Source organism: Dactylosporangium sp. NPDC051485, from assembly GCF_040682015.1.
Taxonomy (GTDB): domain Bacteria; phylum Actinomycetota; class Actinomycetes; order Mycobacteriales; family Micromonosporaceae; genus Dactylosporangium.
Genome location: NZ_JBFAZW010000014.1, coordinates 1 through 56,247, shown reverse-complemented (window position 1 = coordinate 56,247; position 56,247 = coordinate 1). Strand labels below are relative to the sequence as shown.

Below are 56,247 nucleotides of genomic sequence, written 5' to 3'. Positions count from 1 at the left end.
CCGAGGAGACCTCCTTGTACTTGCCGGTGCTGGGCATCCACACCTCGATGTCGATGGTCTTCTTCATCGAGGCGCTCGCGTCGCCGGCGGCCAGCAGGGAGCGGCGGAAGTGCAGGCCGAGCGAGTCGACCAGGCCCTCGGCGTAGTCGACCATCTCCTCGAGGGTCTTCTCGCCGTCCTCCTGGGTGGTGAACTGGAAGATCTCCACCTTGTTGAACTGGTGGCCGCGCACGGTGCCGCGCTCGTCGGAGTGCGAGCCGGCCTTCTCGCTGCGGTAGCAGGGGGTGTACGCGTACGCCTTGTGCGGCAGGTCGGCCGGGTCGAAGATCTCGTTCTGGTAGGCGCCCAGGATCGCCGTCTCCGAGGTGGGCAGCAGGAACCGGCCGCGCTCGCCCTCGTCGGCGGTGATGTGGAAGACGTCGTCGTAGAACTTCGGGAACTGCCCGGCGGCGTAGCCGGCCGAGTCCAGCAGCAGGTGCGGCGGGAGCATGAACTGGTAGCCGGCCGCGAAGTGCCGGTCGATGAAGAAGTTCACCAGCGCCCACTCCAGGCGCGCGCCCCAGCCGGTGTAGATCCAGAAGCCGGAGCCGCCGAGCTTCACGCCGCGCTCGAAGTCGACCAGGCCGAGGTCGGTGGCCAGCTGGACGTGGTCGCGGACGTTGTCGATCGCCGGCGCCTCGCCGAAGACCTTGACGACCTGGTTGGCCTCCTTGCCGCCGGCCACGACGTCGTCGCTGGGCAGGTTGGGCAGCTCGCTCATCGCGGTGTCGAGGCGCCGCTGCGTCTCGGCCAGGCGGTCCTCGAGCTCCTGCAGGGCCGCCTTGGCGTCCCGGGTGGTCGGCTCGATGGCCTGGCCGGCCGCCTTGGCCGCGGCGAAGGCGCGGGCCTCCTCCTTGCGGCGGGCCCGCTCGGCGTCGATCTCGCCGATCAGCTCGCGCCGCTGCTTGTCGAGGTCGGCGATCGCACTGAGCGCGCTGGACACCTCGGCCGGGTCGAGCCTCTTGGACAGGGCGGCCTCCACCGAGGCCCGGTCCTTGCGAATCAACTCGATGTCGAGCATGCGCCGCGCACCTTCATCTGAGATTGGGAGAAAACCCGGACGCTCAGGATGCTACCGGGCGCGTCGCCGCCATTTTCTCCACGGCGCCGATCACCAGGTCGATGCCGAAGCCGAAGTACCGCTCCTCGTCGGGCAGCGTCCGGTATGTGTCGGCGAGGCGCACCATCTGCGGGTAGCGCTCGGCCGGCAGGCTCTCCAGCTGCAGGCGCTCCTTGCGCAGCCACTCGTCGACCTGGTCAGGCGGCACGGCGGTCGGGCAGCCGGGTTGCGCGGCGACCAGGCCGATCGCGGCGTGCAGCAGGTAGGAGGCGACCCAGTAGCCCTCCTCGAGGGTGAACCCGGCCCGCTCCAGCAGCGCGAGCGAGTCGTTGGTGGCCCGGATGAAGCTCGCCACGGCCTTCTTGTCCACCGCGTGCAGCAGGTCGGGCAGGCAGGGGTGCCGGCGCATGGCCCGGATCAGGGCCTCGATCATCGCGCGCAGCTGGACCGGCCACGGGTCCTCGGCGGTGCGGTCGGCCCGCACCTCCGCCAGCACGTGGTCGGTGAGGCCGAGCAGGAGCTCGTCCTTGTTCTTGAAGTGCCAGTACAGCGCCATCGGCGTCACGCCGAGCTCCTGCGCGAGGCGGCGGATGGTGATCGCCTCCAGGCCCTCGGTGTCCCCGATGCGCAGGGCGCGCTCGGCGACGGTGGTCCGGGTGAGGCGATCGGCTGAGGTTTTCGGCGGCACTTGACAACTGTACAACGTATGAGTACTCCTTTACAACGTACATGTACGACGTACATGGACGCCGTATAGGGGGACTGGAGACATGAGAAATCGCTGGCTGGCCCTGGTCGCCGTGGCCCTGGGCACCTTCATGACGTACCTGGACAACAACGTCGTCAACGTGGCACTGCCGTCGATCCAGCGCGAGCTGCACCTGAGCATCTCGGGGCTGGAGTGGATCGCGAGCGCGTACATCCTGGTCTTCGCCGGCCTGCTGCTCGTCGGCGGACGGCTGGCCGACGTGGTCGGCATGCGCCGCATGTTCTTCGCCGGCCTCGGCATCTTCACCGTCGCCTCGGTGGCGGCGGGCCTGGCCGGCAGCCAGGAGATGCTCATCGGGGCCCGCGCGGTGCAGGGCATCGGCGCCGCGCTGCTCACCCCGACGGCCCTGGCCCTGCTCACCGAGCTGTTCCCGGACCCGAAGGAGCGCGGCGCGGCGATCGGCATCTGGGGCGGCGTGGGCGCGCTCGCCCTGGCCTTCGGCCCGCTGACCGGCGGCTACCTGAGCCAGCACGCCTCCTGGGGCTGGATCTTCCTCATCAACGCCCCGATCGGCGTGGCCACCGCGGTGCTCGGCGCGCTCACGCTGCCGGCCGGGCGGCGCAGCGCCAACCGCAGCCTCGACCTGCCGGGTCTGGCCACCAGCGCGGTGGCGCTCTTCGCGCTGACCTACGCGCTCATCGAGGGCGAGTCGCGCGGCTGGACCTCCGGCGTCATCCTCGGCGCCTTCGCCCTGGCCGCCGCCAGCGCCGCCGCGTTCCTCCTCGTCGAGACCCGCACCGAGCACCCGATGGTCGACCTGAACTTCTTCCGGCTGCGGGTGTTCTCCGGCGGCCTGGCCACCATGGGACTGTGGGCGTTCGGGGTCTTCGGCATCTACTTCTTCACCGCGATCTTCCTGCAGAACGTACTCGGCTTCTCCCCGACCGAGGCGGGCTCCGCCTTCGTGCCGATGGCGCTCGTCATGGCGGTCATGGCCACCGTCGCGCCCCGGCTGGAGGCCCGCTTCGGCGCGGGCCGCACGGTCGCGGCCGGCATGGCCCTGATGGGCGCCGGGGTCGGCATGCTGGCCACCGTCGGTGAGGGCGCCGGCTACACCGACCTGCTGCCCTGGTTCCTGGTCTTCGGCGTCGGCGGCGGGCTGCTCGTCCCGCTGAACAACGTGGTGCTCTCCGCGCTGCCGCAGGCCCGGGCCGGCATCGCCTCCGGCATGCTCAACGTCTCCCGCGAGGTCTTCGGCCTGCTGGGCATCACGATCCTGGGCGCGATCCTGTCCAACCGGCAGAACGCCGCGACCGGCGCCCCGCTGCACCGCTTCCTCGCCGGCTACCAGTTCTCGCTGGTGGTGGCCGCGTCCCTGGTGGTGGTCGGGGTGCCGATCGCGCTGGTGGCGCTGCGCAAGATCAAGACGTCGGAGCCGGCGGCGACGGCTGTGACGCCGGAGCTTCAGCCGGCGTGAGCGGTCCGGAGCGGAGCGGAGGGGCCGCTCGCCATGGGCTCAGTTTCTCACGCCGCCGGAGCGGAGCGGAGGTGGCGTGAGCGGTCCGGAGCGGAGCGGAGGGGCCGCTCGCCATGGGCTCAGTTTCTCAGGCCGCCGCCGGAGCGGAGCGGAGGCGGCGGGCTGAGACGGCACGGCGGGGGAGCGTCCACGGCGCAGTGCGACAGTGGGCGCTCCTTTCGCACGGCACCCCGGATCGTCAGCGAGGCGAGGATGCCGCCGGCCACGCACAGGGCGGCGCAGATGAGCACCGCCCGGTGGAAGCCGGCCGAGAGCAGGTCCGGGGAGTCGTACGCCGCCGCGGTGATCCCCGCCGCGGCCGGCAGCACGGCCACGGCGATGAGGCCGGCCGCCCTGGCCACGTCGTTGTTCACGGCCGAGGCCATCCCGGCGTGGGTGGCCGGCGCCGACGCGAGCGCGGTCGAGGTCAGCGGGGCGACGGTCACCGCCAGGCCGAGGCCGAGCACGAGTACCGCGGGCAGCACCTGGGTCAGGTAGTTCCCGTCGGCGTCGATGCGGGTGTAGAGCGCCATCCCGGCCCCGGCGATCACCGGCCCGACGCTCATCTGCAGCCGGGGCCCGATCCGCGCGGCCAGCGCCCCGGAGCGCGAGGACAGCAGCAGCATGACGACGGTGACCGGCAGCAGGGCGACCCCGGCCTGCAGCGGGGAGTAGCTGGCCACCTGCTGCAGCTGGATCGGCAGCAGGAACAGCGCGCCGCTCAGCGCGCCGTAGATGATGAACGTGACCACGTTGGTCGCGCTGAACTGGGCCGAGCGGAAGACGCCCAGCGGCAGCATCGGGTGCGCGATGCGGGTCTGCCGCCACAGGAACAGCGCCACGAGTGCCGCCCCGCCGGCCAGCGCGGCGAGCACCGCCGGGCTGGTCCAGCCCAGCGCCTGGCCCTCGATGAGGCCGTACGTCACGCCGACCAGTCCCGCCGTCACCAGCGCCCCGGAGAACAGGTCGACCCGCCCGCTGGCCTCCTCGTCGCGCGACTCCGGCACGTGCCGCCAGGCCAGGTACACCACCACGGCCGCGATCGGCACGTTGATCGCGAAGATCAGCCGCCACGACGACGCGGCCAGCCCGACCAGCCACCCGCCCAGGAATGGCCCGATCGCGGTGGCCACCCCGCCCAGCCCGGACCAGGCGCCGATGGCCTTGCTGCGGTCGTCGGGCCGGAACGAGGCCTGCAGGATGGCGAGGCTGCCCGGCGTGAGCAGCGCCGCCCCGACCCCCTGCAGGGCGCGCGCGGCGACCAGCACCCCGGCGTCGGGCGCGATCCCGCAGAGCACCGACGCGGCGGCGAACCAGACCACGCCGATGGCGAAGACCCGCCGCCGGCCGTAGCGGTCGCCGAGCGCCCCGGCCAGCAGCAGCAGCCCGGCGAGGCTCAGCGTGTACGCCGTCACCACCCACTGCAGCACCTGCAGCCCGGTGCCGAAGGAGCGCCCGATGGCCGGCAGCGCGATGTTCACGACGGTCGCGTCGATCGCGGCGATGCCGGACCCGAGGATGGTCGCGGTGAGCACCCACCGCCCGGCGGGGCTGGAGTAGGCGAGACGCTCCGACGGGGCAAGCATGCGCCCAACCCTAGTGCCGCCGGCCCGTGTGTTAGGTTCGGGCCGCGGGCCGAGAGGCGCTGCGACGGATGGATATCCGCCACGCTCGGGCCGCCTCACGGAACAAGGGCGCCTCCGACGCGGAGGACGAACCGATGCGCGACCTCACCGCCTTCATCGCCGGCCTGCCCAAGGTCGAGCTGCACGTGCACCACGTGGGCTCGGCGACGCCGGAGACGGTGGCCCGCCTGGCCGAGCGCCACGCCGGCGACACCCCGGTCCCGGCCGACCCGCAGCTGCTGGCCGAGTACTTCACGTTCACCGACTTCGCGCACTTCATCGAGGTGTACCTGTCGGTCGTCGACCTGATCCGCGACGCCGAGGACGTGGCCACGCTGACGTACGACATCGGCGCGGGCCTCGCCGCCCAGTCGGTCCGTTACGCGGAGCTGACCCTGACGCCGTACTCCTCGATCCATCGGGGCATCGCCGCCGAGGCCTTCTGCGAGGCGGTCGAGGACGCCCGCGCGCGGGTGGCCCGCGACCACGGCACCGAGCTGCGCTGGTGCTTCGACATCCCGGGCGAGGCCGGCATCCCGTCGGCCGACATCACCCTGGAGGCGGCGCTCAAGCAGCGCCCCGAGGGCCTGGTCAGCTTCGGCCTGGGCGGCCCGGAGCGCGGCGTCCCGCGCGAGTGGTTCGCCCCGCACTTCGCCGCGGCCCGGGCCGCCGGCCTGCGCAGCGCCCCGCACGCCGGCGAGTCGACCGGCCCGGAGACGATCTGGGACGCCCTGCGCCACCTCGGCGCCGAGCGCATCGGCCACGGCATCGCCGCCGCCCAGGACCCCGCGCTGCTGGCCCACCTGCGCGAGCAGGACATCGCGCTGGAGGTCTGCCCGACGTCGAACGTCTGCACCCGCTCGGTGCCGTCGCTGGCCGAGCACCCGCTGGCGGCCCTCGTCGCGGCGGGTGTGCCGGTCACCATCAACTCCGACGACCCGCCGATGTTCTCCACGACGCTCAACCAGGAGTACGCCGTGGCCGCGCAGCTGCTGGGCCTGGACGAGTCCGGGGTCGCGGACCTCGCCCGTCAGGGGGTGCGCTACTCGTTCCTGGACGAGCCGCGCAAGGCCGCCCTGCTGGCCGAGATCGACGCCTACACGGAGGCGGCGGCGAAGTAGGTCCGGCGCGGCGGCGGTACCGTACCGGCATGCCGCTCGCTCTGGTGTACGAGACCCACGCGACCACCGTCGACAACGAGCAGGGGATCGCCACCGGCTGGCTGCCCGGCGAGCTGTCCGAGGCCGGGCTGGCGCAGGCCGCCGAGCTGGGGCAGCGGCGGCGCGACGACGGCATCGAGGTGGTGTTCGCCTCCGATCTGGCCCGGGCGGTACAGACGGCGGATATCGCCTTTCGCGGCAGCGGCATCCCGGTGCGCCTCGACCGGCGGCTGCGGGAGTGCGACTACGGCGAGCTCAACGGCTGCCGGGTCGAGCGGCTGGCGCAGGAGCGCCCGCTCCGCCTCACCGAGCCGTTCCCCGGCGGCCAGAGCTACGCCGACGTGGTGGCCGCGACGGCCGAGTTCCTGGGCGACCTGACCCGCGCCTTCTCCGGGCAGCGGGTCCTCGTCATCGCGCACTCCGCCAACCGCTGGGCCCTCGACCACCTGCTGCACGGCGCGGACCTGGCCGAACTGGTGACGGCGCCGTTCGACTGGCGACCGGGCTGGGAGTACGAGGTGGCCTGAGGCCGACCACTGCGGTCCCGCCCTGATCCGTGAACGCCGGATCAACGGATGGACGTTGAGGGTTGCTTATGTATGAATATCGAGCTTCGCTTCTTGCCGGGGGTGCGGTGCGATCGTAGGGCCGTCAGCCACTACTTCGTCGGCATGTACCCGGCCTCCTACGGCGCGGGGCTGTGCTACGTCGCGGCCACGTCGTTCGGGAACGTGACGGGCACGCACATCACCTTCAGCCCGGCGACCGCCGCGCTCTACGGGCCGGCGCCGGTCAACGGGACCGCGTACCGGGTCACCGTCTACGCCATCAACGACACCGGCGACGGCTACCTCGGCGCCCGATGGGATCAGGGTCATATGTTTTTGACAATGGTTGTCATCACCAGCGAGGATGAGGCCCATGCGGGGGTGGTGGGCGGCGGTGGCGCTGGTGGCGGCGCTGGCCGGGTGTGCCGGGCCCGCCGAGCGGGACGACGGCCGGGTTCAGGTCGTCGCCGCCTTCTATCCGCTGCAGTTCGTCAGCGAGCAGGTCGGCGGCGACCGCGTGCGGGTGGAGAACCTCACCCGCGCCGGGGCCGAGCCGCACGACCTCGAGCTGCGCCCCAGCCAGCTGGCCGGGCTCGAGGACGCCGACCTCGTCGTCTACCTGCGCGGCTTCCAGCCCGCCGTGGACGAGGCGATCGACCTGCAGGACAAGGGCAAGGCCTTCGACGTGGCCGGGGTGCAGCCGCTGCGCGGAGCCGACCCGCACGTCTGGCTGGACCCGGTCCGGCTCGCGGCGATCGCGGACCGGGTGGCCGAGCGGCTGGCGGCCGCCGACCCGGACGCCGCCGGCGCGATCCGGGAGCGGGCGCGGACCCTCGCCACCCGGCTGGAGGAGCTCGACGGCGAGTTCCGCGACGGGCTGGCCGACTGCCGGCGACGCGAGGTCGTCACCAGTCATGAGGCGTTCGGCTACCTCACCGCCCGCTACGGGCTGACCCAGGTGGCGGTGACCGGGCTCAACCCGGACGAGGAGCCGGGGCCGCAGCAGGTGCGGGACGTGGCCAAGGTGGCCCGCGACCGCGGGGTCACCACGATCTTCTTCGAGTCGCTGGTCAGCCCGAAGCTGTCGGAGACGGTCGCGCGGGAGATCGGGGCGAAGGCCGCCGTGCTCGACCCGCTCGAGGGCGTGGAGGACGGCGAGACGTACTTCACGGTGATGCGGGCCAACCTGGCCGCGCTCCGCGACGCGCTGGGCTGCCGGTAGGTGCGGCGGCCACTGGCGACGGCTGCGGCCGCCGTGGTGCTGCTGCTGGCCGGGTGCACCAGCGGCGGGCCGATGACGGCGCGGCAGGTCTGGCCGGCCCCGAGCTTCGAGGATCACAGCAACCGCGACGGCACGTCGACGCCGGTGGCCGACCCGATCTACCCGGAGTACGGCAACCCCGCCCTCGACGTGCTGCACTACGACCTGGGGCTGAGCTGGGACCCGCAGTCGCGGGCGCTCACCGGCCGGGCCGCGATCCGGCTGCGGGCCGTGCTCGCGGTGCCGTCGATCCGGCTGGACTTCTCCCCGGCGTACACCCTGGGCGGCGCGACCGTCGATGACACCCCGGCGGCCGCCCGGCTGGACGGCGGGCATCTCGTCGTGGACCGGGCGCTGCCGGCGGGGGCGGTGGCCACGCTCGTCGTCGGGTACGCGGGGACGCCCGCCCCGGTGCCGATGCCCTCGCACCGCGCGGACATCGAGCCGCTCGGGCTGACCGTCACGAATGGCGGGGAGCTGTGGACGATGCAGGAGCCCTACGGGGCGTCGACCTGGTATCCGGCCAACGACCAGCCGTCGGACAAGGCGCTGTACGACATCGCGGTGACGGTGCCGGAGGGCTGGGCGGGGATCGCGAGCGGCACGCCGGCCGGGGTGCAGGGGCGCACCTTCCGTTACACGACGACCACGCCGGTGGCCGCCTACCTGACCACCCTCGCGGTCGGCCGGTACACGAAGACCGAGCTCACCGGGCCGCGCGGGCTGCCGGTGCAGCTGTGGACCCGCACCGGCGTCGACGACAGCGGGCGGCTCGCGGCGCTGCGGCGCGTCCCGGAGTACCTCCAGTGGCTCGAGGCTCGCTTCGGGCGCTATCCGTTCCCGAGCGCCGGGGTGGTGGTCGTGCCGTCGCGGTCGGCGATGGAGACCCAGCAGATGGTGACGATGGGCGGGGATGTGCTGCGCGACGCCGTGGCCGCGTCGAGCGTGCTGGTGCACGAGCTGGCGCACCAGTGGTTCGGCGACGCGGTGGGGCCGGCGACCTGGCAGGACGTGTGGCTCAACGAGGGCTGGGCCAGTTACGTCGAGCAGCTGTACAACGGCAAGGGCGACCCCGGCGCCATGGAGCGCTGGGAGCGCGGGGCCCGGTCCCAGGACGCGAGCCTGCGGGCCCGGCTCGGGCCGCCGGGGCACCCGCAGGCCGACAGCTTCGCGGAGGGCAACGTCTACGTCTGCCCGGCGCTGCTGCTGCACGAGCTGCATAAGGCGCTGGGCGACGCCGGCTTCTTCGCGCTCGGGCGGGCCTGGGCGGCGGCGAACGCCGGCACGGCCCGGGACCGGGCGGCGTTCACCGCGTTCGTGAACCGGCAGACCGGGCGGGACTTCACCGCCCTGATCGACGCCTGGCTGGACTCGCCGACGACCCCGTCCTGAATGCCTGCCCGTGCCGGGCCTATTCGTGCAGGCCGCCGGCCACGACGTGGATGAAGGCGGCTTGGACGTCGTCGGCGCTCGTGGCGTTGTCGATGTACGCCCCCACGGGCTTGGCCAGCGCGTCCTTGAGCCTGTCGGCGGCGTCCTGCCGGTTGAGCACCACGATGCTGACGGTGACCGGTCGCTGCGGGTCCTTGAGCGCGCTGAGCTTCTGCACCGTGTCGGCGACCTCGGCGGCGTTGGCGCTGTCCCGGCCGGCGTCGTCGGTGAGGATGAGGACCTGGTTGAACATGTCGTCGTGCCAGTCGTCGCGGACCGACTGGTAGCCGGCGACGATCGCGTCGAGCAGGCCCTGGCCGGCCCGGTGCGAGGTGAGCGCGTTGACCGAGCGGGTGAAGGCGGCCCGGGAGGTCTCGTCGAGCCGGTCGGTGGGCAGCAGCTTGCGGTACCCGCCGGTCTGGCCGGGGCTGATCTCCCACAGGCCGAGCCGGGAGCCGACCGGCATGAGGTCCCCGACGACCCGGCAGCCGGCCTTGAGCACGTCGATCGGCTGCTGCTTGTTGCCCGGGGGCGGGCCGGAGCTGGCCCCGGTGCCCGACCCGGCGATGTCGACGATGATGAGCAGGTTGCTGCGCCGGTCCTCGGGGTCCCAGGTGGCGAAGACGTGCTGCACGTGGTGCGGTGCGAGGACCGGGAATGGCTCGGCGGTGGGCTCGGGCAGCTTGGTGGCGCCGCCGACGGGCGGCCGGGTCTGGCCGGGGCCGCGCAGGCCGGCGGCGTTGATCGCCTGGCGGCCGTCGGTGCTGGCGAAGGCGGCGAAGAGCCGCTGGAGCGCCGCGACCCGCCCCGGGTCGCGGGCGGCGGCGGCCGAGGGGAACCAGCTGTACCGCAGCAGCGCCGTGTGGTCGGCCGCGGCGAGGTAGACGCGGCCGGCCGGGGCGAGGTCCATGGTCGGCAGGAGCGCGTACTCGGGCACGAGGCCGACCTCGCCGGCGGTCTCCGGGGTGGCGGCCAGGTTGTGGTTGACGGTGCGGGTCACCGCGAGGGTGGTGTTGAGCGCGAGCGAGGAGGCGTCCATGCCGCGCTTGAGCCAGACGGCCTCGCCGACCGCGCCGGCCGCGACCAGCCCGTCGCCGGACAGCGCGGGGTCGCGGACCACGAGGCGGACCCCGGTGTTCTTGTTGATGAGCAGGTCGGACAGGGCGAGCCAGCCGTTGCCCTGCGCCTTGATCCTCTCGGCGGTGGGCTGGTCGGTGACCATGAGGATCGGGCTGGTGGCCAGGGTGGCGCCGGCGGAGGTGTCGCGCTGCTCCACGCTGTCCTTGCCGGTCGGCACCAGGAGGCCGGGCGGGGCGAGGCCGGCCCACGAGGCGTCGTCGGGGATCCACACGTCGGCGTTCAGCTGGCTGAGCTGGCCGGCCGCCGGGCGCCCGTCGGCGGTGGTGGTGTCGACCAGGATGCAGTCGGGGCCGGAGCGCAGGGTGCGGGCGGCGGCGGAGACGACGGTGGAGAACGAGGACGCCGTGATGACGCGCAGGGTGGTGGGGCAGTCCGTGCCGGCCTCGACGCTGCCGCCGCGGTCGTGCCACACGTACCAGCCGGCGCCGGCCACGAGGCCGACGGCGAGCAGGAGTAGGAGCCCGCGCAGGGCCGCCCCGGCGGTGCGGGCTCCCGCCTGCTGATGCTTGCCCATGTGCTGCACCGTCCCGCGCGCTGAGGTGGGATGACGTGCGATGACCGCGGGCAAGTATGCCATCGAGCATGACGGACTCCGTCGGTCGTCCACCGGTCGGCGGCGATCATCGGCCGTTCAGATGATGCATTCCCACTTCAGGCGATCACGGGTGCGGACGGTGACGCCGCCGACACAAATGCGTCTGCAGGCGCATGGCAGCCCATGGGTGAACGGCGATGAAAGATCATCCACTGTGGACGAAGTGAACACCCGGCGAACTGCGGGTTTAATGCCGGTGCTTGCGGTGAGGGGGCAGAATCGGGGCGTGAAGCGGACCGGTCCACTGATCGTCTTGGTGCTCGTCCTGGTGATCGTCGGCGCCGTCGCCGGCCATCTGCTGGGCCGCCGCTCGGAGGGCGGCGGGGGCGACGTCACCGAGGTCAGCGCGCTCATCGGCTCCGAGAAGGAGCGGTACTTCGCCGACCCCGAGGTCAAGAAGGCCCTCGCCCGGCACGGCTGGAAGGTGCGGGCCGACCCGGCCGGCTCCCGGCAGATGCCGACCCGGCTGCCCGGTTACGACTTCGCCTTCCCGGCCGGCACCTCGGCCGCCGACGAGATCCGCCGGCACGGCACGTTGGCCGGCGACAACGTCGTGGTCTTCTCCTCGCCGCTGGCCGTCGCCACCTCGACGCCGATCGTCGACCTGCTGCAGCGCGCGAAGCTCGCCGACCGCGACGCCGCCGGGGTGTGGCGGCTGGACCTCAAGGCTCTCGCCGACGCCAACCGGCGCAACCTCAAGTGGACCGACATCCCGGGCAACACGACCCGGCCCGTGGCGCAGAACGTCCTCGTCGCCACCACCCGCCCGGACGACTCCAACTCGGCCGCGATGTTCGCCGTGCTGCTCGACCAGGCCACCGGCGGCAACCTCGACGCCGTCGCCAAGCTCTTCACCGACCAGGGCGCGGTGGACACCACCAGCGAGGAGCCGTTCGAGGCCTACCTGCGCAGCGGGGGCAACTCGGCGCCGATGGTGCTCGTCTACGAGGCCCAGTTCGTCGACCACGCGGTCAACGACGGGCTCGGCAGCGGGCAGACGCTGGTGTACCCCGCGCCGACCCTCGTGTGCCAGCACACCATCGTGCCGCTGACCCAGCACGGGGTGGAGGTCGCCAAGCTGCTGGCCACGGACCCCGAGCTGCAGAAGCTCGCGGCCAGGCACGGCTTCCGCACCGCCGACGCCGGCCTGACCGCCCCGATCTTCCAGGGCGTCCGCCCGGGCGACGCGCCGCTGCCGACCACGTTCGCCGGCGCGGTCGCCGATCCCGGCTACGACGCCGAGCACTCGCTGCTTGCCAAGCTTCACGAGAGGATGTCATGAGAGCGGTACGGAGCGCAGCCTTCGGTTCAGGCCGGCGCCACGGCGCCAGGTTCGGCGCGGCGCTCGTGGCCGCCGCGCTGCTGTTGGGGGCGTGCACCGGCGGCAAGGGGAGCGGGAAAAGCGCCGAGCCCGCCGAGAGCGAGGGACCGTACCTCAAGGGCTCCGGCACCCTGCGGGTGCTCGCCAGCAGCGAGCTGGCCGACCTGCAGCCGGTGCTGGGCGACCTGCGCCAGGCCACCGGAGTCGAGGTGAAGCTGCAGGCCACGGGCACCCTCGACGGCGTCGAGAACGTGGTGTCGGGCAACGCCGCCAAGTCCTACGACGCGATCTGGTTCGCCTCCAACCGGTACCTCCAGCTGCACCCGGACGCCGGGGACAAGATCGGCACCGCGACCAAGGTGGCCACCTCCCCGGTCGTGCTCGGCATCCGCCAGTCGGTCGCGGCCAAGCTGGGCTGGACCGAGCACCGCCCGACCTGGAGCGAGATCGCCGTCGCGGCCGGCGAGCACAAGTTCACCTACGGCATGACCAACCCGGCCAGCTCCAACTCCGGCTTCTCCGCGCTCGTCGGCGTCGCCGCCGCCCTGGCCGGCACCGGCGCGGCGCTCACCGCCGAGCAGATCGCCCCGCTGACCCCGCGGCTGCGGGACTTCTTCGCCGGGCAGCGCCTCACGTCCGGCTCGTCGGGCTGGCTCGCCGACTCCTTCACCAAGAACGCCGTGGAGAAGAACGACCACGCCGTGGACGGCCTGGTCAACTACGAGTCGGTGATCCTGTCGCTCAACGCCTCCGGCAAGCTGCCCGAGCCGCTGAGCGTGATCTACCCGTCCGACGGCGTGATCACCGCCGACTACCCGCTCACCCTGCTCGCCGGCGTCTCCGAGCAGACCAAGAACAACTACGCCGCGGTCGTGGACTACCTGCGCCGCCCGAGCGTCCAGCGCAAGATCATGTCGGCGACCTGGCGCCGCCCCGCGGTCCCCGGCGTGCAGCTCGCCGCCCAGTTCGGCCCGAAGGACGCCAACCTGCCCGAGCTGCCGTTCCCGGGCAAGCTCGAGGCCGCCAACGCGCTCATCGGCGCCTTCGGCGACGACCTGCGCAAGCCCGGCCGCACCATCTACGTGCTCGACCTGTCCGGCTCGATGAAGGGCGGGCGCCTGCAGGGCCTGAAGACCGCCCTGATCGGCCTGACCGGCGCCGACACGAGCCTGTCCGGGCAGTTCACCCGCTTCAACGGTCGCGAGCAGGTGGTCCTGGTGCCCTTCAGCACCAAGCCCGGCCAGGTCCGCCGCTTCGACCTGCCCGACGGCAACATCCAGCCCACGCTCGAGCAGATCCGGGCGTACGCCGACGGGCTCGCGGCCGGCGGTGACACGGCCATCTACGACGCCCTGTTCGTCGCCTACGACCAGGCGGCCGCCCTGGCCAAGGAGGACCCGGACCGGTTCACGTCGATCGTCCTGCTGACCGACGGCGAGCTGACCGCCGGCGCCAACCTGCTCGCGTTCCAGGCCCGGCTGCCGCAGCTGCCCAAGGTGCCGGTCTTCACCATCCTGTTCGGCGAGGGCAACGTCCAGCAGATGCAGCAGATCGCCGACCTGACCGGCGGCAAGTCCTTCGACGCCCGCACCGGCGCCCTGCCCGCGGCGTTCAAGGAGATCCGCGGATATCAGTAGGCCCGTGATCCCTTTCTACGAACTGTTCAAGCGTCGGCGGTAGAGAAGTGCGGGTGGTTGGGGGTACACCTGCGGTATGACCGAACTCTCCCTCGACGACTACGTGGTCGAGGACGACGATGACGACGACCCGGTGCTGCTGCGCAAGGACGGGCGGCCGGTCGACACCTGGCGGGAGGATTATCCGTACGACGAGCGGATGACCCGCGCCGAGTACGACCGCACCAAGCGGCTGCTGCAGATCGAGCTGCTCAAGCTGCAGAACACGGTCAAGGACCGGGGCGAGCGGCTCGTCGTGCTGTTCGAGGGGCGGGACGCGGCCGGCAAGGGCGGGACCATCAAGCGGTTCATGGAGCACCTGAACCCGCGCGGCGCCCGGGTCGTCGCGCTGGAGAAGCCCAGCGAGCGGGAGGCGACGCAGTGGTACTTCCAGCGCTACGTCCACCACTTGCCGGCCGCCGGCGAGATCGTCCTGTTCGACCGGTCCTGGTATAACCGGGCCGGCGTCGAGCGGGTCATGGGGTTCTGCAGCCGCGCCGAGTACCTCGAGTTCATGCGCCAGGCCCCGGAGCTCGAGCGGATGCTGGTGCGCTCCGGCATCAGGCTGGTCAAGTTCTGGTTCTCGGTGTCGCGCAACGAGCAGCACACCCGCTTCCTGATCCGGCAGGTCGACCCGGTGCGGCAGTGGAAGCTGTCCCCGATGGACCTCGCCTCGCTGGACAAGTGGGACGAGTACACCGAGGCCAAGGAGGCGATGTTCTTCTACACGGACACCGCCGACGCCCCGTGGACCGTGGTCAAGAGCAACGACAAGAAGCGCGCCCGGCTCGAGGCCATGCGGCACGTGCTGAGCCGGTTCGACTACGAGGGCAAGGACTTCACCCTGGTCGGCACCCCGGACCCCCTGATCATCGGCCCCGCCGCCCTGGCCGACGACTCCATCGACGACGCCCCGAGGCTCTGACCGATTACTGGCGATTCCCTCGGAAAATCGCAGGATTCTGCGTCGTGAGCGTTTTAGAGCTGATAAGTGCACCCGACGTATCGGCACCCGGGGCGGGAAGTGCCCAGTTGGCGGCCGAGGTTAGGTAATGACACGCCGAATGGTTGAGTAATTCAGGCACGTATCCGATCGTGAGCGGTGTGTATTCCCGTCGTAGGGTGGACCCCGTGCCGGAAGCTGGTGCGGAGCGTTGTGTCGGGTCGGCGTTGTTCGGCAAACATGTCAGTCTCGTCTATGACGCCGACGAGGAGTTCCGCGACCTGCTGACCGGCTTCGCCGCGCGGGCCGTTGCCGCAGGTCACCGCGTCGTCCTCTTCCTCGATGCGGACTCCGCCGACCTCGGCCGGGCGCTCGCCGCCGCCTTGCCGGACGCCGCGCCCGGGCAGTTCACCGCCCTGCGCTACCGCTCGCGCGCCGGTCTGGCCGGTGCCGATGGCGGAACCAGTCAGACCGGTGCGGCGACGTTCGGCGAGGGACTCTTCGGCGTGCAGGAGCTGCTGGCCGCGTTCACGCGGCTGCGCGACGAGGCGTTCGCCGCCGGGTACTCGGGGATCTCCCTCGCCGTGCAGATGCTCTGGACGCAGCGGGCCGGGTTCACGCCGACGGACCTGCTCGCGTACGAGACCCGGGTGAACCGCTTCTTCGGCGACCCGCGGGTCACCGGCCTGTGCCTGTACGACGGCCGCCACTTCGCCAAGGAACTGCTCGCCCGCATCGGCGCCGTGCACCCCGGCCCGTTGCTGCGCTTCACGCTCGGCGGCTGGGGCGCCCACCTGCGTCTCACCGGCCAGCTCGACGCCTCCAACGTCGGCTCGCTGCCGTCGATCCTCGACCTGGTCGCCGAGGCCGACTCGGTCGTGCTGCTCGACGCCAGCGAGCTGGAGTTCGTCGACGCCGCCGGGGCGGGCACCATCGTGCGGTTCGCCGCCTCCCGCCCCCACCGCCACACGGTCGTGCGCTGCGCCCGCGGGGTCCGCCAGGCGCTGCAGCTGGTCGGCGCCGAGGCCGTGCCCAGCCTGGTGCTTCGCGACGGCGTCGCCGGGGTATGACGGCTCCGTGCAGCCAGCCGACCCCGCACAGCCGGTAGACCCCAGCCTCCTGCAGGCCGCCGCCATCCGCGGCGTCGCAACGTCCTACGAGGCCGCCGGCCACCGCCGCGTCGACATCGACCCGGACGTGGTCCGCGACGTGATGGCCCTGCTCGAGCCGGACGCCCTGCCGCCGGTGCCGCGCACGTGGGGGTGGATGCTGCAGCTGTACGGCGTCCGCTCCGCCGCCTCCTGGGGCGTCGGGGACTTCGCCGACCTCGCCGCGTTCACGAGGTGGGCGGCCGCCACCGGCGCCGGGGCCGTCCTGGTCAACCCGCTGCACGCGGTGGCGCCGGTCGACCCGATGCCGGCCTCGCCGTACTCCCCGTCGTCGCGCCGCTTCGTCAACCCGCTCTACCTGCGGGTCGAGGACCTGCCCGAGCACGCCGCGGCCCCGCCCGAGCTCAAGGCTCGGGTCGACGCGCTGCGCCCACCAGCGGGCGCCCCGACGGACCTCGTCGACTACGACGCGGTCTGGCGGGCCAAGCGCGCCGCGCTGGAGCTGCTGTTCATCCCGGACCTGGCCGACGTCGAGCCGGCGCTGCGGGACTTTGCCACCTACACCGCCCTCGCCGAGGCGCACGGCGTCGACTGGCGGCGGTGGCCGGTGGAGCTCAGGAGGCCGGGGGCCGCCGCGTACGAGGCGGCCGACGCGACGCGGGTCGCCTTCCACGTGTGGCTGCAGCGGCGCTGCGCGCAGCAGCTCGCCGCGGCCAACGCCGCCGCGGCCGGGATGAGCGTGGGGATCGTGCACGACCTGGCCGTGGGCATCGACCCCGGCGGGGCCGACGCCTGGACGCTGCAGGACGTCATCGCGCAGGGGGCCCGGGTCGGCGCCCCGCCCGACGCGTTCAACCAGCAGGGGCAGGACTGGGGGCTGGCCACCTGGCGGCCCGACCGGCTCGCCGCCACCGGCTACGCCGCCTACCGCGACCTGCTGCGCGGCATCCTCGCCCACGCGGGCGGGCTGCGGGTCGACCACGTCGCCGGGCTCTGGCGGCTGTGGTGGATCCCGCCCGGCCGGGGCGCCGCCGGGGGCGCGTACGTGCACTACGACGCGGCCGCCATGCTCGGCGTGCTGGTCGAGGAGGCCCGCCGGGCCGGCGCCGTGGTCGTCGGCGAGGACCTCGGCACCGTCGAGCCGGTCGTCACCCGCAGCCTGCAGGAGCGCAACATCCTCGGCTCGGCCGTGCTGTGGTTCACCCGCGACGACGACGGCGCCTTCGTCCCGCCCGAGCGGTGGCCGGCCAACGCCATGGCCTCCATCTCCACCCACGACCTGCCCACCGCCGCCGGCTTCCTCACCGGCGAGCACGTCCGGGCCAGGGACGCGGCCGGCGTGCTGACCCGGCCGGTCGCCGAGGAGCGCAAGGCCGCCGACGCCGACCGGGCCGCCCTCCTCGCGCTCCTGCCGCAGGACGAGGACCCGGTCGTCGCCATGCACCGGCTGCTGGCCCGTAGCCCTTGCCGGGTCCTGCTCGCCTCGCCCTACGACGTGCTCGGCGAGGTCCGCCAGCCCAACCTGCCCGGGACGTCCGAGCAGTACCCGAACTGGCGGATCCCGCTGCCGCTGCCCCTCGAGGAGCTCACCGGGGACCCGCGGATGCACGCGATCGCGGAGATCTTCAACGCGGCGGGGTGACGTCCCCGCGCGGCGCCGTCTTCACGAGGCGACCCCGATGATCTGGCGGACGGTCTCCGGGCGGTCCACCAGGCCGAGCATGTGGTGGGCCACGTCGGCGCGCGGGATGGAGAAGCCGCCGCGGATGTTGCGCCCGAACGCCTCCCGGTAGCGGCCCGTGCCCGGCTTGTCGGTGAACATCGGCGGCCGGGAGATCGACCAGTCCAGGTCGCTGCCGCGCACCACGTCCTCCATGCGGGCCAGGTCGGCGTAGTGGGCGCGGAATTTCGTGCGGGCGAAGGGCACCCCGAGGTGGCGCATGAAGAACCCGTCGCCGGGATCGTGCCTGGGCGGGGTGGGCCGCTGTGGCGAGGGCACGGTGCCGATCGGGGCGGCGCTGAGCACCACCAGCCGGTGCGCCCCGGCCGTGCGCATCGCGGCCACGACCGCGCGGGTGCCGCGCTCGGCCACGCCCTCCTCGTGCGCGCTGGTGGCGCCGAGGGCGGACAGCACGGCGCCGGCGCCGGCCACCGCCTCGCGCAGCGCCCCGGCGTCCGGGCTGGCCAGGTCCACGGCGACGATCCGCACCCGGTTCCCGAGCCCGTCGAGCTTGCGCGGGTTGCGCACGACAGCGGTGACGTCGTGCCCGGCCGCGACGGCCTGGTCGAGGATGTGCCGCCCGGTTCCCCCGGAGGCGGCGACGACGGTGAGCTCCACGACTGACTCCTCTGTGATCGATAACCTATCTGCCTCCGATAATACGAAGTTCATATTAGATCGCCAAACGAAGGGCGCCGCCCCGGGCCGGGACGGCGCCTTCGGTACGGTCAGACCGCCTGGTACTGCAGGGCGCGCAGCAGGTTGTCCGCGCCCTCCTTGTCCAGCGCCGGGAAGGACAGCCGCAGGCCCTCCCCGTTCGTGCCGAGGGCGAGGGTCACCGTGGCGGTGACGCCCCGCTTGGCCTCGGCGACCCGGATCACGTAGCGGGGGATGTCGGCCACCGCGTTCATCGTCGGACGGCCGGTGAGCCAGTGGGCCTCGAGGATCAGCAGCCGCTCGTTGGTGAGCAGGATGTAGAACGCCTTCTTCTGCTGGTACATCATCATGCTGCCGCCGGACAGGATCGCCGACGCGGCCGCCATGGCCACGTTGCGTCCCACGTTGGCCTTGCCGACCCGGCACCGCCCGGTCGCCAGGGCCCGCTCGCCCGGACCCATCAGCGGCGCCGCGTTGGTGATGGTCATGTCGTGAAGCTTCTGCCGCACGTACTCTCCCCGTGAGGGACCCGCCATATCGCGGGTGATGAATGATGGCACGCGCACGCTACGGTCGAAGGCCGGTGCGGGACATGGCCGATCAGCCGACTGTGCCATCGTCCGGGCGGCCGGAGTTCGGCGGGATCTCCTGCAGCAGCCAGGTGTTGCCGTCCGGGTCGGCGAAGGGCACGTAGAGGATGCCGCCCATGTCCTGCACCTCGCCCGCGTCCACGCCCTTGCCCAGCAGGATTTCCCGGGCCCGGCGCACGTCGCCGACGACCAGGTGCAGCCCCCGCAGCGTGCCCGGCGGCAGGTCCAGCCCAGGCAGGTCCCTGTAGAGCAGGATCGAGCAGGCCGAGCCGGGCGGGGTCAGCTGCGTGACCCGCGGCCCGCCGCCCGGCCGCACGTCGTGGTCGAGGCGGAAGCCGAGCTTGTCCGCATAGAAGGCCAAGGCGGCGTCGACGTCCTTGACCGGCACCGGCACCAGCTCCAGCCGCATGGGGAGGTGCTGCCCGGCCAGGTAGGCGTCCAGCGCGGCGTAGCCGGCGTCCATGCCCTCCCGCATCCCGCTGGCCAGGGCGGTCTCGCGGGCGGCCGGGGAGGCGTAGGCGATGTGCGTGGTGATCCGGGTCCGGCCGCCGAGGTCGTCGAAGGTCACCGTGTTGCGGGTGGCCGGCCAGTCGCCGCTCCACGCCTCGGTGCTGACCAGCCGCTCGGGCCGCAGCACCTCCTCGAACGTCCCGCCGATGCTCAGCTCGCCGCCGTCGGCGTCGCGCCACACGTAATGGAGCGCGCCGCCGGGCCGCAGGTCGATCTCGCAGACCGTCATGGTCCAGCCGGGCGGCCCGACCATCCAGTTGGGGAGGTGCTCCGGGCTGGTGTGCACGTCGAACACCAGCTCCCGGGGCGCGGCCACGACCCGGGTGATGCGCACCCCGGCCTCGCCGTCCAGCTCGAACCCGGTCACGCCCAGATCGTCACGCATCACGCGGCTCCTCGATGTCGTCCTGTACGAACTGCAGGTAGGCGTCCAGGCGGGCGTAGCTTTCGTCCCAGAAGCGGCGGTAGCGCTCGGCGAACGCGGCGACCTCCCGCAGCGGCCCGGGCTCGAGCCGGCAGGGCCGCCACTGCGCCTCCCGCCCGCGCGAGATCAGCCCGGCCTGTTCCAGCACGCGCAGGTGCTTGGAGATCGCCGGCCCGCTCATCGCGAAGGGCGCCGACAGCTCCTTGACCGTCGCCTCGCCGTCGCTGAGCCGCGCGAGTATCGCCCGCCGCGTCGGGTCCGCCAGCGCCGCGAAGGTGGCGCTGAGCCTGTCCTCGTCCATGGCCTACCTAACCAATTGGTTACCTAACCTCTTGGTTACTTAAGCAGCGCCGGTACGGCACGTCAAGCGGGTCACAGGATCGCGGCGGACTCCGCGGGCAGCGTGAGCAGGTCCGACTGCAGCACGACGGCGTCGTCGGTGGCGAAGATGACGCGCTCGGCCCGCAGGGGCACCGTGCGGGGCACCTGCGTCAGGTTGGCCACCACCGTCCGCGAGCCGCGCCGGACGACCAGGACGCCGTCGTCGTGGATCACGTGCACCCGGTCCAGCCGCGGGTCGGACAGGCCCGGCAGGGTCTTGCGCAGCGCGATCAGCCGCCGGTAGAGGGCCAGCACGTCCTGGTCCAGCGCCGCCCAGTCCAGGTGCGAGCGGACGAAGGTCTCCGGGTCCTGCGGGTCCGGCACGTCGCCCGGCGGCCAGCCGTGGGCGGCGAACTCCTCGCGCCGGCCCTTGCCCACCGCGGCGGCCAGGGCCGGCTCCGGGTGGCTGGTGAAGAACTGCCACGGGGTGCGGGCCGCGAACTCCTCGCCCATGAAGAGCATCGGCGTGAACGGGGAGGTCAGCAGGAGCGTGGCGCCGACCCGCAGCAGGCCGGGGGAGAGGGTCGCGGTCAGCCGGTCGCCGGTGGCGCGGTTGCCGACCTGGTCGTGGTTCTGCAGGCAGACCACGAAGCGGTGCCCCGGGATGCGGGCCCGGTCGATCGGGCGGCCGTGCACCCGGCGGCGGAACGAGGACCAGGTGCCGGCGTGGAAGAACGCCTCCTGCCACACCTTGGCGAAGCACTCCGGGGAGCCGAAGTCGCCGTAGTACCCCTGCCGCTCCCCGGTCAGCATGGCGTGCAGCGCGTGGTGGACGTCGTCGTCCCACTGGGCCTGCAGGCCGTAGCCGCCGGCCTCGCGGGCGGTGACCAGCTTGGCGTCGTTGAGGTCGGACTCGGCGATGAGCGACAGCGGCCGGCCGACCGCGCAGGCCAGGGCGTCGACCTCGGCGGCGAGCTCCTCCAGCAGGTGGGTCGCGCCGCGGTCGACCAGGGCGTGCACGGCGTCCAGGCGCAGGCCGTCGGCGTGGTAGTCGCGCAGCCACTGCAGGGCGCTGTCGATGATGCACCGGCGCACCTCGCCGCTGTCGGCCTCGTCCAGGTTGAGCGAGCGGCCCCAGGTGTTCGCGCCGGTCGAGAGGTACGGGCCGAACTGCGGGGGGTAGGCGCCCGACGGGCCGAAGTGGTTGTAGACGGCGTCGATGACGACCCCGAGGCCCTCGCGGTGGGCGGCGTCGATGAAGCGCTTCAGCCCGTCGGGACCGCCGTAGCTCTCCTGCACCGCGTGCCAGCCGACGCCGTCGTAGCCCCAGTTGTACTCCCCGTTGAAGGCGTTCACCGGCAGCAGCTCGACGAGGTCGATGCCCAGCTCGCGCAGGTACGGCAGCCGCTCGATCGCCCCGTCGAACGTCCCGGACGGCGTGAACGTGCCGACGTGCAGCTCGTAGAGCACGCTGCCGGCCAGCTGCCGCCCGGTCCAGCCGGCGTCGCCCCACGCGAAGCGGTCGTGCTCGTAGACCCGGCTGCGCCCGTGCACCCCGCCCGGCTGCCAGCGCGAGCGCGGGTCGGGCAGCACCCGCTCGTCGTCGTCCAGCGCGAATCCGTAGTCGGTGCCGTGGCCGGCGCCGGGATCCTCGGCCGTCCACCACTGCCCGTCGCCGGTCATGGGGATGGTTTCGGTACCGCTGTGCAGCACCACCCGCCGCGCCGCCGGCGCCCACACCCGAAACTCCATGTCAGCCCTTCATCAGTAGCGCGACGGGATACGTGGCGAGCAGGTCGCCGACGGCCGGGGAGGAGGCCGGCCGCCCGGTCAGCGCGTCGACCCAGTCCCCGCCCGGCAGCTTCAGCTCGGTGTCGCCCCACCCGCCGCGCCCGGCCAGGCCGACCGGCAGGCGGGTGGCGATGCTCAGCGCGCCGCCGCGGTCGAAGGCGACCACGTGCCGCTCGGCGGCGCCGGCCGCCGGCACGGGGCGGTAGCCGGTGAACAGCTCCGGGCGGTCCCGCCGCAGCCGCAGCGCCCGGCTCACCACCAGCAGCTTGGCCGCGCCGGAGGAGTCCACCGGGGGCAGGGGGAGCCGGGCCGCGACGGCGGCGTCGAGCGCCGCGAGCAGGTCGCGGCGCTCGGCGAAGTCGACCGGGCGGCGGTTGTCGGGATCGACGAGGGAGTTCTCCCACAGTTCGGTGCCCTGGTACACGTCCGGCACGCCCGGCATGGTCAGCTGGACCAGCTTCTGGCCCAGCGCGTTGCTCCAGCCGAACGGGGTGATCCGGGACGCGAAGTCGCGCACCTCGGCCCGCAGGCCGCCGTCGGTGAAGACCCGGGCCAGCACGGCCCGCACGGCGGACTCGAATGCCTCGTCGGGCGCGTCCCACGACGTCGAGCGGTTCGCCTCGCGGGCGGCCTTCTCGAAGTACCGCCGCAGCCGCTCTTCCCCGATGGGCCAGGCGCCCACGATCGTCTGCCAGAAGAGGTCCTCGAAGGAGGGGTCGGGCAGCGGGGCGATCTCGCGCCAGCCCCGCTGGACGGCGGCCCACTCGGCGGGGACCTCGCTCAGCACCGCCAGGCGCGCCCGCACGTCCTCGCCCCGCTTGGTGTCGTGCGTGGACAACGTCGTCATGCCGGCCGGCCAGTCGCGCTGGCGGGCCGCGGCGGCCGCGTGGAACTCCTCGACGTCGACGCCGCGGCGGGACGGGTCGCCGCCGACCTCGTTGAGGGCGATGAAGCCGTTCCAGCGGTACATCGCCGTGTCCTCGACGCCCTTGGCCATCACGGCGCCGGTGAGCTGCTGGAACCTCGCGCAGACCTCGTCGCCGGGGTCGGTGAGCCGCGGCAGGAGCCGCTCGAGGTCCTCGGTGAGGTCGGGCCGCTGCTCGCGGGTCCTGGCGACCGCCTCGTCGAGATCGTTGCCGCCGTACGGGAGATACGTCCGATACACGCGGAAGTTTGCCGCGAGCTGGGACAGCACCGGCAGATCGGCCTCCCGGCCCGTGATGCGGGTCAGGCGGTGGAGTTCGGCGCGGAAGAGGCGGCTCGTGGCGTCCAGCTTCTGGGTGTGGGCCTCGGCCTGCCACGAGGGGTCGGACACTTCCGGTTCGATGAACAGCCCGCACACCTCGGCCAGCGCGTCGTAGCCCGTGGTCCCGTCGACGGGCCACTGCGGGGGCAGCGGCTCGCCGGGCTCCAGGATCTTCTCGACCACCAGCCAGACGCCGGGGGCGTGCGCGCGCAGCCGGGCCAGGTACTCGCCGGGGTCGCGCAGGCCGTCGGGGTGGTCGACCCGGATGCCGTCGGCGAGGCCCTCGCGCACCCAGCGCAGGATCTCCGCGTGCGTGGCCGCGAAGACGGCCGGGTCCTCGACACGCACCCCGGCCAGCTCGGTGACGGCGAAGAAGCGCCGGTAGTTGAGCCGCTCGTTGCCCTCCCGCCAGTACACCAGGCGGTAGTGCTGCCGCTCGTGCACCTCCTGCGGGCTGCCCGCCCCGGTGCCCTCGGCGATGGGGAAGCGGTGCTCGTAGTACCGCAGCTCGCCGTCCTCGATCCGCAGGTCGTCCAGCGCCGCGGAGCCGAGGACGGGCACCACGACCGGTCCGGCCTCCCAGTCGATGTCGAACCAGCCGGCGTACCGGCTGGCACGGCCCTTGGCCAGGACGTCCCACCACATCGGGTTCGCGGCCGGCTGGAACAGGCCCATGTGGTTGGGCACGATGTCGACGACCAGCCCGAGGCCGTGCGCGCGCAGCGCCGCCACCAGCCGGTCCAGCCCCGCTGCGCCGCCCAGCCCCGGGTTCACCGCGCGCGGGTCGACCACGTCGTAGCCGTGCGGCGAGCCGGGCGTCGCGGTCAGCAGCGGGGCCGAGTAGCAGTGGCTCGCGCCGAGGTCGTGCAGGTACTGCGCCAGCCCGGCCGTCGCGTCGAGGTCGAAGTCCGGGCGCACCTGCACCCGGTAGGTGGTCCTCGGGACCGTCATACCGTGCGGTCCAGCACCACGAGGGAGCGGTCCGGGACCGTGATCGTGCCACCGGCGGTGTAGGAGACGCCGTCGCGGGCCGGTCCCGTCGCGGTGGCGATCACCAGCTCCCACTCCTTGCCGTACTCCTGCGGCGGCACCACGAACTCCAGCGGCTCGTGGTGGGCGTTGAAGCACAGCAGGAACGAGTCGTCGACGTGGCGCTCGCCGTGCGAGCCCCGCTCGGTGATGGACTCGCCGTTGACGAAGAGCATCAGCGCGCGGCCGAAGTTGTTGTCCCACTCCTCCCCGGTCATCAGCCGCCCGTCGGTGGCGAACCAGGCCACGTCCGGCAGCGGCGTGCCCTCGGTCCGGGCCACCGGCCGGCCGGTGAAGAACCGCCGGCGGCGGAAGACCCGGTGCCGCTCGCGGAACAGGGCCAGCCCGCGGGCGAAGGCGAGCAGCTGGTCGTCGACGTTCTCCCAGTCGATCCAGCTGATCTCGTTGTCCTGGCAGTAGGCGTTGTTGTTGCCCTGCTGCGTGCGGCCCAGCTCGTCGCCGGCGCAGATCATCGGCGTGCCCTGCGAGAGCATGAGCGTGGCGAGGAAGTTGCGCCGCTGCTTGGCCCGCAGCGAGTTGATCGCCGCGTCGTCGGTCGGCCCCTCCGCCCCGCAGTTCCAGGACCGGTTGTAGCTCTCCCCGTCCCGGTTCTCCTCGGTGTTGGCCTCGTTGTGCTTGTCGTTGTAGGAGACCAGGTCGTTGAGCGTGAAGCCGTCGTGGCAGGTGACGAAGTTGATGCTGGCGAAGGGGCGGCGCCCGTCGTCCTGGTAGAGGTCGGCCGAGCCGCAGATGCGCGAGGCGAACTCGCCCAGCGTGGCCGGCTCGCCGCGCCAGAAGTCGCGGACCGTGTCGCGGAAGCGGCCGTTCCACTCCGTCCACAGCGGCGGGAAGTTGCCCACCTGGTAGCCGCCGGGGCCGACGTCCCACGGCTCGGCGATGAGCTTCACCTGGTTGACGACCGGATCCTGCTGTACGACCTCGAAGAACGTGGACAGGCGGTCCACCTCGTAGAACTCCCGCGCCAGCGTGGAGGCGAGGTCGAAGCGGAAGCCGTCGACGCGCATCTGCGTGACCCAGTAGCGCAGGGAGTCCATCACCAGCTGCAGCGAGTGCGGGTTGCGCACGTTGAGGCTGTTGCCGGTGCCGGTGTAGTCGGTGTAGTGCCGGCTGTCCTCGTCCTCGAGCTTGTAGTAGTGGCCGTTGTCGATGCCGCGGAAGCTCAGCGTCGGGCCCAGGTGGTTGCCCTCGGCGGTGTGGTTGTAGACCACGTCGAGGATGACCTCGATGCCGGCCGCGTGCAGCGCCTTGACCATCCCGCGGAACTCCTGCACCTGCTGGCCGCGGTGCCGGCTGGCGTAGCCGTGGTAGGGGGCGAAGAACCCGATGGTGTTGTAGCCCCAGTAGTTCGACAGGCCCAGCTCCACCAGGCGCTGGTCGTGCACGAAGTGGTGCACCGGCAGCAGCTCCAGCGCCGTGATGCCGAGGCGCTTGAGGTGCTCGATGACGGCGGGGTGGCCGATGCCGGCGTACGTGCCGCGCAGCTCGTGCGGGATGTCGGGGTGGCGCATGGTCAGGCCGCGCACGTGGGCCTCGTAGACGACCGTGTGGTGGTAGGGCACCCGCGGGGCGGCGTCGTTGCCCCAGTCGAAGTACGGGTTCACCACCACGGCCTTGGGCATGAACTGCGCCGAGTCGGCCGTCGACATCCGTTCCGGGTCGTTGAAGTCGTAGCCGTACACGGCCGGATCCCAGCTGATGTCGCCGTCGATGGCCTTGGCGTAGGGGTCCAGCAGGAGCTTGTGCGGATTGCACCGCAGCCCCCGGCCGGGGTCGTAGGGGCCATGGACCCGGAAGCCGTAGCGCTGCCCGGGCTCGATCCCGGGCAGGTACGCGTGCCACACGAACGCGTCGACCTCGACGAGCCTGATGCGGTCCTCGTGGTCCTCGTCGTCGAAGAGGCACAGCTCCACCGAATCGGCCACCTCGCTGAAGATGGCGAAGTTGGTTCCCTGCCCGTCGTAGGTCGCTCCCAGCGGGTACCGGTTGCCCGGCCAGACCTGCATGCTCGCTCCTGCCCTCGGCGTCTTCTGGTCTCGGCACCGGGATGCAACGGCGCCACCAGTTGCCACAGTGTTACGTGCGTCGAAAGTTCACGCGCGGGTACGCGTGAAGCTGGCTGCCTTTTGCCCTTCGCGACCAATAATGAATCGTGCCGCCCGGTAGGTCTGGTTTCCGACAGGCTCCCAGGATGAATCTCACGCAAATTCAGCCGTGGCGCGCGTTTGAAATGAGGGGGTAGAGATCATAGTTGGGCACATGCCCCCGGGATCGGTGATGACCTTCGGCCCGCATGCCTGCGCGACGCCGGCCGGATTCGAGTCCGAGTGGTTGGTCACCGACGGCCTCGGGGGGTACGCGACCGGCACGATCGCGGGCCTGCGAACGCGCCGCTACCACGCGCTCCTCGTCACGCCGGACCGGCAGGTCGCATTGGCCGCCCTCGACCCGGTGCTGAGTGTCCCCGGCCGGCCCGACGCCCGCCTCGCCATGCACGAGTGGGTCTCGGGCGCGCTCGAACCGGCCGGGCACCAGTTGCTCGAATCCTTCGAGATCGTGGATTCGGTACCGCGGTGGCGCTGGCGCGTCGGCGAGTACGTGCTCGAGCGCGAGGTCGCCATGACCCGCGGGCGCAACGCGGTGGCCGTCGTGCACCGGCTCGTGGCCGCCCCGCCCGGCGCCGAGGTGACCCTGACCCTGACCGCGCTGTGCACCTGGCGGGACGCGGACTCGGAGCGGTACAGCACGGGCGAACCGCTCGGCGATCTTCCGTATCGCCTCGACGGGCCCGGCTGGAAGCCGGTCGGGGAGTGGTACCTCGGCGCGTACCACCGCGAGGAGGCCGCCCGCGGCCTCAACCCGCTCGAGGACCTCTACGCCGCCGGCACCTTCGCCGCCACCCTGCGCGTGGGCGAGACCCTCACCGTCACCGCCTGCTCGGGCGAGGACCGCGACGAGCCGCTGCCGGCCGGCCCGGCCGTCGTCGAGGAGGCCCGGCGCCGGGCCCGCAAGCTCGTCCGGCAGGCCGGCGCCCGCGCCGCCGCCGACAAGCTGCTGGTGCTCGCGGCCGACCAGTTCATCGTCGAGGACGGCGGCGTCCCCGCCGTCGTGGCCGGCTACCCCTGGTTCGGCAGCTACCTGCGCGACACCATGACCGCCTACGAGGGCCTGTTCCTGCACACCGGCCGGCACGCCGAGGGGCGCCGGCTGCTGCGGGCCCACGCCGGGCTGGGCGAGCGGATGCGGCGGGAGGAGCTGCGCGACGCCGACGGGCCGCTGTGGTACGTCCACGCCGTCGAGCGCCACATCGCCCGCACCGACGACCAGGAGCTGTGCGCCGAGCTGCTGCCGGCGGTGGAGGCCGTCGTCGCCGCCTACACCAAGGGCACCCGCGACGGCGTGACCGTCGACCCGCTCGACGGCCTGCTGGCCCTCGACGCCCAGCACGCCGGCCTCACCTGGATGAACGCGCGCCTGCCGCGCGGCCCCGTGACCCCGCGGGACGGCAAGCCGGTCGAGATGAACGCCCTGTGGGCCAACGCGCTCGGCGCGATCAGCGTGCTGCGCGAGCGCTGCGGCCGGGACGCCTCGGTCGTGCACGCCCGCCGGGACGCGGCGCGGGCCCAGTTCGTCAAGCGGTTCCGGGCCCCCGACGGCTGGCTCTACGACCTCGTCGACGCCGGCCCGGCGCCCTACCCCAAGGGCGGCAGCGGCGTGCACGACGACTCGGTGCTGCGCCCCAACCAGCTGCTCGCCTTCAGCCTGCCGTACGGCTTCGGCACGGAGGAGCCGCACCTGCGCGACGTCGTGCTGCGGGCCGTCGGCGGTGAACTGCTGACGCCGCTCGGCCTGCGCACGCATGCCCCGAGGGAGTACGGGTACGAGGGGGCCCACCGGGGCGGCGTGGTCGCCCGGGACACCGCGTACCACCAGGGAGCGGTGTGGCCGTGGTGGCTCGGGCCGTACGCCGACGCGCTGTGTGCGGCCGGCCGACCGGCCGACGCGCTACTGGGCGCCGTCGAGGCACATTTGGGCGAGTGCGGTCTCGGGTCGGTGAGCGAGATAGCGGAGGGTGACGCCCCACACCGCGCGACCGGAGCCCCGTTCTCCGCCCGCTCGGTCGCGGCGGTCCTCCACGCACGTGCGGTCATCAGGCAAAACTGCAACTTGCAGCGATCGGAAAAAACGAAATTGTCCCGCGAAGCCCGCCCCCGAACCCGGCGCAACGCGCTACGGTGACAGTCGGCGACGAGAGGTATCCGCTATGCGCGTATTGATGATCGCCTGGGAATTTCCGTCGAGTGAAGCCATAGCCGTACGCCAGGGCCGCATCTCCGCCCTGTCCGCGGCGCTGGTCGCGGCGGGCCACGACGTCACCGTGGTCAGCCCGCACCGGCCCGGCGCCCCCGCCAACGAGACGTTCGGCGGGGTGCGCGTCGTGCGCGCCTGCGCCCTCCCCCCCTCCGCCCTTCCTCCCTCCGACGACTCCGACCTCAGTCACACGATGGCGGTGAACCGCCTGCTGGCCGAGGCCGCGATCCGCACCGCGCCGGCCGCCGGCTACGAGGTGATCCACGCCCACGACTGGCTGGTCACCCACGCCGCGGTGACCCTCAAGGAGCGTTTCGGCATCCCGTTCGTGGCCACCCTCCAGGCCACCGAGGCCGGGCGCCACCAGGGGTACCTCCCGGGCGAGACCAGCCGCTCGGTGCACTCCGTCGAGTGGTGGCTGGGCTCCGAGGCCTGCCGGGTGATCGTGCCGACCGAGTACCTGCGCTGGGAGATCCAGCACCTCTTCGACGTCCCGGCCGAGCGGGTCGACGTCGTGCCCAACGGCATCGACCCGGACATCTGGACCGCCGAGCCCCGCGCCGTGCTCTCGGCCCGCCTGCGCTTCGCCGGCGAGGGCCCCCTGATCGTCTACGCCGGCCGGCTCATCGCCGAGAAGGGCGTCCAGGACCTCCTGGCCGCCATGCCCGCCATCCGCGAGCGCCACCCCGGCACCCGCGCGGTCGTGGTCGGCGACGGCGACTACCGCGGCACCCTCATCGAGGAGGCCCGGCGGCTCAAGCTGCACCGCGCGGTCTCCTTCCCGGGCACGCTCGACCAGCCCACGCTGGCCGCGGTGCTGGCCGCCGCCGACGCCTTCGTGATGCCCAGCCGCTACGAGCCCACCGGCACCGTGGCCCTGGAGGCCGCCGCCTCGGGCGCCGCGCTGGTCGTGGCCTCCACCGGCGGCCTGGCCTCGATCGTGGAGCACGGCGTGACCGGCATCCGTTTCCCGGTCGGCGAGCCCGACGGCCTCGTGGACGCCGTCGACGCCCTCCTGCAGGACCCGATGCTGGCCCAGACCCTGGCCAGGCGGGCCCGGCAGATGGTCCGCGAACGGCACTCGTGGCACGCCATCGCCGCCCGCACCGCCGCGATCTACCACGCCGCGGTCGACGAGGCCCCCGCCTTCGAGGCCCGGCGCGAGGCCGCGGTGGTCGACAGCGGGCTGCCGGTCGTCGACGTCCCGGCGGGCAACCTGCTGTCCGACCCGCCGCGGGTGCCGGTCGGCGAGCGCCCGTCCAGCCTGGCCGGTCCGTCCTCGTCCTCGGCGGAGGCGGCGTGGCAGGCCGGCGTCGACGCGGCCCGCGCGGCGATGGCGGCCGAGGCCCCGCACTGGAACACGCCGGTGGCGGATCGCTTCGACGTGGTGATGGCCGCGGTGGAGCGTCGCTGAGGTCCTTTTTATAGGCCCGCTTTTTTGTTGGTCCGCGCGGCTCGGCGTTTTGCCGGGCCGCGCTTGCCTGCGTGCCTCGGCTATTGGCTGGGTGCGTGGGCCTCGAGCCACTCCTGCAAGGGGTGGCAGCCGCGCAGGAACTGCTCGACGTGGGTGCGGGCCTTCGCGGTGCCCAGCCAGGGCTTGAGCGGGAACTGGTGCCACGCGATCAGGCCCTTGTGGCGCAGCAGGGCGGCCCGCGGGTGCTCCTTGTCGAAGCCGCGCGGGACCGACTTGAGCTGCTCGCGGGACGTCACCGACCAGCCGTGGGCCGCCAGGTCGGCGACGATGCCGGCCAGCTGCTCGCCGGAGACGTCGTCGGCCACGGCCTGGCGGTAGCGGGCCAGGCGGGGCGGGTCCATCATGTACGCCCCGGCCCCGGCGGCCAGACCGTCGGCGGTCAGCTGGACGTAGCCGCCCCGCTCGAAGGAGGCCGAGCAGGACGTCTTGTAAGGGGACTTGTCGGCGCTGAAGCGCACGTCGCGGTACGGCCGGAAGATCTTGGCCGGGCCGAACTCGGGCTCGAGCTCGGCCAGCAGCTCCGTCATCGGGCCGCGCACCTTCTCCTCGTAGGTGGCCTTGTGCGCGGTCCAGAACGTCTTCGAGTTGTCCGCCTCCAGGCCGTCGTAGAACTCGAGGGCCTCGACCGGCCAGCCGCTGAACGCCACGGCTAGGAAGTTTACGTGTCGGCCACCGTCTCCGGCGCCGTGCCGGGGCTCCGGTTCGGCCACGCCGCAGTTTCTGTCGTACCCCTGCTCTACATTCCCGGCATGGGTCTCTTCGCTCGGTGGCGGCGGCGCCGGTGCTCAGCCGGCCCGGCGCCGCGCATCGCTCGGTGGTGGCGGTGGTCAGCCGGCCCGGCGCCGCGCGCGGCGCATGGCCAGCTCGTCGCCGCCGGCGAAGGCGTCGTCCGAGCTGCTGGTGCCGGTGGCCGGCGGCGCGGGCACTTCCTCGCCGGTGGTCGCCGCCTCGGCGGGCAGGTGCGAGAGCGTGCCCTCGATCTCCTTGAAGGCACCGGAGATCGCGATGCCGAACACGCCCTGGCCGCCCTGCAGCAGATCGACGACCTCCTCGGGCGACCGGCACTCGTAGACGGTGGTCCCGTCGGAGATGAGCGTGATCCCGGCCAGGTCCCCGACCCCGCGCGACCGCAGCGTGTCGATCGCCTTGCGGATGTTCTGCAGCGAGACCCCGGCGTCGAGCAGCCGCTTGACGACCTTGAGCACGACGATGTCACGGAAGGAGTAGAGCCGCTGGCTGCCCGACCCGGTGGCATCCCGCACGGACGGCACGACGAGCCCGGTGCGGGCCCAGTAGTCGAGCTGCCGGTAGCTGATCCCGGCGGCGTGGCAGGCGGTAGGCCCGCGGTATCCCACGTCGTCGGCGCCGGCCAACACCGCGCTGAGGAACGTCCCCGCGGACGCGGTCGCACCCGTGCCCGCGCTCGGCGTGCCGGCGTCCGGGTTGGTCGCGTGCTTCGCGTTGGCGGAGTCTCCCGCGCCCCACCCGGTGCCGCCATCGGCAACTCCGGAGTCCGGGTACGCCCCAAGGTTCGAGGACATCACCTGGGCGTGCTCAGGGGAATGACCGGGTGTCCCGGGATCGGGCGGCTGTTGCATTGCGACCCACCTCCAGCGTCAACACCAGCAACCCTATAGCGCACCTTGAGGGTCTGCGGGGAGGTAACGCCGCGACACGCCGCGTGTCGGTACGCGAATCTTGCGCGCGCCAGTTCGCGGCGGAAATTCACCGCCGCCGGCAACGCCCGACGGTGCGGATGACCTACACCCAGACGCTACCCGCCCGTGTGCCCGGACGTGCGCATTCGTGCAACCGCCACCGTGTGAACCTGCCCCGCCCAAGCGGGTGATCCCTCCGCCACCCCACCGTCACCCGCGCCCCAGCGTCCCGCCGGCCTAGCGCTCCGGCCGCCATTCGTCCCGGCTTTTCGTCTCGGCGGCCTTGCGCTGCGTCCCGGCCGGCCTTTCGTCCTACGGCCTCGCGCTCTCGCACGTCCCGGCCCGGTGTTGCGTCCCGGCGGCCTCGCGCCCCGGCTTTCGTCTCAGCGGCCTTGCGCTGCATCCCGGCCGGCCTTCGTCCTGCGGCCTCGCGCCCTTGTGTCCCAGCCGGTGTTGCGTCCTGGCGGCGTTGCTCCCGGGCTTTTCGTCCCAGTGGCCTTGCGCTGCGTCTCAGCCGGCCTCCCGCGGCCTCGTGCCCTTGCGTCCCGGCCGGTGTTTCGCCGCGGCGGCCTTGCGCCCTGCATCCCGGTCGCGCTGCGTTTCGGCTGTCGTGCGCCCGTGCGCCCCTGCCGCTGCGTCCTGGCCGCCGACGTCCTGGCATCCGCTGGCTCGTCCGTCCGCCCGCACTTGCTTCGTCCTTCGTCCGGCGTCCGCCCCCGGCCGGTGGTCGCGGAAGCGCGGCCAGAAGCCCGCGCGTCGTCGGTTCGCCCCTGCGGGCCGCTCGCGTTGCGCCCCGACCCCTCCGGCGGCGGCTATGTCCCATGTGGCCATTTGGTCCATGTTGAGCCAAGTGTTGTGCTTGGCGGCGGCGTACGGCTCGCGTTGCGCCCGAATCCCTCGAAGGTGACCGTCAGCACATAGCCATATGGCCATGTGAGGGTCAGATCGGGGTGGGCAGGCCCTGCGCTGGCCTAGATTCAGCCCGTTTTGTCAGGTTGGGGTCGCAGCGACCGCCGGACCCGGGGGGGGTGGGTCCGGCGGGGGAGCCGGGTGGGTCAGCCGGCGAAGTCCTCCGGGCGAACCTGCTCCAGGAACTCCCGGAACTTCTCGACCTCGTCCTCCTGCTCGTCAGGAATGACGATGGCAGCCTCGGTCAGGACCTGGTCGGCGCAGCGGATGGGGGCACCCACGCGCAGGGCCAAGGCGATCGAGTCGCTCGGGCGGGCCGAGACTCGGACGTTGTCGCCGATGACCAGTTCGGCGTAAAAGATGTTGTCGCGCATCTCCACGATCTCCACGGCGTGCAGGGGGGCCTTCAGGGCCGCCAGCATGTCGCGCATCAGGTCGTGGGTCAGGGGTCGGGCCGGCTTGACGCCCTGCTGCTCGTAGGCGATCGCGGTGGCCTCTACCGCGCCGATCCAGATCGGCAGGTAGCGGTCGCCGTCGACCTCCTTGAGCAACACGATGGGCTGATTGGTTGGCAGCTCCACGCGAACACCGACCACATTCAGCTCTCGCACTGCCGCCTCCGTGTCGACTTGCCTCTCCCTGCACGTTACACGGCCTCCCATGGAGTCGTGCCACTCGCGACGCCGCTGTCGTGTGGGCAGTGGCGAAGATCGCCCAGAAACGGGCGGCGAAGAGCCCCGGCGGGCGGCCTATTTGCCCAAGATTTCCCGCAGGCCGGCGCGGACCAGGGCGGCGTGGACGCGCTGGGTCAGGGCGGCCAGCTCGTGGACCGTGTCCGCGGCCCGGGCGCGGCCGGCTGGGCCGGGTTGCCTGGTCAGCGGGGTGACGAGTTGGCTGAAGAGGCCGATGTCGCGGTCGGCGGCGGACCGGTACGCACGCAGGTGCCGCGGCTCCACGCCGAACTCGGCCAGGCGGGCGGCGGCGATGGCCACCTCCAGGGCGTCGGCGTCGTAGCCGGCCCCGGGGCGGGGCTTGAGCAGGCCGTGGTCCTCCAGCGCCAGCAGGGTCGGCTCGGTGAGCCCCGCCTTGTTCAACAGTTCGTCGCGGGTGAGGCGGACCTCGGCGGGGACTTCCTTCGGTACGACCTCGGAAACCTCGGTCAGCGGCTCACGCATGGTGGCCAGGTGCTCGCGGATGACGCGAAGCGGCAGGTACTGGTCGCGCTGCGCGGTCAGGACAAAGCGCAGGCGGGCGACGTCGGTCCAGGTGTACTTCCGGTAGCCGGCCGGCGTGCGGCGCGGCTCGACCAGCCCTTCGGTCTCCAGGAAGCGCAGCTTGGAAATGGTGACATCAGGGAACTCGCCGCGCAGGTGCGCGAGAACCTCGCCGATGCTCATGAGACGCTCGCCCCGGGTGAGGTCGTCACCCGGGGTGGGAGAGTTCCAGGCGGCCGCCGACGCCGTCATCGCCTCAGCTTTCGTCGGGGCGCGGTCCTGCCACGAATACGAGGCGGAACTTGCCGATCTGGACCTCGTCGCCGTTGCTCAGGGTAGCTGCCTCGACACGCTCGCGGTTGACGTAGGTGCCGTTGAGGCTGCCGACGTCGCGGACGGTGAAGGTGCCGCCCTCGCGGTGGAACTCCGCGTGGCGGCGGGAGACCGTCACGTCGTCGAGGAAGATGTCGCTGTCGGGGTGGCGGCCGCTCGTGGTCACGTCGTGGTCGAGCAGGAAGCGGGCGCCGGCGTTCGGGCCGCGGCGGACCGCGAGCAGAGCCGTGCCCGGCGGCAGGGAACCCGACATGCGCGTAGGCACCATGTCGGTGTTGTCCGGCCCCTCGATGGCATCCTCAATGGCGCCGAGGTTCAGCGTGGACGTGACGTCGAGTGGGGGAAACTCGTCGTCTGGGCGCGTCATCGAACCACCTCACGGTCGTGTGTCGGTGTCGCCCGGATGCGTCGGAGTGCCCGGCGCGCATACGGTTGACTGAGGGAGCCTAGTCACGCGCGAAATATCGGGTCAACCGGACGCGCGGCTTGGGAACGGGCAGATATTCGGATCACTCAGCCGGCGGTCAGCTCGCCGTAGGCTTTGGCGTCGAGCAGGGCGTCGACCGCGGCCGGATCGGCGGCCTTGAGTTCGACCAGCCAGCCCTCGCCGTACGGGTCCGAGTTGATCAGCTCGGGCGCGCTCTCGAGGGCCGGGTTGACCGCGATCACCTCGCCGGCGACCGGTGCGTAGATCTCCGAGACGCTCTTGGTCGACTCGACCTCGCCGAGCGCGTCGCCGGCCTGGAACGTGGTGCCCGCCTCCGGCAGCTGCACGAAGACGATGTCGCCCAGAGAGTCCTGCGCGAATTGCGTGATGCCGACCCGGAAGCTGTCTGCCCCGGATGGGGCCAGCCACTCGTGTTCGGCGGTGTACCGCAGATCCTCGGGATTCACGTCGCGTCCTTCTCAGCTGGGCTTGGCGTACTGCAACGCACTGGCGGTGCGCAACGCGGTGACGTGCACGGGATCCGCTTCGCGCACGGAAACCGTACCGCCGTGCTGGCGAACGCTGTCCACGACCCCTCCCGGGATGTTCAGCGCCGTTCGCATGGTGTCCGGTCCTCCGATGACCGTGATCGTATACGGCGCGGCGAGCGTCGTCCCGTCGACCACGAGCCGGCCCCCTTCCGGAGCGTCCACGAAGTACGTCGAGGCGACGATCCGCACCGCCGGGCCGCCGGCCCCCGAGATCTGCATCGCCTCGGCCCCGGCCCCACGCAGCTCCTCGATGGCGTCGAGGACCGTTTCGGACTTTATCGGGTCGCCGCCCGGCGTGAGGTCGATCTGCAGGCCAGGCCCCTCGGCCGGGAGCGTGCCGGCGAGGATGCCCAGCTCGTCGGCGCGCTTGCGGGCGTCGGCGAGCGCCGCGTCGCGGCCCTGCGCGCCCGAGTCGAGCTGCCGCTGGGTGTTCTCCAGGTCGCTGATCTCGCCGCGCAGCCGCTCCTGCTGGGCGTCGAGGTCCGAGAGGATCCGCACGAGGTCCTCGGGGCGGGCCGCGGACAGCCCGGCGTCGGACCCGCCCGCCTTGAACTGCACCGCCACCGCGAAGCCCAGCAACGCGACGAGTAGCGCAATGACCAGGCTGGCCGGCTTCCTCATCGCCGTCACGCCCGGAACAGGTGCCGGCGGATCGCCGCCACGTTGCCGAAGATCCGCACGCCGAGCACGACCACGACGCCCGTGGACAGCTGGCCGCCGACGCCGAGCTTGTCGCCGAGGTACACGATCAGGGCCGCCACCAGGACGTTGGACACGAACGACACGACGAACTGCTTGTCGTCGAAGATGCCGTCGAGCTTGGCCCGGACCCCGCCGAAGACCGCGTCCAGCGCCGCGACGACGGCGATCGGCAGGTACGGCTGCAGCCCGAGCGGCACCGTCGGTTCGAGGAAGATGCCGGCCGCAACCCCGATGACCAGGGCGATCACGGCAATCATCGCGTGGGACCTCCAGAGGGAGTTGGCGAGGGAGTTCTCGCGTACTTCAGCGGCGGCTCGGCGGCCCCGGCGAGGGTCAGGTTGGTGCGCTTGCGCACGCTGAACTGCATGCGGTACTCCTCGACGTACCTCTTGAAACGCTTGGCGGTCGAGGAACCGTTGAACCTGTCGGTGATGTCCGGCGGCCCGATCGCGGTGACCTCGTAGGGGCTGGTCACCGGCTTGAAGTCGACCAGGATCACGCCGCCCGCGGCCCGGATCGTGCTGGTCGCGGTGAGCCGCTGGCCGTTGACCGCGACCGCCTCGGCCCCCTCCTGCCACAGCGAGTTGGCGATGTCCTGCAGGTCGCGGTCCAGCACCAGGCCCAGGTTCTCCTCCTGGGTCTTGCCGGTCACCGGGTCGACCTGCGGCGGGGCGTCGATCAGCCGGACCGCGACGCCGTCGCCGGTGACCTTGCCGGTGCCGGTGCCGGCCGCGAGGTTGCGCAGCCGGGTCGCGCTGTCGCCGTCGGCGAGCGCCTCGTCGCGGGCCTGGTCGACCTTGGCCCGCAGCTCGGCCGCGCGCCGCTGCAGGTCGTCGGAGGTGCGCTGGCGGGAGCGCACGTCGGCCACGAGGTCGTCGCGCGCCTTCGTGGTGCTCGGGGCGGCCGCCACCACCTGGTGGTAGGCGACGGCGAGCAGGAGGCCGATGGCGAGCATCGCGACGGCGGTGAGCCATCTGCCGTACTTCGGCGGCGGCGAGTCCCCGCGGCGCGCCGCGGCGGCCGCGTAGCCGGGATCGAGCGGATTGCGGAACAGCTCGCCCAGCAGGTCGTCGCGGCGCGGGGCGCTCACGGCGCGCCGGCCGCCGCGGCCCGTCCGGCGCGCACGTGCACGGCCGCCTGGATGAAGTAGAAGACCGCGGCGACCCAGTACAGCACGATGCCCCACCACAGCAGCGCCCAGCCGCTCGGGTACGCCCACGACCGGGCCGAGTCGCTCAGGTGCGCGAGCAGCATCATCGGGAAGCCCATGAGCAGGATCGCGGTGGCGGTCTTGCCGACGTAGTGCACCGGCGGCGGCCCGTGGCCGAGGATCCGCAGCACGACCAGGCACAGCACCATGACGGCCTCGCGGGCCAGCAGCGCGATCGTGAACCACCACGGCACGACGTCCTTGAACGTCAGCGCGAAGAGGGTGGCCAGGATGTACAGCCGGTCGGCGAGTGGGTCGAGCAGCTCGCCCAGCCGGCTGACCTGCTTGAGCCGCCGCGCGGCGAACCCGTCCACCCAGTCGCTGAGCCCGCCGATCGCGAGCACGGCGACCGCCCAGCCGGTGGCGTCGGTGGCGAGGAAGAGGTACAGGAACAATGGCACGCCGAGCAGGCGCATGAAGCTGATGAGATTCGGGACGGTGAGCACCGGCCCGAGACCCTGCCGGTCTGCCACGCGGGGAATGCTAACAGCCCGCGCGGGTGACGAGGTGGAGGCGCAACGGCCCGGGACGGTAGCGTCCGGCGGCATGAGGCGGACGCTTGCCGTTTTGGCTGTTTTGGCTGTTTTGGTACTGCAAGGCTGCACGCATTCCACCGCAAAGCCCTCGGCAACGCCGCCTTCGGCGCAGTCATCGGCGCCCCCGGCGGCCGACGGCGCTCTGGCCGCGGCCCCGGCCGGCTCGGCCTCGCCCACCGCCGCCGGCCCGTGCCCGATCTTCCCGGCCGACAACGTCTGGCACGCCGACATCTCCAAGCTGCCCGTGCACCGCGACTCGGCGGCCTGGGTGGCCGGCATCGGCACCGCCGCCCACGCCCACCCGGACTTCGGCTCCGGCCTCATCGACGGGGCGCCCTTCGGTATCCCGGTCACCGCCGTCCCGCCCGGCCAGGCCAAGGTGAAGGTCACCTTCGGCTACGCGGGGGAGAGCGACCCCGGGCCGTACCCCATCCCGAAGAACGCCCGCATCGAGGGCGGCCCCAACGCCTCCGGCGACCGCCACGTGATCATCCAGGACGCCGCGGCCTGCAAGGCGTACGAGCTGTTCGACGCCCACCCCAACGCGGACGGCTCGTGGAAGGCCGGCTCGGGCGCGGTGTACGACCTGCGCGGCAACTCGCTGCGCAAGGCCGGCTGGACCTCCGCCGACGCCGCCGGCCTGCCCATCCTGCCCGGCCTGGCCCGCGCCGACGAGGCCGCGGCGGGCAGGATCGACCACGCGATCCGCTTCACCGCCCCGAAGACCCGCAAGTCGTACGTCTGGCCGGCCCGCCACGCCGCGTCCGACTCGGCGGATGCCTCCTTGCCCCCGATGGGCGCCCGGTTCCGGCTGAAGTCCTCGGTGGACATCTCGAAGTTCTCCCCGCAGGCCCGGGCGGTGGCCCAGGCCCTGAAGACCTACGGCGCCATCCTGGCGGACAACGGCTCGCCCTGGTACCTCTCGGGGACGCAAGACGACAAGTGGAGCAACGACCAGCTGAACTCGCTGAAGTCGTTGCAGGGCTCCGACTTCGAGGCGGTCGACTCCTCCCTGCTCATGATCGATCCGAACTCCGCCCGCTGCCGCCCGTGACCCCGGGCGGCTCGTGCAGCAGGGCGACGGTGAAGTCGGCGCCCCGCGGGTGGTACCCGTGGTCCAGGACCCACCTCGGCGTGACCGCGGCGGCGAAGCGGGCCAGGACGGACGGGTCGGCGTAGAGCTCGTCGGCGGCCTTGGCCTCGTCGGGGCGCTCGGCGCTGAGGAAGTTGGCGGCCACGGCCCGGGAAGAAATGTCGTACGCATGTTCTAAAATCAGTAGGTAGTAGAGAGGGTCGGACGGGTCCTGGAACTGGAAGATGCCGCTGGCGAAGACGTAGTCGTAGGTGCCCTCGGGCATTGCGCCCGCCGGGAGCAGCGAGACGCCGGGGGCGCCGCGGGAGCTGGCCAGCTCGACCATCCGGGGGTCCAGGTCGACGCCGGTGTACCGCAGGGGGAGGTCCGTATCGCGCAGGAAGAAGTAGAGGTCGGCGGGGCCGCAGCCCCAGTCCAGGACCGAGCCGCCCCGGTAGCCGGAGGTGCGCAGCAGGGCCTCGAAGCGGACGCGCTGGAGGTCGGCGCTGCCCCAGCCAGCGATCCGCCAGGCCGGTCCGGCTCCGTGCCAGTCGGTTCCGTGCCAGTCGGCGCCGTGCCAGTCGGCGCCGGGCGGGCTGGCGCCGGGCGAGTCGGTGTCGGGCGAGTCGGCGTCGGGCGGGGGCGCCGCTTCGGGTGAGGCGGCGGCGAACAGGCCGGTGTGGAAGGCGGCGATGGCCTCGTAGCGGGAGGGGTGGTCGGCGGTCATACGGCGGCCTCGGTCCAGGCTCGGGTGAGGATCTCCTCGACGGTCTCGCGGGGGGACTGGGTCGACGTGTCCAACCAGAGGCCGATCCGCGGGGTTTCGGTGCGCAGGGAGGTGTCCAAGGCGTTCACGGTCCAGGTCGAGTAGGCGGTCTTCGCGCGGGCCGCCTCCCGGGACGCGACCGCGGACGGCGACGGGGCGAGAACCACTGTCAGCAGGGGGCGGTTGCGGATCGAGGCGATGGTTTCGGACAGGTACGGGCCGAGGATGACGTCCTGGGCGATCACCGTGAAGCCGGACTCGAAGTAGGCGTCGGCCGTCTGGGCGGTCAGGCGGTGGCGGAGACGGAGCTGGGCGACGGCGTCGTGCGACGGCGGCGGGGTCATGTCGGCGCGGCCGTTCACCACCATGCGGCGGAACGCGTCGCCGCGCAGGTGGGCGGACCTGGGCAGGCGCTCCGCCAGGGCCTGGGCGACCGTCGACTTGCCGGCCGCCTGGATGCCGGTGATGAGGACGATCGCGGGCACTTCGCCGAGCATGGTCAGCCTCCGTGACGGGTGCGGGCCCGGGTGCCGGGCATGGTCAGCCTGATGCCGGGCCTGGTTACCCGGTTGCCGACCGCGGCATCCGGCGGCGTGCAGGTACCCGGTTGCCGGCCGAGGCTATCTGGCGGCGCGCAGTTTCGCGGTTGCCGGGCGCGGCTATCTGGCAGCGCGCAGGTACCTGGTTGCTGGCAGCGGCTATCTGGCGGCGCGCATTGCCCGGTTGCCGGCCGCGGTTACCCAATTGCCGGGGGCGGCTGTCCTGCGGCGGCGCGGGGTAGTCAGCCGGGTGCCGGGCACCGTTACCGGCCCAGCCGGGTGCGGATCAACAGGGCATTCAAGGCTTCCGTGGCCGAGGGGGCCGGGGGGAGCTTCGAGGCGTCCCGCGCGGCCTCCAGGGCGGCGGTCAGCCGCTCCACGTCGGCGGACAAGGTGCCGGCGGGCACCAGGTCCGGGGTCAGGCGGTCGTGCTCGCCGGACTTCTTGGCCTCGATCAGGACGGGGACGTACGGGAGGGTGTTCAGCACGCGCAGGTCGGCCTCCAACTCACCGGTGCGCATCAGGTGGATGCCGGTGTGCAGGACCCGCAGGGTGTAGAGGGCCGGCTTCAGCTCGCCCGTCATCTGGTACAGCTGCCACTGCCCGGCGGCGAAGCCCAGGTAGTGGCGGGCGTGCTGCGGGGTCAGGCAGGCGGGGGCGAGGGACTTCAGCTCCTCGTGCAGCGGCGAGGTGCGCACCACCAGGGGCGACAGGAGCTGCTCCAGGACGTAGCCGTTGGGCTTGAGCAGCAGGCGGACGAACTTGGCCAGCTCCTGGCTGACGACGTCGAGCTCCATGCCCTCGCGCACGCCGCCGGACTGGACCGTCTCCGGGCCCGTGGTCAGGCCCACGACCTCGTCCAGCGGGAGGATGTGGCACGCGCGCAGGTCCAGGTCGGAGTCGACGGAGGCGAAGCCGTACAGGTGGGCGCCGCTGACCGTGGCGAAGGCCAGCGGGTAGGGGTGGGCGTCGGCGACCTCGCCCGCCCAGGCCGGGATGTCCGGCCGCAGCGGCGCCGGTGCCGGCGTCCGGGCCGGCGGATGCGCCGCCGTCGGCGCTGCGCGCAGGTCCGTCAGGAAGCGCTCGACGGCGCCGCGGTCGGGCTCGTCCGGGAGCCGGGTCTCGGACTCGGCGCGCTCGAGGTCGGCCGACAGCGACGCGGCCAGGGACTGGAACTCGTCCCAGGACAGCTCGCCCCGGCGGATCGCGAGCAGCTCGTCGCGGTGGGTGGAGACGTCGACCAGGACCTCGCCGGTGCGCAGGACGTGGGCGCCGGCGCGCAGCAGGCGGGCCATGTGCATCGCCTGCTTCCAGCGGATCTCGCCGGTCTTGGCGCGGGTCGAGGTGAGCTTGGCCAGCTGGTCGCGGGCGTAGTCGCCGTAGGTGCGGGCGGCGCGGCGGGACAGGAAGGCGGGGCGCAGGTCCAGCAGCGCCCGGCCGGCGTCGGTGAGGCGCTCGACCAGCGGCGACGAGAGGCACTCCCAGACCGTGGGGTTGGCGGCCAGGGCGAGCGTGCAGGCGCGCTCGACCTCCCACGAGAACTCCTCCGGGCGCGGGCCCTCGACGTGCGTGGGGGGCTTGTCCAGGCGCCAGAACTCCGGCGTCGGCACCTGGAAGACGCCGCGGCGGTCCGTGTCGGATGCCGGGCCGGCCAGGCCGTAGGCGCGGGAGCCGACGATTGCCGTGTAAATGGTGTGTGACGCCACGATGGTCAAGTCCTGCACAGGAGGTAGGGTAGGCACGCTGGCAATACCCGCGCGGGAGAGATCGCCATCGGCAACACGGCGACGCCGAAGGGGCAAATCCTCCCCGGAACCTCTCAGGCAGAAGGACCGCGACGGGTTGGCACCTCTGGAGTCTGCGACAGAGGGGGAGGAGCGCATATACGCCCCTGTCCCGGACGCCCAGAGAGTGTGGCTATGACCAGTTTCGCCGCGCGGCACATCGGCCCATCCACCGACGAGCAGGCCCGCATGCTCAAGACCGTCGGGTACGAGTCGGTCGAGGACCTGATGACCGCCGCCATCCCCGGCTCGATCCGCTGGCACGAGGCGCTCGACCTGCCGCCCGCCGCGTCGGAGGCCGAGGTGCTGGCCGAGTTGCGCGGGCTGGCCGCGGCGAACCGGACGCTGGTGTCGATGATCGGCCTTGGGTACTACGGCACGCACACGCCGCCGGTGATCCTGCGCAACGTGCTCGAGGACCCGTCGTGGTACACCGCCTACACGCCGTACCAGCCGGAGATCTCCCAGGGCCGGCTCGAGGCGCTGCTGAACTTCCAGACCGTCGTGGCCGACCTGACCGGCCTGCCGGTCGCCGGGGCGTCGCTGCTGGACGAGGCCACCGCGGCGGCCGAGGCGATGACGCTCGCCCGGCGCTCGTCGAAGGTCAAGTCCGAGGTGTACGTCGTGGACGCCGACGTGCTGCCGCAGACCCTCGCCGTGATCCAGACCCGGGCCGAGCCGCTCGGCATCGAGGTGCGCGTGCTCGACCCGGCCGCGGACGAGCTGCCGGAGGCGTTCTTCGGGCTGCACCTGCAGTACCCGGGGGCCTCGGGCGCGGTCCGCGACCACGAGGCGCTGGTCGCCCGGGCCCACGAGCGGGGGGCGATCGTCACCATGGCGGCCGACCTGCTGGCCCTGTGCCTGCTGCGCGAGCCCGGCGCGATCGGGGCCGACGTCGCCGTCGGCAGCGCGCAGCGCTTCGGCGTGCCGATGGGCTTCGGCGGGCCGCACGCCGGGTACATCTCGGTCCGCCAGGGGCTCGAGCGCACCCTGCCCGGGCGGCTCGTCGGCGTGTCCAAGGACGCCGGCGGCGCGCCCGCCTACCGGCTCGCGCTGCAGACCCGCGAGCAGCACATCCGGCGGGAGAAGGCGACCAGCAACATCTGCACCGCGCAGGTGCTGCTCGCCGTGACCGCGAGCATGTACGCGGTCTACCACGGGCCGGAGGGCCTGCGCGCGATCGCCGCCCGCACCCACGACATGGCCGTCCGGATCGCCGCCGGCCTGCGCGCGGGCGGGGTCGACACCGAGCACCGGGTGTTCTTCGACACGGTGACCGCGGTCGTGCCGGGGCAGGCCGGGCAGGTCGTCGAGGCGGCCGCCGAGCGCGGGGTGAACCTGCGCCGCATCGACGCCGACCGGGTCGGGATCGCCTGCGACGAGACCACCACCTACAGCCACCTGCGCGACGTGCTGGCCGCGTTCGGACTGGCCCACGTCGACGTGACCGGGCTGGACACGACCGGCACGGTGCCGGCTGAGCTGCGGCGGGCGTCGGAGTACCTGACCCACCCGGTGTTCTCGAGCCACCGGTCGGAGACCGCGATGCTGCGGTACCTCCGCAAGCTCTCCGACAAGGACTACGCGCTCGACCGGGGCATGATCCCGCTCGGCTCCTGCACGATGAAGCTCAACGCCACCGCCGAGATGGAGCCGATCACCTGGCCCGAGTTCGCCAACGTGCACCCGTTCGCGCCGGCGGCGCAGACCTCGGGGTACCGCCGCCTGATCGGCGACCTCGAGCGCTGGCTGGCCGAGGTGACCGGCTACGACGCCGTCAGCCTGCAGCCCAACGCCGGATCGCAGGGTGAGCTGGCCGGGCTGCTGGCCATCCGGGCGTACCACCTGGCCCGCGGCGACGCGGACCGGGACATGTGCCTCATCCCGTCGAGCGCGCACGGCACCAACGCGGCCAGCGCGGTCATGGCCGGCATGCGGGTCGCCGTGGTGGCCTGCGACGAGCTCGGCAACGTCGACCTGGCCGACCTGGACAGGAAGATCGAGCAGCACCGCGAGCGGCTGGCGGCGATCATGGTGACGTACCCGTCGACGCACGGCGTCTACGAGACCGCCATCGCCGACCTGTGCGCGAAGGTGCACGAGGCCGGGGGGCAGGTGTACGTCGACGGCGCCAACCTCAACGCGCTGCTCGGCTACGCCAAGCCCGGCAAGTTCGGCGCCGACGTGTCGCACCTGAACCTGCACAAGACCTTCTGCATCCCGCATGGCGGCGGCGGGCCCGGCGTGGGGCCGGTGGCGGTGCGCGCGCACCTGGCGAAGTACCTGCCCTCGCACCCGTTCCTGGACGCCGAGGCGCCGGTCGGGCCGGTGTCGGCGGCCCCGTTCGGCTCGGCCGGGATCCTGCCCATCCCGTGGGCGTACCTGCGGCTCATGGGCCCCGACGGGCTGAGCAAGGCGACGGCGACGGCGGTCCTGGCGGCCAACTACGTCGCGGCCCGGCTGCGCGAGCACTACCCGGTGCTCTACAGCGGCGCCGAGGACCTGGTCGCGCACGAGTGCATCCTGGACCTGCGCGGGATCACCAAGGCCAGCGGCGTGACCGTGGCGGACGTGGCCAAGCGGCTCATCGACTACGGTTTCCACGCCCCGACGATGTCGTTCCCGGTGGCGGGCACGCTCATGGTGGAGCCGACCGAGAGCGAGGACCTGGGCGAGCTGGACCGCTTCTGCGACGCGATGATCGCGATCAAGGGGGAGATCGACCGGGTGGCGGCGGGCGAGTGGCCCGCCGGCGACAACCCGCTCGTGAACGCGCCGCACACCGCGGCGGTCGTGTCGGCCGACGAGTGGGAGCACGCCTACCCGCGGTCGGTGGCGGCGTACCCGAGCGACGCCGCCCGCGAGGCGAAGTACTGGCCGCCGGTGCGCCGGATCGACGACAGCTACGGCGACCGGAACCTCGTCTGTGCGTGCCCGCCGGCCTCTGCCTATGAGGAGTGACCCGGCCTACGGAGAGTAGTGGCTCGGTAGCTACGCAGTGTTACGGCTACGCCGCGCCGACCAGGGTGTGCGGGGCCGGACCGCGATGCGGCGCAATCACGCTGCAATCGGGCAGAAGCTCCCCGGTGTCCTCGAAGACGATCACGCCGTTGCACAGCAGGCTCCACCCCTGCTCGGGATGGCTCGCCGAGATTCGCGCGGCCTCGTGGTCGACGTCGTCGGCGCTGGGACAGTGGGGCTGGTGCTGGCAGAGCATCGGGGGTCTCCGATTTGAGAGGTTCAGTTGAGGCCTGTGTGGTTCTTCACATGACCAGTGATGCACGCTACTACGGCCAACGACACTATTCCGCACATGTCACGGCACAACTTGGGGATAATCCACCCTTCGTATGAGCACATTAGGACCGGTTGTCGGGTACAGGCCCGGGACTGTGGATCTTCACTCTCCCGGGTTACCCGCTGCGTGCCGCGGACGAATCTGGGAGCGTTCCCGGCTCGAATGGCACGCCCGTGACGGCGGGGACCCGCTTCAATTACTTTCCGATTTCGCGGCGTCGCACGGTGTACCCCTGGATGACATTTCGGGGTCACCTAGCGTTATTGATTCGTCGACGTGTGGCATCGCCGTTCTGTTATCCCCACCCTCCGTGATCCCCTCGCCGGCCCCCGCCGTGCCCGATTTCGTGGCCGTCGCGTTCGAGCACGGCCGGGAACACCGGCCCGCGCGGGTCTCCGGCCCCCCGTCCACTGTCGGAAACTGGACACCGAGCTGGAGGCCGTCCGAGCACGCCGCGGCCGTCGAGGAGGTGCGCTCGGCGATCTCCCGCGGCGACGTGTACGTCGTGAACCTTGTCGGCCACACCAGCGCCCCCTTCGCCGGCGACCCGGCCCCCGCCCTGGCCCGCGTGGCCGCCCTGCCCGGCGCCCGCTACGGCGGCGTCCTGCGCGGCGAGACCTGGTGGCTGGCCACCGCCTCCCCGGAGACCCTCGTGGAGGTTTCCGGCGGCCGGGTCGTCACCCGCCCGATCAAGGGCACCCGCCCGGCCACCGCGGCCGGCCGCGCCGACCTGCTCGGCTCGGCCAAGGAGCGGGCCGAGCACGTGATGATCGTCGACCTGGAGCGCAACGACCTCGCCCGGGTCGCCGCCGTGGGCTCGGTGCAGGTGGAGGAGCTCTTCGCGATCCGCCGCTGGTCCGGCCTGTGGCAGGCCGAGTCCACGGTGAGCGCCCGCCTCGCGCCCGGCGTCGGCCTGGCCGGCCTGCTCGGCGCCGTCTGGCCGGGCGGCTCGGTCACCGGCGCCCCGAAGCTCGCCGCCATCGACGTCGCCACCCGGTTGGAGCCGGTGGGCCGCGGCCCGAGCATGGGCGCCTGCGGCTGGATCGGCCACGACCGCGACGGCCGCCTGGCGATCGACCTGGGCCTGACGATCCGTACCGCGGCCATCGCCGAGGGCCGCGTCCACCTCTGGGCCGGGGGCGGCATCGTGTGGGACAGCGACCCCGAGGCCGAGGTCGCCGAGGCGGCCGCCAAGACCGCCCCGATCAAGGCGGCCCTGCGCGGCTGAGTGCTGTGACCGGAAGCGCCGGCCGGGTCGGGTGCCACGCTCCCGTCCGTGGCCTGCACCGGGTCGCCGCCGGCATCGCGGCGCGGCAACCGGGCCGTGCTCGTCATCGTCACGCGGCGGCCACGGGCGGCGGTGCGGGCGACGCGTTCGAGGCCTTCGGCGCCATCGCCCACGCCATGATCAACTGGGCCGGCGACCACGACGCCGCCCGCCGCGCCGGGCCGTGCCCGTCGTCGGCCAACCGGTGGGCCTGTCGCGCGCCGGCGCGCCTGTTTGAACAATCTGTTGAAAACGAATCGTTGAGCTGGCATGCTCCGGAGCTATGACGGAGATGCTGACCTTCCCCGACCCCGCGGCGCGGCGCGCGGAGCGGGTGTACACCGCACTGGCCCACCTCACCGAGCGCCACGCCGGATCGCCCGAGCTGCGCTCGCGGCACACCCACGCGGACGTCGCCGCCCCGCACGAGGTGGTCCGCGTCGCCGCGGCGATGGCCGCCGGGTCGATCCCGCCGGCCCCGGGCGAGCCCCCGCTGGACACGTCCGACCTGGTCGCGGCGCTGACCCTGCTGCCCGAGGTGCGGGCGGAGGTGGACGCCACGGAGCTGTACCTGCTCAGAACCGCCCGCGCCCGCGCAATGACCTGGCAGGACATTGCGCTGAGCCTCGGCCTGGGCACCCCGCAGGCGGCTCGGCAGCGCTACGAGCGGCTGGAGGCCCGCAGCGACCCGGCGACGTGATCGGGGATCCGCGCGAGCGGGCCCGATGCCGCCGAGGGCGCCGGGTGAGTGCGGCCCGTGCGGGAGATTCAGCGGTGATCGCGGCGCAGCATGATCTGGAAGGCGCGCTCGGAGGGCGCCGGCTCCCCGTTGAACGAGGCGAAGAGGGTGCACGACAGCGGCGCGTCCGGCGTCGTGATGCGGTGCGCGGTCACGTGCGGCGAGTCCCAGTGCACGCGGGGCAGGTTCTGGCTCGGCCCGAACTGGGCGTCCAGCTCCGCGCGGGTCAGCGCCGGCCCGGCGAAGCGAATCTCGACCGCGGCCAGGCCGGCGCGATCGTTCATGTTGAGCCGCAGCCAGGCGGTGCCGGGCGGGCTGGGCTGGACGAACAGGCGGCCGAAGTCGTCCTGGGTCGGGGCCGGCAGGCCGAGCAGGGCGGCGACCTCGGCCGCGTGCTCGGTGGTGACCCCGCAGATGCGCCTGGCCCAGGTGTACAGCAGATCCGTGGTCACCGGGCGGGCGATCAGGTCGAGCAGGTGCTGCGGGGCGGGCGGGCGCAGCCAGGCGCCCGGCCAGTCGTCGAGGCCGGCGAGCTCGGCGCCGTCGACGATCAGGGTGTACAGCGGCTCGGCCGGGAAGTCGTTGACCCGCACGGTGAGCTGCCGGCCGTCGACCTCGGCGAGGTACGGAAACTCGCCGTCGCCCGAGTGCTCCCACGCGATCGGCAAGTCGGTCAGGGCGGTCAGGTCGGTCATGAGGGTCCTCGAAAACGGCAAAGCAGACCCCGACAGCGTAGGCGGTGTCCGCAAACCCACAGTTGAGCGCCGTCACAGTCCACCCCGCGCGGCCACCCCGCACCGATAGCGTGGTGTCGCTATGCGCCGCTATCTCATGTGGGGCGTCGGGCTCCTCGCGTACATTGTCGCCGTCTTCTACCGATCCTCCCTCGGCGTGGCCGGGGTTGCCGCCGCCGAGCGCCTTGGGGTAGGCACCGCGCTGCTGTCGATGCTCTCCGTGGCCCAGCTGGCGGTGTACGCCGGCATGCAGATCCCGGTCGGCGTCCTGCTCGACCGGTTCGGCTCGCGGCGCCTGCTTGCGACGGGTGGCCTGCTGATGCTCGCCGGCCAGCTGGTCTTCGCCTTCGCGGGCGACATCGGGACGGCCATCGCCGCGCGGGTGCTCATCGGCGTGGGCGACGCGATGGCGTTCATCAGCGTGCTGCGCATCGTCGCGCTGTGGTTCCCGCCCCGGCAGAATCCGCTGCTGGTGCAGGTGACGGGCATGGTGGGTCAGCTCGGTGCACTCTGCTCGGCGGTCCCGCTGGTGCTCCTGCTGCGCCACGCCGGCTGGACGGCGACCTTCCTGGGCGCCGCCGGCCTGGGTGCCGCGGCGGTCCTGCTGGTCGTGACGACCCTGCGCGATGAACCGGCGACCGTGCACGCCGGCCCGTCGGAAATCCCGGCTGCGCGGAGCGACGCGGTGCCGGCGAAGCGGGAGCGCGGGCTCAGGCACTCCTGGGCGCATCCGGGGACGCGCCTCGGCCTGTGGACGCACTTCGTCACGCAGTTCTCGGGCACGGTGTTCGCGCTGCTGTGGGGCTACCCGTTCCTCACACAGGGCGAGGGCCTCGCGCCCGGCACCGCGGCGCTCCTGCTCTCCCTGCTCACCGTCGGCGGCCTGGTCATGGGCCCGCTGATCGGGCACTTCTGCGGGCGGCTGCCGTACCACCGCTCGACCCTCGTGTTCGCCATCGTCGGGGCGTCCGCGGCGGCCTGGGCCGTGGTGCTGCTGTGGCCGGGCCGGGCGCCGCTGTGGCTGCTGACCGGGCTCGTGCTGGTGCTCATGGTCAACGGCCCGGGGTCGATGATCGGGTTCGACTACGCCCGCTCGTTCAACCCCGCCGACCGCATCGGCGGGGCGACCGGCATCGTCAACGTCGGCGGGTTCGTGGCCTCGATCGTGCTCATCGTCGCCATCGGCGTGGTGCTGCAGCTGCGGACCGGACCGGGCGCCGAGCATCCGTCGCTCGGCGCGTTCCGGTGGGCGTTCTCCCTGCAGTACCTCCTCTGGGGCCTCGGCGCGGTGCAGGTGTACCGCTACCGCCGCACCACCCGCCGCCGCGTGGCCGCCGAAGCGCTACGCCTGGCGATCGCCTGAAGCGCCGAGGGTCCGCCACAGGAACTCGAACGCGAGCGCCCACTTGTAGGCCAGCTGGGCGTTGTCGGCCGCGCCGCCGTGGCCGCCCTCGATGTTCTCGTAGTACGCGACGTCCTTGGCGTGCTCGCGCAGCAGCGCCACCATCTTGCGGGCGTGGCCGGGGTGCACCCGGTCGTCCCGGGTCGACGTGGTGATGAGCGTCGGCGGGTACGGCACGGCCGGGCGCACGTTCTGGTACGGCGAGAACAGCGACAGGTACGCCCAGTCGTCCGGGTCGTCCGGGTCGCCGTACTCGGCCATCCAGGAGGCGCCGGCCAGCAGCAGGTGGTAGCGGCGCATGTCCAGCAGCGGCACCGCGCACACGATCGCGCCGAAGAGCTCCGGGTAGCGGGTCAGCATCACGCCCATGAGCAGGCCGCCGTTGGAGCCGCCCTCGATGCCGAGCTGGTCGCGGGTGCTGATGCCCCGCTCGACCAGGTCGGCGGCGACCGCGGCGAAGTCCTCGTAGGCGCGGGGGCGCTTCTCGCGCAGGGCCGAGCGGTGCCACGCCGGGCCGTACTCGCCGCCGCCGCGGATGTTGGCGACCACGTACGTGCCGCCCCGGGCCAGCCAGCCGCGGCCGATGATGGAGTTGTACGACGGGACGCGCGACACCTCGAATCCGCCGTAGCCGGACAGCAGCGTGGGCCCGGGGCCGGCGTCGGGGCGGCCGACCACGAAGTAGGGCACCTGGGTGCCGTCGGCCGAGGTGGCGAAGAACTGGCGGGTGGTGATCCCGTCGGCGGGGAAGTACGCCGGCCCCTGCTTGAGGATCGTCGGGGTGCCGCCGCCGAGGACGCCGTGGCGCAGCGTCGGCGGAAGGGTGAACCCGCTGGACAGCAGCAGGTACTGCTCGTCGGCGTCGGGGTTGGTGTCCCACACGTCGGTCTGGCCGAGCTCGGCGCCGAGGACGGTCTTGTGCCACTCGCCGTCGCGGAAGGACAGCAGCTCCAGGCGGCTCTGCACGTCGGCCAGCAGGACCAGGACCAGGCCGGTGCGGGTCCAGTCGGCGGAGCTGAGCGAGGTGCGCGGGTCGGGGGTGAACAGCACGGTGAGGTCCCGCTCGCCGGCCAGGTAGTCCTCGAGCCGGGTGATGAGCAGGCTGCCGGCCGGGTGGGTGGTCCCGCCGACGGCCCAGTCGGTGCGGACCCGCACGAGCAGCCATTCGCGGTGCAGGTCGACGCCGGCGTCGTCCGGGACGTCGAGCTTGGTCAGGGTGGTGCCGTCGTAGAGGTACCGCTCGGCGTGGAAGAAGTCGACCGTGCGCCGGATGACGGCGCGCAGCCCGTCGGCGCTGGGGTCGATGCCGGCCCGCGCGGCGACGTCGTCGGGGGAGGCCTCGAAGATGACCGGCGCGTCGGCGAGCGCCTGGCCGCGGGTCCACACGCGGATCTGGCGAGGGTAGCCGGAGGACGTCATCGACCCCGGGCCCGTGTCGGTACCGACGAAGACGCGATCGGCGTCGATCCAGCCGACGTCGCTCTTGGCCTCGGGGAGGGCGAAGCCGTCCTCGACGAACTCCAGCGCGTTGAGGTCGAACTCGCGCACCACGGCCGCGTCGGCGCCCCCGCGCGACAGCGAGACCAGCGCGCGGTGCTCGCCGGCCAGCGGCCCGGTGCGCAGGAAGGTGACGCCCTGCCACACCCAGTTCTCGTGTTCGGCCGCGGCGAGGGCATCGAGGTCCAGGACGGTCTGCCAGGCCGGCTCGTCGCGGCGGTAGTCCTCGAGGGTGGTGCGCCGCCACAGGCCGCGCGGGTGCTCGCCGTCCTTCCACAGGTTGTACACCCGCTCGCCGTGCCAGGCGATCATCGGGATGCGGTCGTCGGCGTCGAGGACGGCCCGGATGCCCTCGTAGATGTCGGTGAAGCGATCACCGCCGGTCAGCGCCGCGGAGGTCTCGGCGTTGCGCTCGCGGACCCAGGTCAGCGCCCGCTCGCCCGCCACGTCTTCGAGCCAGAGGTAGGCATCGTCGGGAGTGATCGTTTCCGTCATCCGACCAGTCTGACCGAACGGCGGCGGCTTCGCCCAGCCGTTGCCGGCCGGGTTTTTGCGTACCCCGAAAGCTTACGGACTGCGCAAGATTTGTTACGCTTCGGGTATGGAACAGGGCCTGCGTGAACGCAAGAAGCAGGCGACCCGGCAGGCGCTCGCGCTGGCGGCGCTGCGGCTGACCGTGGAGCGCGGCTTCGACGGCGTGCTCGTCGAGGACATCGCGGCCGAGGTGGGAGTCTCGCCCCGGACGTTCAACAACTACTTCTCCAGCAAGGCCGAGGCGATCTGCGCCCTGGCCGTGGACCGCGCCCAGCGGGCGGGCGCGGCGCTGCGGGCCCGCCCGCCGTCCGAGCCCCTGCGGGAGGCGATCTCGGCCACGGTGCTGGCCGAGCTCGCGGGCGGCGCCGTGCCGGAGCACGTGCCGGACCGGGTGTGGTTCGACGGGCTGCGGATGGTGCTCGCGACCCCGGCGATGCAGGGGGAGTACCTGCGGGTGCGCGCGGCCATGCAGGACGCCCTGTCCTCGGCGATCGCCGCGCGCCTGTCCACGCCGCCGGGCTCGCTGCTGCCGGAGGTGGTCGGCGGGGCGGTGGCGACGGCCTGCGACGCGGCGACGCACCGGTGGCTGCACTCGGACCCGCCGGTGCCGCTCCGGTCGCTGCTAGAAGAGGCCCTGGGGCACCTGGCCGAGTACTGAGCTCGGGCGTTACGACATGTCGGGCGCTGCCGCTCAGCCCAGCGACGTGAGGCGGTCGCCGAGGTCGGTGCGGCGGTAGTTGAGCCGGCGGCCGGCCCGGGCGGCGACGATCAGGCCGGCGTCGCGCAGGGCGGTCAGGTGGTGCGACGCGGTGGCCGGGGCCAGGCCCAGGCGCTCGGCCACGTCGCCGGTGCTGGCCGGGTCGGCGAGCAGCGTCAGCACCGCGGCCCGGGTCGCGCCGAGCAGGGCGGCCAGCGGCTCGGGCGGGGCCGGCGCGGCGAGCAGGGCGCCGAGGGCGCGCGGCGGGTACCACAGCGCGCGCCCGGCCCCGGACTCCATGATCCAGGCGTGCCGGCCGGTGAACGTGGTCGGCAGCAGGGCGAGGGGGTGGCCGTCGAGGGACCACGGCGGCAGCTCGATGCGCTTGAGGTAGTCCAGGTGCAGCGCGTCCGGGTCCCAGCGCAGGTTCGGGTGCAGGTCGGCCAGCAGGGCACTCGGGCCGGGGAAGGCCGCCGTCGCGGTGCGGCGGGCGATGTCGGCGTCGGCGGCGGCGCGCAGGCGGGGCCACAGCTCGGCCAGCGCGGCGGCGAAGTACCGCCGGATCTCCTCGACGAGCGGTGGCAGCAGCGCCGCCGGGTCCTCGCACGGCACCCCGGCGGCGTCGAGCTCGGCGGCGACCCGGTCGGGCGGCGTGGCGGCGATCGCGGCCAGCTCGGCCTGCAGGGTCGGGCGGGCGGTCTGCGGTACCGGCGTCAGGAAATCGGCGACGACCCCGCTCGGCGGGGCGAGCACGCGCCAGAACAGCTCCAGGCCCTCGACCCGCGGCGCGGTGCGGGCCCGCCAGCGGGCGTGCTCCCACGAGCCGGCGCGCAGCGCGAGCGTGCTGGTCACCAGCTCGGTCATGGGGGAGTGGGCGAAGCGCAGGCGCAGCAGGTCGTCGCGGGTCAGCTCCAGGCGCTTCACCGTTCCATTCGAGCACGGTCGAACGGCTACGGCGAGGACGGGCGGCGGGCCTAACGTGCGGCGCATGCAGTACACCAAACTGGGGCGCACCGGGCTGAGCGTGAGCCGGCTGTGCCTGGGCACGATGAACTTCGGCTGGCAGCTGGGCGAGGCGGACAGCCACGCGATCCTCGACCGGGCGCTCGCCGAGGGCATCAACTTCGTCGACACCGCGGACATGTACGGCGCCCGCGACTACGAAGGCACCAGCGAGACGTACATCGGCACCTGGCTGGCCAGGACCGGCCGGCGCGACGAGGTGGTGCTGGCCACCAAGGTCTACCAGCCGATGGGCGACGGGCCCAACGATCGCGGCCTGTCCGCCCGGCGCATCGTCGCCGCCTGCGAGGCCTCGCTGCGCCGGCTCGGCACGGACCGCATCGACCTCTACCAGATGCACCACATCGACCGCTCGACCCCGTGGGATGAGATCTGGCAGGCGATGGATCTCCTGGTCGCGCAGGGCAAGGTGGTGTACGTCGGGAGCTCCAACTTCGCCGGATGGCACCTCGTCGCCGCGCAGGCCGCCGCGCGCCGCCGCCGGTCGCTGGGGCTGGTGTCGGAGCAGCTCAAGTACAGCCTCCTGACCCGGCACGTGGAGCTGGAGGTGGTGCCGGCCGCGCGGGCGCTGGGCATCGGGCTGCTGCCCTGGTCGCCGCTGGCCCAGGGGGTGCTCTCGGGCGCGCTGCGCAAGCACCGCGAGGGGACGGCCGGGCGGACCACCTCGCACGCCGCCGCGAGGGTGCTCGAGCACCGATCGCTGCTGGAGTCGTACGAGGGGTTCTGCGCCGAGCTGGGACTGCATCCCGCCGCCGTCGCGCTGGCCTGGCTGCTCGCCCGGCCGGGGGTGACCGCGCCGATCGTCGGGCCGCGCACCCCGGACCAGCTGGACCTGGCGCTGGAGGCACTCACCACGACGCTCGGGCCCGACGCCGAGGCGCGGCTCGACGAGATCTTCCCGCCGGTCGGCAACGGGGGACCGGGCCCCGAGGCGTGGGCCTGGTAGGCGGCGGATCACGCCGAAGACCCGACACGCTTGTCGGGTCTTCGGTGCGAAGTAGTCACGGGCCAGTGACTTTCGGTGAGCGGCGCCCCATCGTGGTGATCTCGGATGATCGCAGCTCCATGGATGGGGGGATGCATGAGGAAACCGATGGCGATCCGGCGGCTCGGGCGGGCCGCGGTCGCCGCGGCGGTGACGCTCGGCGCGCTCGGTGCCGGCGGTGCTGCCGCGGCGGCCGGCACCGATGCGGCCGGGCCGGGCGGGCCGGGCGGATCTCGCTTTGCCGGCGGTGGCGGATTCTCGGCCGACGAGTGGCCGGCCGGCGCGGGCACGACACTGAAGAGCGTCCGGTCGATCGTGCGGGCCGACACCGGCTCGGCGGCGTCGCTGACCGGGCAGGGCGTGGGCATCGCGCTCGTCGACACCGGCATCGCGCCGGTCGCCGGCCTGCCGGCCGGGCAGGTGGTGAACGGGCCGGACCTGTCGTTCGAGTCGCAGTCGGGCCAGCTGCGGTACCTGGACACGTTCGGCCACGGCACGCACATGGCCGGCATCATGGTCGGCACCGACGCGGGCACCGGCACCGTGGGCCTCGCCCCGAAGGCGAAGGTCACCTCGGTCAAGGTCGGCACCGCCGTCGGCGCCGTGGACGTGTCGCAGATGATCGCCGCGATCGACTGGGTCGTGGCCAACCGCAACTACGACCCGGCCAACCCGATCCGGGTGCTCAACCTGTCGTACGGCACCGAGGGCATGTCCGCCTCGACGGTCGACCCGCTGATGTACGCCGTCGAGCAGGCCTGGCAGGCCGGCATCGTGGTGGTCATCGCGGCCGGCAACAACGGCAGCACCACCAGCGCGCTGACCAACCCGGCGATGGACCCGTTCGTGCTGGCGGTCGGCGCGTCGACCACCAACCAGACCATCTCCACCGCGGACGACGACGTGGCCTCGTTCACCAACGGCTCGAGCGCCAACCGCAAGGTCGACCTGCTGGCCCCGGGCGTCTCGATCGTGTCGCTGCGCGACGCCGGCTCGTACGTCGACCAGACGTACCCGAACGCCCGCGTCGGCGACACCGGCTTCAAGGGCTCGGGCACCTCGCAGGCGGCCGCCGTGGTGTCCTCGGCCGTCGCCCTGCTGCTGCAGCAGCGGCCGAGCCTCACCCCGGACCAGGTCAAGACGCTGCTGGTCAACGGCGGCACCACGCTGAGCACGGGCGCGGCGGGCGCGGCGAAGATGAAGGAGCTCAACGTCGCCGCCTCGGCCGCGCTGGCCACCCCGGGGTCGGCCCAGACCTTCGCCAAGGGCAACGGCTCCGGCTCCCTGGAGACCGCCCGCGGCGGCAACCACCTGACCGTCGACAACGTCGCGCTGACCGGCGAGCGATCCATCTTTGGCCCGTTCAGCAGCGCTACCTGGGCCTCGAACGCGGCCGCGAAGACGTCGTGGAGCGGCGGTGTGTGGATGGGCTACCGGATGGCCGGCGACACGTGGACGGGGGCCGGCGGCGACGGCGGCACCGGCCAGGTCTCGGGCTACTCCGGCAAGTGCGTCGACGTCATGAACCGGCTCAACGCCAACGGCACGCCGATCCAGCTCTACGACTGCAACAACACGCCGGCGCAGTACTGGGCGCTGCAGTCCGACGACACGGTCCGCGCTCTGGGCAAGTGCATGGACGTGACCTCGGCCGGCACCACCAACGGCACGAAGGTCCAGCTGTTCGACTGCAACGGCACCCCCGCCCAGAAGTGGAAGGTCACCGCGGCCCGGCAGCTGATCAACGTGGGCTCGAACAAGTGCCTGGACGTGACGGACTGGAACCCGGCCAACGGCACGCAGCTGCAGATCTGGGACTGCCTGGACCAGGACAACCAGCGGTGGGTGCCCCCGTACACGTCGCGAACGTGGTCGGCGGCGACCTGGACCGGGAAGCCGTGGACCGGTAGCGGGTCCTGGACCGACCCGGAGTGGTCCGAGCAGTACTGGACCGGCCACTACTGGTCGGGTCACTACTGGTCCGGCCACTACTGGTCGGCCGACAACTGGTCGACGGCGGGCTGGTACTAAACCCCGGCATTCGACGCATGCGGCGACTGCCGGAAGCCTGGTGGGGCTTCCGGCAGTCGGTGTTGTGGTGGTTAGGCGAAGTGGATGGTGTCGGGGTTGGTGCCGCTCCAGCCGC

49 protein-coding genes, 1 pseudogene and 1 riboswitch (1 of these 51 only partly in view) are annotated in these 56,247 nt (G+C 72.7%); of the genes and pseudogenes, 21 read left to right on the top strand and 29 right to left on the bottom strand.

Annotated features, from left to right (window positions below; all coding sequences use genetic code 11):
- Positions 1-1,060: the 5' portion of a serine--tRNA ligase gene (gene serS / locus AB0M46_RS10475; RefSeq protein ID WP_363334565.1), read on the bottom strand. Its footprint begins 233 nt before the window's first position; only the first 1,060 of its 1,293 coding nucleotides appear in the window; the start codon lies at positions 1,058-1,060; its stop codon lies off the left edge, out of view.
- Between the two features lie 43 nt (positions 1,061-1,103).
- On the bottom strand, positions 1,104-1,787 hold the full coding sequence (locus AB0M46_RS10470; RefSeq protein ID WP_363334564.1) for a TetR family transcriptional regulator: 684 nt from the start codon (positions 1,785-1,787) through the stop codon (positions 1,104-1,106).
- An 82-nt stretch (positions 1,788-1,869) separates the two neighbouring features.
- Between AB0M46_RS10470 and AB0M46_RS10465 the strand changes: the two genes are divergently transcribed.
- Positions 1,870-3,285, top strand: coding sequence for an MFS transporter (locus AB0M46_RS10465; protein WP_363334562.1), 1,416 nt, complete (start codon positions 1,870-1,872; stop codon positions 3,283-3,285).
- A gap of 119 nt (positions 3,286-3,404) precedes the next feature.
- On the opposite strand, the gene AB0M46_RS10460 is transcribed toward AB0M46_RS10465, so the two are convergent.
- Entirely contained in the window at positions 3,405-4,910 is a 1,506-nt protein-coding gene (locus AB0M46_RS10460) for an MFS transporter (RefSeq protein ID WP_363334561.1), read from the bottom strand.
- A gap of 134 nt (positions 4,911-5,044) precedes the next feature.
- On the opposite strand from AB0M46_RS10460, the gene AB0M46_RS10455 reads away from it, so the two are divergent.
- The 4 genes from AB0M46_RS10455 to AB0M46_RS10440 all read left to right on the top strand — a co-directional run bounded on the left by AB0M46_RS10455 (position 5,045) and on the right by AB0M46_RS10440 (position 9,310).
- Positions 5,045-6,070, top strand: a complete 1,026-nt coding sequence (locus AB0M46_RS10455; RefSeq protein WP_363334559.1) for an adenosine deaminase — start codon at positions 5,045-5,047, stop codon at positions 6,068-6,070.
- Positions 6,071-6,099: 29 nt separating this feature from the next.
- Positions 6,100-6,636 carry a histidine phosphatase family protein gene (locus tag AB0M46_RS10450; protein WP_363334557.1) on the top strand — a complete coding sequence of 179 codons (537 nt, stop codon included), beginning with the start codon at positions 6,100-6,102 and terminating at the stop codon, positions 6,634-6,636.
- A gap of 394 nt (positions 6,637-7,030) precedes the next feature.
- Entirely contained in the window at positions 7,031-7,879 is an 849-nt protein-coding gene (locus tag AB0M46_RS10445) for a metal ABC transporter substrate-binding protein (RefSeq protein ID WP_363334555.1), read from the top strand.
- On the top strand, positions 7,880-9,310 hold the full coding sequence (locus tag AB0M46_RS10440; protein WP_363334553.1) for a M1 family metallopeptidase: 1,431 nt from the start codon (positions 7,880-7,882) through the stop codon (positions 9,308-9,310).
- Positions 9,311-9,329: 19 nt separating this feature from the next.
- On the opposite strand, the gene AB0M46_RS10435 is transcribed toward AB0M46_RS10440, so the two are convergent.
- Positions 9,330-11,003 carry a substrate-binding domain-containing protein gene (locus AB0M46_RS10435; RefSeq protein WP_363334551.1) on the bottom strand — a complete coding sequence of 558 codons (1,674 nt, stop codon included), beginning with the start codon at positions 11,001-11,003 and terminating at the stop codon, positions 9,330-9,332.
- Positions 11,004-11,310: 307 nt separating this feature from the next.
- On the opposite strand from AB0M46_RS10435, the gene AB0M46_RS10430 reads away from it, so the two are divergent.
- The 5 genes from AB0M46_RS10430 (at position 11,311) to malQ (ending at position 17,775) form a co-directional block, all read left to right on the top strand.
- Entirely contained in the window at positions 11,311-12,366 is a 1,056-nt protein-coding gene (locus AB0M46_RS10430; protein ID WP_363334549.1) for a hypothetical protein, read from the top strand.
- Positions 12,363-14,042, top strand: a complete 1,680-nt coding sequence (locus AB0M46_RS10425; protein WP_363334547.1) for a VWA domain-containing protein — start codon at positions 12,363-12,365, stop codon at positions 14,040-14,042. The genes AB0M46_RS10430 and AB0M46_RS10425 overlap by 4 nt, the downstream gene beginning before the upstream one ends.
- 76 nt (positions 14,043-14,118) lie before the next feature.
- Positions 14,119-15,006, top strand: coding sequence for a polyphosphate kinase 2 (gene ppk2, locus AB0M46_RS10420; protein WP_363334545.1), 888 nt, complete (start codon positions 14,119-14,121; stop codon positions 15,004-15,006).
- A 206-nt stretch (positions 15,007-15,212) separates the two neighbouring features.
- Positions 15,213-16,094, top strand: coding sequence for an MEDS domain-containing protein (locus tag AB0M46_RS10415; RefSeq protein WP_363334543.1), 882 nt, complete (start codon positions 15,213-15,215; stop codon positions 16,092-16,094).
- A gap of 7 nt (positions 16,095-16,101) precedes the next feature.
- Positions 16,102-17,775, top strand: coding sequence for a 4-alpha-glucanotransferase (gene malQ, locus AB0M46_RS10410; RefSeq protein WP_363334541.1), 1,674 nt, complete (start codon positions 16,102-16,104; stop codon positions 17,773-17,775).
- A gap of 21 nt (positions 17,776-17,796) precedes the next feature.
- Here the strand turns inward: malQ and AB0M46_RS10405 are convergent, their stop codons facing one another.
- The 7 genes from AB0M46_RS10405 to glgX form a co-directional block, all read right to left on the bottom strand.
- Positions 17,797-18,471, bottom strand: coding sequence for an NAD(P)H-binding protein (locus AB0M46_RS10405; RefSeq protein ID WP_363334539.1), 675 nt, complete (start codon positions 18,469-18,471; stop codon positions 17,797-17,799).
- A 110-nt stretch (positions 18,472-18,581) separates the two neighbouring features.
- The gene (locus AB0M46_RS10400; RefSeq protein WP_363334537.1) at positions 18,582-18,998 is read right to left on the bottom strand and encodes a hypothetical protein; all 417 of its coding nucleotides are present in this window, start codon (positions 18,996-18,998) and stop codon (positions 18,582-18,584) included.
- Between the two features lie 112 nt (positions 18,999-19,110).
- On the bottom strand, positions 19,111-19,995 hold the full coding sequence (locus AB0M46_RS10395) for an SRPBCC domain-containing protein (RefSeq protein WP_363334535.1): 885 nt from the start codon (positions 19,993-19,995) through the stop codon (positions 19,111-19,113).
- A complete protein-coding gene (locus AB0M46_RS10390) occupies positions 19,988-20,335 on the bottom strand; it encodes a metalloregulator ArsR/SmtB family transcription factor (RefSeq protein WP_363334533.1) in 348 nt (115 codons plus the stop codon). The genes AB0M46_RS10395 and AB0M46_RS10390 overlap by 8 nt, the downstream gene beginning before the upstream one ends.
- 71 nt (positions 20,336-20,406) lie before the next feature.
- Entirely contained in the window at positions 20,407-22,107 is a 1,701-nt protein-coding gene (gene treZ, locus AB0M46_RS10385) for a malto-oligosyltrehalose trehalohydrolase (RefSeq protein WP_363334531.1), read from the bottom strand.
- A 1-nt stretch (position 22,108) separates the two neighbouring features.
- A complete protein-coding gene (gene treY, locus AB0M46_RS10380) occupies positions 22,109-24,343 on the bottom strand; it encodes a malto-oligosyltrehalose synthase (protein WP_363334530.1) in 2,235 nt (744 codons plus the stop codon).
- Positions 24,340-26,445 carry a glycogen debranching protein GlgX gene (gene glgX / locus AB0M46_RS10375; protein WP_363334529.1) on the bottom strand — a complete coding sequence of 702 codons (2,106 nt, stop codon included), beginning with the start codon at positions 26,443-26,445 and terminating at the stop codon, positions 24,340-24,342. The genes treY and glgX overlap by 4 nt, the downstream gene beginning before the upstream one ends.
- 253 nt (positions 26,446-26,698) lie before the next feature.
- On the opposite strand from glgX, the gene AB0M46_RS10370 reads away from it, so the two are divergent.
- Positions 26,699-28,678 carry an amylo-alpha-1,6-glucosidase gene (locus AB0M46_RS10370; RefSeq protein ID WP_363334527.1) on the top strand — a complete coding sequence of 660 codons (1,980 nt, stop codon included), beginning with the start codon at positions 26,699-26,701 and terminating at the stop codon, positions 28,676-28,678.
- Between the two features lie 25 nt (positions 28,679-28,703).
- Positions 28,704-30,164 (top strand): glycosyltransferase family 4 protein, encoded by a 1,461-nt coding sequence (locus AB0M46_RS10365; RefSeq protein WP_363334525.1) that lies wholly within the window; start codon positions 28,704-28,706, stop codon positions 30,162-30,164.
- Between the two features lie 80 nt (positions 30,165-30,244).
- On the opposite strand, the gene AB0M46_RS10360 is transcribed toward AB0M46_RS10365, so the two are convergent.
- From AB0M46_RS10360 to AB0M46_RS10315, 10 genes are all read right to left on the bottom strand, one after another.
- Complete coding sequence (locus AB0M46_RS10360) at positions 30,245-30,871, bottom strand: DUF2461 domain-containing protein (protein ID WP_363334523.1); 627 nt, start codon at positions 30,869-30,871, stop codon at positions 30,245-30,247.
- A gap of 180 nt (positions 30,872-31,051) precedes the next feature.
- Positions 31,052-31,765, bottom strand: a complete 714-nt coding sequence (locus AB0M46_RS10355) for a MerR family transcriptional regulator (protein WP_363334521.1) — start codon at positions 31,763-31,765, stop codon at positions 31,052-31,054.
- 1,172 nt (positions 31,766-32,937) lie between these two features.
- Positions 32,938-33,402 (bottom strand): bifunctional nuclease family protein, encoded by a 465-nt coding sequence (locus AB0M46_RS10350; RefSeq protein WP_223093836.1) that lies wholly within the window; start codon positions 33,400-33,402, stop codon positions 32,938-32,940.
- 138 nt (positions 33,403-33,540) lie between these two features.
- Positions 33,541-34,188 (bottom strand): MerR family transcriptional regulator, encoded by a 648-nt coding sequence (locus AB0M46_RS10345; protein ID WP_363334693.1) that lies wholly within the window; start codon positions 34,186-34,188, stop codon positions 33,541-33,543.
- A gap of 73 nt (positions 34,189-34,261) precedes the next feature.
- Positions 34,262-34,705, bottom strand: coding sequence for an FHA domain-containing protein (locus AB0M46_RS10340; protein ID WP_344612884.1), 444 nt, complete (start codon positions 34,703-34,705; stop codon positions 34,262-34,264).
- Between the two features lie 146 nt (positions 34,706-34,851).
- Entirely contained in the window at positions 34,852-35,232 is a 381-nt protein-coding gene (gcvH, locus tag AB0M46_RS10335) for a glycine cleavage system protein GcvH (RefSeq protein WP_363334519.1), read from the bottom strand.
- A gap of 12 nt (positions 35,233-35,244) precedes the next feature.
- Complete coding sequence (locus tag AB0M46_RS10330) at positions 35,245-35,937, bottom strand: DUF881 domain-containing protein (RefSeq protein ID WP_363334517.1); 693 nt, start codon at positions 35,935-35,937, stop codon at positions 35,245-35,247.
- Positions 35,938-35,942: 5 nt separating this feature from the next.
- Positions 35,943-36,275, bottom strand: a complete 333-nt coding sequence (locus AB0M46_RS10325) for a small basic family protein (protein WP_363334515.1) — start codon at positions 36,273-36,275, stop codon at positions 35,943-35,945.
- A complete protein-coding gene (locus AB0M46_RS10320; RefSeq protein WP_363334513.1) occupies positions 36,272-37,108 on the bottom strand; it encodes a DUF881 domain-containing protein in 837 nt (278 codons plus the stop codon). Before AB0M46_RS10320 ends, AB0M46_RS10325 begins: the two co-directional genes overlap by 4 nt.
- Positions 37,105-37,701: a CDP-alcohol phosphatidyltransferase family protein gene (locus tag AB0M46_RS10315; RefSeq protein ID WP_363334511.1), complete on the bottom strand. Its 597-nt coding sequence runs from the start codon at positions 37,699-37,701 to the stop codon at positions 37,105-37,107. The genes AB0M46_RS10320 and AB0M46_RS10315 overlap by 4 nt, the downstream gene beginning before the upstream one ends.
- Positions 37,702-37,774: 73 nt before the next feature.
- On the opposite strand from AB0M46_RS10315, the gene AB0M46_RS10310 reads away from it, so the two are divergent.
- Positions 37,775-38,818 carry a hypothetical protein gene (locus AB0M46_RS10310; protein ID WP_363334509.1) on the top strand — a complete coding sequence of 348 codons (1,044 nt, stop codon included), beginning with the start codon at positions 37,775-37,777 and terminating at the stop codon, positions 38,816-38,818.
- Here AB0M46_RS10310 and AB0M46_RS10305 read toward each other — a convergent pair.
- The 4 genes and pseudogenes from AB0M46_RS10305 to AB0M46_RS10290 all read right to left on the bottom strand — a co-directional run.
- Complete coding sequence (locus AB0M46_RS10305) at positions 38,781-39,563, bottom strand: class I SAM-dependent methyltransferase (protein ID WP_363334507.1); 783 nt, start codon at positions 39,561-39,563, stop codon at positions 38,781-38,783. The two genes, AB0M46_RS10310 and AB0M46_RS10305, sit on opposite strands and share 38 nt — an antisense overlap.
- On the bottom strand, positions 39,560-40,099 hold the full coding sequence (locus tag AB0M46_RS10300; RefSeq protein ID WP_363334505.1) for an AAA family ATPase: 540 nt from the start codon (positions 40,097-40,099) through the stop codon (positions 39,560-39,562). The genes AB0M46_RS10305 and AB0M46_RS10300 overlap by 4 nt, the downstream gene beginning before the upstream one ends.
- A gap of 305 nt (positions 40,100-40,404) precedes the next feature.
- Positions 40,405-41,151 (bottom strand): nucleotidyltransferase domain-containing protein, encoded by a 747-nt coding sequence (locus AB0M46_RS10295; protein WP_363334691.1) that lies wholly within the window; start codon positions 41,149-41,151, stop codon positions 40,405-40,407.
- 51 nt (positions 41,152-41,202) lie between these two features.
- Positions 41,203-41,856, bottom strand: a pseudogene (locus AB0M46_RS10290) (nucleotidyltransferase domain-containing protein); the annotation flags it as partial.
- A 33-nt stretch (positions 41,857-41,889) separates the two neighbouring features.
- Positions 41,890-41,986, top strand: a riboswitch (glycine riboswitch).
- A gap of 68 nt (positions 41,987-42,054) precedes the next feature.
- Here AB0M46_RS10290 and gcvP point away from each other — a divergent pair.
- Positions 42,055-44,886 carry an aminomethyl-transferring glycine dehydrogenase gene (gene gcvP / locus AB0M46_RS10285; protein ID WP_363334503.1) on the top strand — a complete coding sequence of 944 codons (2,832 nt, stop codon included), beginning with the start codon at positions 42,055-42,057 and terminating at the stop codon, positions 44,884-44,886.
- A 46-nt stretch (positions 44,887-44,932) separates the two neighbouring features.
- Here the strand turns inward: gcvP and AB0M46_RS10280 are convergent, their stop codons facing one another.
- The gene (locus AB0M46_RS10280) at positions 44,933-45,142 is read right to left on the bottom strand and encodes a DUF5999 family protein (protein WP_363334501.1); all 210 of its coding nucleotides are present in this window, start codon (positions 45,140-45,142) and stop codon (positions 44,933-44,935) included.
- Positions 45,143-45,275: 133 nt separating this feature from the next.
- Between AB0M46_RS10280 and AB0M46_RS10275 the strand changes: the two genes are divergently transcribed.
- From AB0M46_RS10275 to AB0M46_RS10265, 3 genes are read left to right on the top strand one after another with little or no spacing between them, the layout of a single operon-like run.
- Complete coding sequence (locus AB0M46_RS10275; protein ID WP_363334499.1) at positions 45,276-46,451, top strand: chorismate-binding protein; 1,176 nt, start codon at positions 45,276-45,278, stop codon at positions 46,449-46,451.
- A gap of 5 nt (positions 46,452-46,456) precedes the next feature.
- Positions 46,457-46,777, top strand: coding sequence for a hypothetical protein (locus AB0M46_RS10270; RefSeq protein ID WP_363334497.1), 321 nt, complete (start codon positions 46,457-46,459; stop codon positions 46,775-46,777).
- Positions 46,774-47,190 carry a DNA-binding protein gene (locus AB0M46_RS10265; protein ID WP_363334495.1) on the top strand — a complete coding sequence of 139 codons (417 nt, stop codon included), beginning with the start codon at positions 46,774-46,776 and terminating at the stop codon, positions 47,188-47,190. The genes AB0M46_RS10270 and AB0M46_RS10265 overlap by 4 nt, the downstream gene beginning before the upstream one ends.
- Before the next feature lie 68 nt (positions 47,191-47,258).
- On the opposite strand, the gene AB0M46_RS10260 is transcribed toward AB0M46_RS10265, so the two are convergent.
- A complete protein-coding gene (locus AB0M46_RS10260; protein ID WP_363334493.1) occupies positions 47,259-47,924 on the bottom strand; it encodes a hypothetical protein in 666 nt (221 codons plus the stop codon).
- A gap of 121 nt (positions 47,925-48,045) precedes the next feature.
- Between AB0M46_RS10260 and AB0M46_RS10255 the strand changes: the two genes are divergently transcribed.
- Positions 48,046-49,326 (top strand): MFS transporter, encoded by a 1,281-nt coding sequence (locus AB0M46_RS10255; protein WP_363334491.1) that lies wholly within the window; start codon positions 48,046-48,048, stop codon positions 49,324-49,326.
- Here the strand turns inward: AB0M46_RS10255 and AB0M46_RS10250 are convergent.
- The gene (locus tag AB0M46_RS10250) at positions 49,306-51,357 is read right to left on the bottom strand and encodes a prolyl oligopeptidase family serine peptidase (protein ID WP_363334489.1); all 2,052 of its coding nucleotides are present in this window, start codon (positions 51,355-51,357) and stop codon (positions 49,306-49,308) included. The two genes, AB0M46_RS10255 and AB0M46_RS10250, sit on opposite strands and share 21 nt — an antisense overlap.
- Positions 51,358-51,463: 106 nt before the next feature.
- On the opposite strand from AB0M46_RS10250, the gene AB0M46_RS10245 reads away from it, so the two are divergent.
- Positions 51,464-52,054 carry a TetR family transcriptional regulator gene (locus tag AB0M46_RS10245; RefSeq protein WP_363334487.1) on the top strand — a complete coding sequence of 197 codons (591 nt, stop codon included), beginning with the start codon at positions 51,464-51,466 and terminating at the stop codon, positions 52,052-52,054.
- A 33-nt stretch (positions 52,055-52,087) separates the two neighbouring features.
- Here the strand turns inward: AB0M46_RS10245 and AB0M46_RS10240 are convergent, their stop codons facing one another.
- A complete protein-coding gene (locus tag AB0M46_RS10240) occupies positions 52,088-53,017 on the bottom strand; it encodes a winged helix-turn-helix domain-containing protein (RefSeq protein WP_363334485.1) in 930 nt (309 codons plus the stop codon).
- Positions 53,018-53,081: 64 nt separating this feature from the next.
- Between AB0M46_RS10240 and AB0M46_RS10235 the strand changes: the two genes are divergently transcribed.
- On the top strand, positions 53,082-54,062 hold the full coding sequence (locus tag AB0M46_RS10235; protein ID WP_363334483.1) for an aldo/keto reductase: 981 nt from the start codon (positions 53,082-53,084) through the stop codon (positions 54,060-54,062).
- Positions 54,063-54,197: 135 nt separating this feature from the next.
- Positions 54,198-56,132: a S8 family serine peptidase gene (locus AB0M46_RS10230; protein WP_363334481.1), complete on the top strand. Its 1,935-nt coding sequence runs from the start codon at positions 54,198-54,200 to the stop codon at positions 56,130-56,132.
- The last annotated feature ends 115 nt before the right edge of the window (positions 56,133-56,247 follow it).

What these genes read in the sequence shown, in the direction of transcription:
- AB0M46_RS10465 (WP_363334562.1), top strand. Translation starts at nt 1,870, where the DNA reads ATGAGAAATCGCTGGCTGGCCCTGGTCGCCGTGGCCCTGGGCACCTTC.
- AB0M46_RS10460 (WP_363334561.1), bottom strand. Translation starts at nt 4,910, where the DNA reads ATGCTTGCCCCGTCGGAGCGTCTCGCCTACTCCAGCCCCGCCGGGCGG.
- AB0M46_RS10455 (WP_363334559.1), top strand. Translation starts at nt 5,045, where the DNA reads ATGCGCGACCTCACCGCCTTCATCGCCGGCCTGCCCAAGGTCGAGCTG.
- AB0M46_RS10450 (WP_363334557.1), top strand. Translation starts at nt 6,100, where the DNA reads ATGCCGCTCGCTCTGGTGTACGAGACCCACGCGACCACCGTCGACAAC.
- AB0M46_RS10445 (WP_363334555.1), top strand. Translation starts at nt 7,031, where the DNA reads ATGCGGGGGTGGTGGGCGGCGGTGGCGCTGGTGGCGGCGCTGGCCGGG.
- AB0M46_RS10435 (WP_363334551.1), bottom strand. Translation starts at nt 11,003, where the DNA reads ATGGGCAAGCATCAGCAGGCGGGAGCCCGCACCGCCGGGGCGGCCCTG.
- AB0M46_RS10425 (WP_363334547.1), top strand. Translation starts at nt 12,363, where the DNA reads ATGAGAGCGGTACGGAGCGCAGCCTTCGGTTCAGGCCGGCGCCACGGC.
- ppk2 (WP_363334545.1), top strand. Translation starts at nt 14,119, where the DNA reads ATGACCGAACTCTCCCTCGACGACTACGTGGTCGAGGACGACGATGAC.
- AB0M46_RS10400 (WP_363334537.1), bottom strand. Translation starts at nt 18,998, where the DNA reads ATGACCATCACCAACGCGGCGCCGCTGATGGGTCCGGGCGAGCGGGCC.
- AB0M46_RS10395 (WP_363334535.1), bottom strand. Translation starts at nt 19,995, where the DNA reads ATGCGTGACGATCTGGGCGTGACCGGGTTCGAGCTGGACGGCGAGGCC.
- AB0M46_RS10390 (WP_363334533.1), bottom strand. Translation starts at nt 20,335, where the DNA reads ATGGACGAGGACAGGCTCAGCGCCACCTTCGCGGCGCTGGCGGACCCG.
- treZ (WP_363334531.1), bottom strand. Translation starts at nt 22,107, where the DNA reads ATGGAGTTTCGGGTGTGGGCGCCGGCGGCGCGGCGGGTGGTGCTGCAC.
- treY (WP_363334530.1), bottom strand. Translation starts at nt 24,343, where the DNA reads ATGACGGTCCCGAGGACCACCTACCGGGTGCAGGTGCGCCCGGACTTC.
- glgX (WP_363334529.1), bottom strand. Translation starts at nt 26,445, where the DNA reads ATGCAGGTCTGGCCGGGCAACCGGTACCCGCTGGGAGCGACCTACGAC.
- AB0M46_RS10370 (WP_363334527.1), top strand. Translation starts at nt 26,699, where the DNA reads ATGCCCCCGGGATCGGTGATGACCTTCGGCCCGCATGCCTGCGCGACG.
- AB0M46_RS10365 (WP_363334525.1), top strand. Translation starts at nt 28,704, where the DNA reads ATGCGCGTATTGATGATCGCCTGGGAATTTCCGTCGAGTGAAGCCATA.
- AB0M46_RS10355 (WP_363334521.1), bottom strand. Translation starts at nt 31,765, where the DNA reads ATGTCCTCGAACCTTGGGGCGTACCCGGACTCCGGAGTTGCCGATGGC.
- AB0M46_RS10345 (WP_363334693.1), bottom strand. Translation starts at nt 34,188, where the DNA reads ATGAGCATCGGCGAGGTTCTCGCGCACCTGCGCGGCGAGTTCCCTGAT.
- AB0M46_RS10340 (WP_344612884.1), bottom strand. Translation starts at nt 34,705, where the DNA reads ATGACGCGCCCAGACGACGAGTTTCCCCCACTCGACGTCACGTCCACG.
- AB0M46_RS10330 (WP_363334517.1), bottom strand. Translation starts at nt 35,937, where the DNA reads ATGAGGAAGCCGGCCAGCCTGGTCATTGCGCTACTCGTCGCGTTGCTG.
- AB0M46_RS10325 (WP_363334515.1), bottom strand. Translation starts at nt 36,275, where the DNA reads ATGATTGCCGTGATCGCCCTGGTCATCGGGGTTGCGGCCGGCATCTTC.
- AB0M46_RS10310 (WP_363334509.1), top strand. Translation starts at nt 37,775, where the DNA reads ATGAGGCGGACGCTTGCCGTTTTGGCTGTTTTGGCTGTTTTGGTACTG.
- AB0M46_RS10305 (WP_363334507.1), bottom strand. Translation starts at nt 39,563, where the DNA reads ATGACCGCCGACCACCCCTCCCGCTACGAGGCCATCGCCGCCTTCCAC.
- AB0M46_RS10300 (WP_363334505.1), bottom strand. Translation starts at nt 40,099, where the DNA reads ATGCTCGGCGAAGTGCCCGCGATCGTCCTCATCACCGGCATCCAGGCG.
- AB0M46_RS10280 (WP_363334501.1), bottom strand. Translation starts at nt 45,142, where the DNA reads ATGCTCTGCCAGCACCAGCCCCACTGTCCCAGCGCCGACGACGTCGAC.
- AB0M46_RS10275 (WP_363334499.1), top strand. Translation starts at nt 45,276, where the DNA reads ATGAGCACATTAGGACCGGTTGTCGGGTACAGGCCCGGGACTGTGGAT.
- AB0M46_RS10265 (WP_363334495.1), top strand. Translation starts at nt 46,774, where the DNA reads ATGACGGAGATGCTGACCTTCCCCGACCCCGCGGCGCGGCGCGCGGAG.
- AB0M46_RS10260 (WP_363334493.1), bottom strand. Translation starts at nt 47,924, where the DNA reads ATGACCGACCTGACCGCCCTGACCGACTTGCCGATCGCGTGGGAGCAC.
- AB0M46_RS10255 (WP_363334491.1), top strand. Translation starts at nt 48,046, where the DNA reads ATGCGCCGCTATCTCATGTGGGGCGTCGGGCTCCTCGCGTACATTGTC.
- AB0M46_RS10250 (WP_363334489.1), bottom strand. Translation starts at nt 51,357, where the DNA reads ATGACGGAAACGATCACTCCCGACGATGCCTACCTCTGGCTCGAAGAC.
- AB0M46_RS10245 (WP_363334487.1), top strand. Translation starts at nt 51,464, where the DNA reads ATGGAACAGGGCCTGCGTGAACGCAAGAAGCAGGCGACCCGGCAGGCG.
- AB0M46_RS10235 (WP_363334483.1), top strand. Translation starts at nt 53,082, where the DNA reads ATGCAGTACACCAAACTGGGGCGCACCGGGCTGAGCGTGAGCCGGCTG.
- AB0M46_RS10230 (WP_363334481.1), top strand. Translation starts at nt 54,198, where the DNA reads ATGAGGAAACCGATGGCGATCCGGCGGCTCGGGCGGGCCGCGGTCGCC.